The 55,840-nt window shown below is 72.4% G+C and carries 49 protein-coding genes (1 of these 49 cut by a window edge); 31 read left to right on the plus strand and 18 right to left on the minus strand.

The window, feature by feature from the left end; translation table 11 throughout:
* The first annotated feature begins 143 nt into the window (after nt 1–143).
* The 4 genes from FHS87_RS15225 (at nt 144) to FHS87_RS15240 (ending at nt 5,517) form a co-directional block, all read left to right on the plus strand.
* Nucleotides 144–1,499 carry an aldehyde dehydrogenase family protein gene (locus FHS87_RS15225; RefSeq protein ID WP_184520157.1) on the plus strand — a complete coding sequence of 452 codons (1,356 nt, stop codon included), beginning with the start codon at nt 144–146 and terminating at the stop codon, nt 1,497–1,499.
* Nucleotides 1,496–2,677: a BaiN/RdsA family NAD(P)/FAD-dependent oxidoreductase gene (locus FHS87_RS15230; RefSeq protein ID WP_184520160.1), complete on the plus strand. Its 1,182-nt coding sequence runs from the start codon at nt 1,496–1,498 to the stop codon at nt 2,675–2,677. Before FHS87_RS15225 ends, FHS87_RS15230 begins: the two co-directional genes overlap by 4 nt.
* Before the next feature lie 54 nt (nt 2,678–2,731).
* Nucleotides 2,732–4,363, plus strand: a complete 1,632-nt coding sequence (locus FHS87_RS15235; protein WP_184520163.1) for an NAD(P)/FAD-dependent oxidoreductase — start codon at nt 2,732–2,734, stop codon at nt 4,361–4,363.
* A 122-nt stretch (nt 4,364–4,485) separates the two neighbouring features.
* Nucleotides 4,486–5,517 (plus strand): LLM class flavin-dependent oxidoreductase, encoded by a 1,032-nt coding sequence (locus tag FHS87_RS15240; protein WP_184520165.1) that lies wholly within the window; start codon nt 4,486–4,488, stop codon nt 5,515–5,517.
* A 27-nt stretch (nt 5,518–5,544) separates the two neighbouring features.
* Here FHS87_RS15240 and FHS87_RS15245 read toward each other — a convergent pair whose 3' ends face one another.
* The 3 genes from FHS87_RS15245 to FHS87_RS15255 all read right to left on the minus strand — a co-directional run bounded on the left by FHS87_RS15245 (nt 5,545) and on the right by FHS87_RS15255 (nt 8,498).
* Nucleotides 5,545–6,333, minus strand: a complete 789-nt coding sequence (locus FHS87_RS15245) for an SDR family NAD(P)-dependent oxidoreductase (protein ID WP_184520167.1) — start codon at nt 6,331–6,333, stop codon at nt 5,545–5,547.
* A 26-nt stretch (nt 6,334–6,359) separates the two neighbouring features.
* On the minus strand, nt 6,360–7,529 hold the full coding sequence (locus tag FHS87_RS15250; RefSeq protein ID WP_184520171.1) for a zinc-dependent alcohol dehydrogenase: 1,170 nt from the start codon (nt 7,527–7,529) through the stop codon (nt 6,360–6,362).
* Nucleotides 7,530–7,637: 108 nt separating this feature from the next.
* Nucleotides 7,638–8,498 (minus strand): SDR family oxidoreductase, encoded by an 861-nt coding sequence (locus FHS87_RS15255; RefSeq protein WP_184520174.1) that lies wholly within the window; start codon nt 8,496–8,498, stop codon nt 7,638–7,640.
* A 116-nt stretch (nt 8,499–8,614) separates the two neighbouring features.
* On the opposite strand from FHS87_RS15255, the gene FHS87_RS15260 reads away from it, so the two are divergent.
* Complete coding sequence (locus FHS87_RS15260) at nt 8,615–9,337, plus strand: hypothetical protein (protein ID WP_184520177.1); 723 nt, start codon at nt 8,615–8,617, stop codon at nt 9,335–9,337.
* Here the strand turns inward: FHS87_RS15260 and FHS87_RS15265 are convergent.
* Nucleotides 9,321–9,794, minus strand: a complete 474-nt coding sequence (locus FHS87_RS15265; protein WP_184520181.1) for a GNAT family N-acetyltransferase — start codon at nt 9,792–9,794, stop codon at nt 9,321–9,323. The genes FHS87_RS15260 and FHS87_RS15265 overlap by 17 nt on opposite strands.
* A 96-nt stretch (nt 9,795–9,890) precedes the next feature.
* On the opposite strand from FHS87_RS15265, the gene FHS87_RS15270 reads away from it, so the two are divergent.
* Entirely contained in the window at nt 9,891–10,889 is a 999-nt protein-coding gene (locus FHS87_RS15270; protein ID WP_184520184.1) for a Bug family tripartite tricarboxylate transporter substrate binding protein, read from the plus strand.
* An 87-nt stretch (nt 10,890–10,976) separates the two neighbouring features.
* Here the strand turns inward: FHS87_RS15270 and ndk are convergent, their stop codons facing one another.
* Nucleotides 10,977–11,399 (minus strand): nucleoside-diphosphate kinase, encoded by a 423-nt coding sequence (ndk, locus tag FHS87_RS15275; RefSeq protein ID WP_184520186.1) that lies wholly within the window; start codon nt 11,397–11,399, stop codon nt 10,977–10,979.
* Between the two features lie 112 nt (nt 11,400–11,511).
* Nucleotides 11,512–12,699, minus strand: a complete 1,188-nt coding sequence (gene nhaA, locus FHS87_RS15280) for a Na+/H+ antiporter NhaA (RefSeq protein ID WP_184520189.1) — start codon at nt 12,697–12,699, stop codon at nt 11,512–11,514.
* A 137-nt stretch (nt 12,700–12,836) separates the two neighbouring features.
* Here nhaA and FHS87_RS15285 point away from each other — a divergent pair, with 137 nt between their 5' ends.
* The 3 genes from FHS87_RS15285 (at nt 12,837) to FHS87_RS15295 (ending at nt 17,002) form a co-directional block, all read left to right on the plus strand.
* Nucleotides 12,837–14,717 (plus strand): ABC-F family ATP-binding cassette domain-containing protein, encoded by a 1,881-nt coding sequence (locus tag FHS87_RS15285; RefSeq protein WP_184520191.1) that lies wholly within the window; start codon nt 12,837–12,839, stop codon nt 14,715–14,717.
* A gap of 77 nt (nt 14,718–14,794) precedes the next feature.
* Nucleotides 14,795–15,211, plus strand: a complete 417-nt coding sequence (locus tag FHS87_RS15290) for a nuclear transport factor 2 family protein (protein ID WP_184520195.1) — start codon at nt 14,795–14,797, stop codon at nt 15,209–15,211.
* Nucleotides 15,212–15,295: 84 nt separating this feature from the next.
* A complete protein-coding gene (locus FHS87_RS15295) occupies nt 15,296–17,002 on the plus strand; it encodes an IlvD/Edd family dehydratase (RefSeq protein ID WP_184520198.1) in 1,707 nt (568 codons plus the stop codon).
* A 3-nt stretch (nt 17,003–17,005) separates the two neighbouring features.
* Here FHS87_RS15295 and FHS87_RS15300 read toward each other — a convergent pair whose 3' ends face one another.
* From FHS87_RS15300 to FHS87_RS15315, 4 genes are read right to left on the minus strand one after another with little or no spacing between them, the layout of a single operon-like run.
* On the minus strand, nt 17,006–17,797 hold the full coding sequence (locus FHS87_RS15300) for a DUF3750 domain-containing protein (RefSeq protein WP_184520201.1): 792 nt from the start codon (nt 17,795–17,797) through the stop codon (nt 17,006–17,008).
* A 45-nt stretch (nt 17,798–17,842) separates the two neighbouring features.
* Entirely contained in the window at nt 17,843–19,168 is a 1,326-nt protein-coding gene (locus FHS87_RS15305; RefSeq protein WP_184520204.1) for a cytosine deaminase, read from the minus strand.
* A 1-nt stretch (nt 19,169) separates the two neighbouring features.
* A complete protein-coding gene (locus FHS87_RS15310) occupies nt 19,170–19,985 on the minus strand; it encodes an ABC transporter permease (RefSeq protein WP_184520207.1) in 816 nt (271 codons plus the stop codon).
* Nucleotides 19,982–20,767 (minus strand): ABC transporter ATP-binding protein, encoded by a 786-nt coding sequence (locus FHS87_RS15315; protein WP_184520209.1) that lies wholly within the window; start codon nt 20,765–20,767, stop codon nt 19,982–19,984. The genes FHS87_RS15310 and FHS87_RS15315 overlap by 4 nt, the downstream gene beginning before the upstream one ends.
* A gap of 116 nt (nt 20,768–20,883) precedes the next feature.
* On the opposite strand from FHS87_RS15315, the gene FHS87_RS15320 reads away from it, so the two are divergent.
* Genes FHS87_RS15320 through FHS87_RS15335 form a run of 4 tightly spaced genes read left to right on the plus strand, consistent with a single transcriptional unit; the run spans nt 20,884 to nt 23,468 of the window.
* Complete coding sequence (locus FHS87_RS15320; RefSeq protein WP_184520212.1) at nt 20,884–21,807, plus strand: fatty acid desaturase; 924 nt, start codon at nt 20,884–20,886, stop codon at nt 21,805–21,807.
* 10 nt (nt 21,808–21,817) lie between these two features.
* A complete protein-coding gene (locus FHS87_RS15325) occupies nt 21,818–22,432 on the plus strand; it encodes a DUF938 domain-containing protein (protein ID WP_184520215.1) in 615 nt (204 codons plus the stop codon).
* A gap of 34 nt (nt 22,433–22,466) precedes the next feature.
* Entirely contained in the window at nt 22,467–22,925 is a 459-nt protein-coding gene (locus FHS87_RS15330; protein ID WP_184520218.1) for an opioid growth factor receptor-related protein, read from the plus strand.
* 9 nt (nt 22,926–22,934) lie between these two features.
* On the plus strand, nt 22,935–23,468 hold the full coding sequence (locus FHS87_RS15335; RefSeq protein ID WP_184520221.1) for an MOSC domain-containing protein: 534 nt from the start codon (nt 22,935–22,937) through the stop codon (nt 23,466–23,468).
* A 6-nt stretch (nt 23,469–23,474) separates the two neighbouring features.
* On the opposite strand, the gene FHS87_RS15340 is transcribed toward FHS87_RS15335, so the two are convergent.
* From FHS87_RS15340 to FHS87_RS15355, 4 genes are read right to left on the minus strand one after another with little or no spacing between them, the layout of a single operon-like run.
* A complete protein-coding gene (locus FHS87_RS15340; protein WP_184520224.1) occupies nt 23,475–24,224 on the minus strand; it encodes a DeoR/GlpR family DNA-binding transcription regulator in 750 nt (249 codons plus the stop codon).
* A gap of 57 nt (nt 24,225–24,281) precedes the next feature.
* Nucleotides 24,282–25,313 (minus strand): 4-hydroxythreonine-4-phosphate dehydrogenase PdxA, encoded by a 1,032-nt coding sequence (gene pdxA / locus FHS87_RS15345; protein ID WP_184520227.1) that lies wholly within the window; start codon nt 25,311–25,313, stop codon nt 24,282–24,284.
* A complete protein-coding gene (locus FHS87_RS15350; protein WP_184520231.1) occupies nt 25,310–26,578 on the minus strand; it encodes a four-carbon acid sugar kinase family protein in 1,269 nt (422 codons plus the stop codon). The genes pdxA and FHS87_RS15350 overlap by 4 nt, the downstream gene beginning before the upstream one ends.
* A 13-nt stretch (nt 26,579–26,591) precedes the next feature.
* The gene (locus FHS87_RS15355; protein ID WP_184520233.1) at nt 26,592–27,563 is read right to left on the minus strand and encodes a 2-keto-3-deoxygluconate permease; all 972 of its coding nucleotides are present in this window, start codon (nt 27,561–27,563) and stop codon (nt 26,592–26,594) included.
* Between the two features lie 341 nt (nt 27,564–27,904).
* On the opposite strand from FHS87_RS15355, the gene FHS87_RS15360 reads away from it, so the two are divergent.
* From FHS87_RS15360 to FHS87_RS15425, 14 genes are all read left to right on the plus strand, one after another.
* The gene (locus FHS87_RS15360) at nt 27,905–29,362 is read left to right on the plus strand and encodes an FAD-binding oxidoreductase (RefSeq protein ID WP_246418441.1); all 1,458 of its coding nucleotides are present in this window, start codon (nt 27,905–27,907) and stop codon (nt 29,360–29,362) included.
* A 35-nt stretch (nt 29,363–29,397) separates the two neighbouring features.
* Nucleotides 29,398–30,387 carry a Bug family tripartite tricarboxylate transporter substrate binding protein gene (locus tag FHS87_RS15365; protein WP_184520235.1) on the plus strand — a complete coding sequence of 330 codons (990 nt, stop codon included), beginning with the start codon at nt 29,398–29,400 and terminating at the stop codon, nt 30,385–30,387.
* Nucleotides 30,388–30,466: 79 nt separating this feature from the next.
* A complete protein-coding gene (locus FHS87_RS15370; protein WP_221299965.1) occupies nt 30,467–30,844 on the plus strand; it encodes a winged helix-turn-helix domain-containing protein in 378 nt (125 codons plus the stop codon).
* A gap of 69 nt (nt 30,845–30,913) precedes the next feature.
* Nucleotides 30,914–32,425: a protein adenylyltransferase SelO gene (locus FHS87_RS15375; protein ID WP_184520237.1), complete on the plus strand. Its 1,512-nt coding sequence runs from the start codon at nt 30,914–30,916 to the stop codon at nt 32,423–32,425.
* A 70-nt stretch (nt 32,426–32,495) separates the two neighbouring features.
* Entirely contained in the window at nt 32,496–33,893 is a 1,398-nt protein-coding gene (locus FHS87_RS15380) for an ethanolamine ammonia-lyase subunit EutB (protein WP_184520239.1), read from the plus strand.
* Complete coding sequence (eutC, locus tag FHS87_RS15385) at nt 33,886–34,641, plus strand: ethanolamine ammonia-lyase subunit EutC (RefSeq protein ID WP_184520241.1); 756 nt, start codon at nt 33,886–33,888, stop codon at nt 34,639–34,641. Before FHS87_RS15380 ends, eutC begins: the two co-directional genes overlap by 8 nt.
* 159 nt (nt 34,642–34,800) lie before the next feature.
* Nucleotides 34,801–35,658: an IclR family transcriptional regulator gene (locus FHS87_RS24495; RefSeq protein ID WP_312862011.1), complete on the plus strand. Its 858-nt coding sequence runs from the start codon at nt 34,801–34,803 to the stop codon at nt 35,656–35,658.
* Nucleotides 35,659–35,670: 12 nt separating this feature from the next.
* Nucleotides 35,671–36,801 carry an iron-containing alcohol dehydrogenase gene (locus FHS87_RS15395; RefSeq protein WP_184520243.1) on the plus strand — a complete coding sequence of 377 codons (1,131 nt, stop codon included), beginning with the start codon at nt 35,671–35,673 and terminating at the stop codon, nt 36,799–36,801.
* A complete protein-coding gene (locus FHS87_RS15400) occupies nt 36,801–38,003 on the plus strand; it encodes a sialidase family protein (protein ID WP_184520245.1) in 1,203 nt (400 codons plus the stop codon). Before FHS87_RS15395 ends, FHS87_RS15400 begins: the two co-directional genes overlap by 1 nt.
* Nucleotides 38,000–38,890 carry a dihydrodipicolinate synthase family protein gene (locus FHS87_RS15405; protein ID WP_184520247.1) on the plus strand — a complete coding sequence of 297 codons (891 nt, stop codon included), beginning with the start codon at nt 38,000–38,002 and terminating at the stop codon, nt 38,888–38,890. Before FHS87_RS15400 ends, FHS87_RS15405 begins: the two co-directional genes overlap by 4 nt.
* Nucleotides 38,891–38,943: 53 nt before the next feature.
* Nucleotides 38,944–39,924, plus strand: coding sequence for a Bug family tripartite tricarboxylate transporter substrate binding protein (locus FHS87_RS15410; RefSeq protein ID WP_184520249.1), 981 nt, complete (start codon nt 38,944–38,946; stop codon nt 39,922–39,924).
* The gene (locus FHS87_RS15415; protein WP_184520251.1) at nt 39,921–40,607 is read left to right on the plus strand and encodes an SDR family NAD(P)-dependent oxidoreductase; all 687 of its coding nucleotides are present in this window, start codon (nt 39,921–39,923) and stop codon (nt 40,605–40,607) included. The genes FHS87_RS15410 and FHS87_RS15415 overlap by 4 nt, the downstream gene beginning before the upstream one ends.
* A gap of 158 nt (nt 40,608–40,765) precedes the next feature.
* Complete coding sequence (locus FHS87_RS15420; protein WP_221299969.1) at nt 40,766–41,293, plus strand: GAF domain-containing protein; 528 nt, start codon at nt 40,766–40,768, stop codon at nt 41,291–41,293.
* The gene (locus FHS87_RS15425) at nt 41,290–42,276 is read left to right on the plus strand and encodes a Bug family tripartite tricarboxylate transporter substrate binding protein (RefSeq protein WP_184520253.1); all 987 of its coding nucleotides are present in this window, start codon (nt 41,290–41,292) and stop codon (nt 42,274–42,276) included. The genes FHS87_RS15420 and FHS87_RS15425 overlap by 4 nt, the downstream gene beginning before the upstream one ends.
* Nucleotides 42,277–42,318: 42 nt before the next feature.
* Here the strand turns inward: FHS87_RS15425 and FHS87_RS15430 are convergent, their stop codons facing one another.
* Nucleotides 42,319–43,995, minus strand: a complete 1,677-nt coding sequence (locus FHS87_RS15430) for an electron transfer flavoprotein-ubiquinone oxidoreductase (protein WP_184520345.1) — start codon at nt 43,993–43,995, stop codon at nt 42,319–42,321.
* Nucleotides 43,996–44,123: 128 nt separating this feature from the next.
* Between FHS87_RS15430 and FHS87_RS15435 the strand changes: the two genes are divergently transcribed.
* From FHS87_RS15435 to FHS87_RS15450, 4 genes are all read left to right on the plus strand, one after another.
* The gene (locus FHS87_RS15435; RefSeq protein WP_184520255.1) at nt 44,124–44,951 is read left to right on the plus strand and encodes a uracil-DNA glycosylase; all 828 of its coding nucleotides are present in this window, start codon (nt 44,124–44,126) and stop codon (nt 44,949–44,951) included.
* Nucleotides 44,952–45,361: 410 nt separating this feature from the next.
* Nucleotides 45,362–47,218 carry a lytic transglycosylase domain-containing protein gene (locus FHS87_RS24500; RefSeq protein WP_312862013.1) on the plus strand — a complete coding sequence of 619 codons (1,857 nt, stop codon included), beginning with the start codon at nt 45,362–45,364 and terminating at the stop codon, nt 47,216–47,218.
* A 395-nt stretch (nt 47,219–47,613) separates the two neighbouring features.
* Nucleotides 47,614–50,376, plus strand: coding sequence for a response regulator (locus FHS87_RS15445; protein WP_184520257.1), 2,763 nt, complete (start codon nt 47,614–47,616; stop codon nt 50,374–50,376).
* Nucleotides 50,373–50,927, plus strand: coding sequence for a biliverdin-producing heme oxygenase (locus FHS87_RS15450; protein ID WP_184520259.1), 555 nt, complete (start codon nt 50,373–50,375; stop codon nt 50,925–50,927). The genes FHS87_RS15445 and FHS87_RS15450 overlap by 4 nt, the downstream gene beginning before the upstream one ends.
* Nucleotides 50,928–50,940: 13 nt before the next feature.
* Here FHS87_RS15450 and FHS87_RS15455 read toward each other — a convergent pair whose 3' ends face one another.
* The 3 genes from FHS87_RS15455 to FHS87_RS15465 form a co-directional block, all read right to left on the minus strand.
* Entirely contained in the window at nt 50,941–53,745 is a 2,805-nt protein-coding gene (locus FHS87_RS15455) for a Calx-beta domain-containing protein (protein ID WP_184520261.1), read from the minus strand.
* Between the two features lie 447 nt (nt 53,746–54,192).
* Nucleotides 54,193–54,993 (minus strand): ABC transporter ATP-binding protein, encoded by an 801-nt coding sequence (locus FHS87_RS15460; protein WP_184520263.1) that lies wholly within the window; start codon nt 54,991–54,993, stop codon nt 54,193–54,195.
* Nucleotides 54,990–55,840, minus strand: the 3' portion of a protein-coding gene (locus FHS87_RS15465; RefSeq protein ID WP_184520347.1) for a FecCD family ABC transporter permease. 193 nt of this gene lie beyond the right edge of the window; 851 of the gene's 1,044 nt are visible here — the last part of the coding sequence; the start codon falls outside the window, past its right edge — the gene reads right to left on this strand; its stop codon occupies nt 54,990–54,992. Before FHS87_RS15465 ends, FHS87_RS15460 begins: the two co-directional genes overlap by 4 nt.

Here is a 55,840-nt window from a genome sequence, read left to right on the forward strand (position 1 = left end):
CGCTCGGCCGCGCTCAGCACGATCGACACCGCAGGCTTGCCCATCGCCGTACCCCTACCGATCACCTAAATAATCGTAGGAATTTCGCGATCAGGACACTAGGGGCGGATCGCCTTTCCCGGCCCGCCGCGCTAGAGCGGGGCATGGCCGACGCCCCCGCCCTCCTGGCCGCCGCCCGCGCCCATTTCGCCACCGGCGCCACCCGCCCGCTGGAGGCCCGGCGCGCTGCGCTGCTCGCCCTGCGGGACGCGCTGGAGGCGATGGAGCCCGAGCTTCTCGCCGCGCTTGAGAGCGATCTCGGCAAGGGCGCCTTCGATTCCTGGACCTCCGAGATCCTGCTCGTGCGGCAGGAGATCGCGCTCACGCTGAAGAACCTCTCGCGCTGGTCCGGCGAGCGCCGGGTCGGCGGGCGCTGGTTCCACCTCCCCGGCCGCGCCGCGCTGCGGATGGAGCCGCGGGGTGCCGTGCTGATCCTCGGCCCCTGGAACTACCCCGTGCAGCTCTGCCTCGTGCCGCTGGTCAGCGCGGTCGCAGCGGGGAATGCGGTGGTGCTCAAGCCCTCCGAGGTCGCGCCCGCCACGGCGGCGGCGCTGGAGCGCCTGGCCATCAGCGCCTTCGCGCCGGGCCATGTGGCCGTGGCCGGGGGCGGGCCGGAGCTGGCGGCGGCGCTGACGGCCCAGCCCTTCGCCCACATCTTCTTCACCGGCAGTACCGAGACCGGCCGCAAGGTGGCCGAGGCCGCCGCGCGCAACCTCGCCACCACCACGCTGGAGCTGGGCGGGGCCAATCCCTGCGTCGTGGACCGGGATGCGGACCCCGTGGTGACGGCGCGGCGCATCGCCTGGGCGAAGTTCCTCAATGCCGGCCAGACCTGCCTCGCCCCCAACCACGTCCTCGTCCATGAGAGCCGGGCGGAGGCGCTGGTGGGCGCGCTGGGCGAGACGATCGCGCGCTTCTACGGGCCGGAGGGGCAGGGGATGCAGCGCGTGGTGAACGCGCGCCATCTCGACCGGCTGAAGGGGCTTCTCGCCCGCGGCCGCGTGGCCCATGGCGGAGGGGTGCGCGAGAACGCGCTGCACATGCAGCCGACGGTGCTGCTGGACCCCGACCCCGCCCTACTGCGGGAGGAGATCTTCGGCCCCATCCTGCCCGTTGTCATCTGGCGGGACCGGGCGGAGCTGCTGGCCGGCCTCTCCTCCCTGCCGGAGCCGCTGGCCCTCTATGTCCACACGCGGGACAGCGGCTTCGCCGAGGAGGTGGCGCGGGCCCTGCCCTCGGGCGGCTTCTGCGTGAACGAGCACATCGTCCACTGCACCGTGCCCGACCTTCCCTTCGGCGGCGTCGGGCCGAGCGGGCAGGGGCGCTATCACGGGCGCGCGGGGTTCGAGGCCTTCTCCAACGCGCGCGCGATCTTCCGCCAGCCCGCGGGGATCGACCCCTCCATGCGCTACCCGCCGCCCCGCGCGCCGCTCTCGATCATCAGGCGGCTGATGGGATGACGGATTTCGATGCCATCGTGCTCGGCGCCGGCGCGGCCGGGCTGATGTGCGCCTTCGTCGCGGGGCAGCGCGGCAGGCGCGTGCTGCTGCTCGACCATGCCGACGCGCCGGGGGCGAAGATCCTCATCTCCGGCGGCGGACGCTGCAACTTCACCAACACGGGCACGGAGCCCTCGCGCTTCTTCTCGGCAAACCCGCATCTCGCGCGCTCGGCCCTCTCGCGCTACACGCAGCACGACTTCATCGCGCTCGTCGAGAAGCACCGAATCCCCTATCACGAGAAGACGCTCGGCCAGCTCTTCTGCGACGGCTCGGCGCGGGCGATCCTCGACCTCCTGCTGCGCGAGTGCGAGGCGGGCGGGGTGGACATGCGCCTGCGCCACCGGATCGTGGACGTCTCCCGCGCCGACGCCTTCCGGGTGGAGACGGATCGCGGCACCTTCACCGCCCCCGCGCTGGTGCTCGCCACGGGCGGCCTCTCCATCCCGAAGATGGGGGCGACGGGCCTCTCGCTGGAGATCGCGCGCCGCTTCGGCCTGCCGGTGGTGGAGACGCGCCCGGCCCTCGTGCCGCTCACCTTCGGGGAGGCGGATCTCGCGCTGATGCGCCCGATCTCCGGCGTCTCGCTTCCCGTGGAGGCGCGGGTGGGGAAGGCGCGGTTCCGGGAGGCGATGCTCTTCACCCATCGCGGCCTCTCCGGCCCCGCCATCCTCCAGGTCTCGACGCCCTGGCGCCCGGGCGATGCGGTGACGCTCGACCTCATGCCCGATGCCGACGCGACCGCCTGGCTGCTGGCCCGGAAGGAGGAGCGCCCGCGCGCATCGCTGCACACCGTGCTGGCCGAGCGGATGCCCCAGCGCCTCGCCTCCGCCCTCGGCACGGTGCGGCTGGCCGCTCATGCCCGGCCTATGGGCGAGCTGGGCAACAAGGCGCTGAAGGAGGTGGCGGCGCTGCTGAAGGGAATGGCGCTGACCCCCACGGGAACCGAGGGCTATGCCAAGGCCGAGGTGATGGCCGGCGGCGTGGACACCGCCGCCCTGTCCTCCCAGACCCTCGCCGCGAAGGAGGTGCCGGGGCTGCACGTGATCGGCGAGGCGGTGGACGTGACGGGCTGGCTGGGCGGCTACAACTTCCAGTGGGCCTGGTCCTCGGGCTGGTGCGCGGGGATGTCCGTCTAGCCCTGCCACGGGCGCGTACCATTTTCCGCCCCGGCCCCCTATATCCGCCCGGCCATGCTGCGCCTCACCGAGATCAAGCTCCCCCTGGACCACCCCGACGACGCGCTGCGGGACGCCGTGGTGGCGCGGCTGCGCGTGCCGCCGGGGGAGGTGCTGGACATCAGCGTCTTCCGCCGGGGCTACGACGCCCGCCGCCGGGGCGCCATCGCGCTGATCTACACGCTGGACGTGGCGGTGCGGGACGAGGCCGCGGTGCTGGCGCGGCTGGGCGGCACGGACAAGCATGTCGGCCCGACGCCCGAGACCTCCTATCGCCTGCCGCCCACGCCCCCCGCGCCGCGCCTGCGGCCGGTGGTGGTGGGGGCCGGCCCCTGCGGGCTCTTCGCCATGCTGATCCTCGCGCAGATGGGCCTGCGCCCGATCCTGCTCGAGCGCGGCAAGGTCGTGCGGGAGCGCACGCAGGACACATGGGGCCTGTGGCGGCGATCCGTGCTGACGCCGGAATCCAACGTGCAGTTCGGGGAAGGCGGCGCCGGCACCTTCTCCGACGGCAAGCTGTGGAGCGGCATCGGCGACAACGCGAACCGCATCCGCAAGGTGCTGGAGGAGTTCGTGAGCGCGGGCGCGCCGGAGGAGATCCTCTACGTCTCCAAGCCGCATATCGGCACCTTCCGCCTGGTCACCATGGTCGAGCACATGCGCGCCCATATCGAATCCCTGGGCGGCGAGTACCGTTTCGGGACGCGGGTGGAGGATGTGGAACTCGGCCCCGACCGCGCGGTGCGCGGCCTGCACCTCTCCGACGGCTCCTTCCTGGAGGCGGACCGCGTGGTGCTCGCCGTCGGGCACTCGGCGCGCGACACCTTCGCCATGCTGCACGGGCGCGGCGTCTACATGGAGGCCAAGCCCTTCTCCATCGGCGTGCGGATCGAGCACCCGCAGGGGCTGATCGACCGCTGCCGCTTCGGGCCGCAGGCCGGGCACCCGGTTCTCGGCGCGGCCGACTACAAGCTCGTGCACCACTGCAAGACACCGGCGGCGGAGGGCCGCGCCGTCTATTCTTTCTGCATGTGCCCCGGCGGCACGGTGGTTGCCGCGGCGTCCGAGCCAGGCCGCCTCGTGACCAACGGGATGAGCCAGTACTCCCGCAACGAGCGCAACGCGAATGCCGGCATCGTCGTCAGCATCACGCCCGAGCGCGACTACCCCGGATCGCCCCTGGCCGGCATCGAGTTCCAGCGGCGCTGGGAGGAGCGGGCCTTCGCCGTGGGCGGGGGCGACTACCGCGCCCCGGCGCAGTGCGTGGGCGACTTCCTCGCCGGGCGCCCCTCCACCGCACTGGGGGAGGTGATCCCCTCCTACAGGCCGGGCGTGACGCCGACGGATCTCTCGCTCTGCCTGCCCGATTTCGCCACCGCCGCGATCCGCGAGGCGCTGCCCGCCTTCGACCGGCAGATCCGCGGCTTCGCCATGGAGGACGCGGTGATGACGGGGGTGGAGACGCGCACCTCCTCGCCGCTCCGCATTCGGCGCGACGAGACCGGGCAGAGCCTGAACACCCCCGGCCTCTTCCCGGCGGGAGAGGGCGCGGGCTATGCGGGCGGCATCCTCTCCGCCGGGGTGGACGGCATCCGCGCGGCAGAGGCCCTGGCGGCGAGCCTTTCCGCGGGCGTTCTGGCCGCCTGACGCGGGATCACGCGCATGAATGAGCGTGATTGAGGGGCGTCACGGGACCGCCCCTCGACCGGGGCCGCGCCGCTGCATAGGTGAGCCGGCGTGTGACGCCAGACCCGAACGAAGGACACCGCGTGGCCCCCTCTCTTGAATTCGCCCTCGATACCTTCGGGGATGTGACCGCCGGCCCGGACGGCAATCCTCTCTCCCACGCGCAGGTGCTGCGGAACCTCGTCGACGAGGCCGTGCTGGCCGACGAGCTGGGCATCGACTTCTTCGGCGTGGGCGAGCACCACCGCCAGGACTTCGCGGTTTCCTCACCGGAGGTGCTGCTCGGCGCCATCGCCGCGCGCACGACGCGCATCCGGCTCGGCACGGCGGTGACGGTGCTGAGCTCGGACGACCCGATCCGCGTCTTCCAGCGCTTCTCCACCCTCGACGCCGTCTCGAACGGGCGAGCCGAGGTGATCCTCGGGCGCGGCTCCTTCACCGAATCCTTCCCGCTCTTCGGCTTCGACATGGCCGACTACGAGCGGCTGTTCGAGGAGAAGCTGGACCTCTTCGCCGCGCTGCGCACGGGCGAGCCCGTGACATGGGAGGGAAGCACGCGCCCGCCGTTGCGGAACCAGCGCGTCTACCCGCCTGTCGAGAACGGGATGCTGAAGGCCTGGATCGGCGTGGGCGGCAGCCCGCAATCCGTGATCCGCGCCGCGCGCTACGGCATGCCGCTGATGCTCGCCATCATCGGCGGCGATCCCCGCCGCTTCCGCCCCTATGTGGACTTGTTCCATCAGGCGCTGGAGCAGCTCGGCCAGCCCGCGCAGCCCGTGGGCGTGCATTCCCACGGCTATGTCGCGGAGACGGACGAGGCGGCGCGGGAGGAGTTGTGGCCGCACTGGAAGCGCTCGCGCGACGAGATCGGCGCGGAGCGCGGCTGGCCGCCCGCGAGGCGCGCGGATTTCGAGCGCGAGATCGAGGGCGGCTCGCTCTATCTCGGCGCGCCCGAGACTGTGGCCCGCAAGATCGCGGCGACGGTGCAGGCCCTCGGGCTCTCGCGCTTCGAGATGAAGTACAGCGCGGGAACCCTGCCGCACGAGCGGATGATGCGGAGCATCGAGCTCTACGGGCGCGAGGTGATGCCCCGCGTCCGCGAGCTGCTGGGATAGCCGAGGGCCGGAGCCCCCGGCCCTTTCCTACTGCTTGCCGCTGCCCGGCTCGGCCATGCCGCGATGCATCTCGGCCGTGACCGCGGCCGGGAGGACGTTGGCCACCGCGGATTGCAGCTTGTTCTTCCAGCCCGCGACCACGTCGCCGTCGCCGCGCAGCATCGCCTCGAAGCCGGTCTTGGCGACCATGGCGGGATCGTCCTTCTTGGCCTGGCCGACCTCGGTGTCCATCAGGTGCCCGCGCTCGAAGAACTCCGTCTCCGTCGGGCCGGGCATGAGGCAGGTGACGGTGACGCCCGTGTCCTTCAGTTCGTTGTGGATGGCCCAGGAGAAGGAGTTCAGGAAGGACTTCGTGCCGTTGTACACGGCCTGGAAGCTGCCGGGCATGAAGCCGGCGATGGAGCCGGTGATGAGGATCTTCCCGGCGTTGCGCGCGCGCATCGCCTGGCCGACCTTGTGGATGAGGTAGATCGTGCCGGTGATGTTGGTGTCCACCACGCCGCGGACCTCGTTCCAGTCCTGGTCGAGGAAGCCCTTGCCGAGGCCGCGCCCGGCATTGGCCATCAGGGCTTCGACCGTGCGTCCCCCCGCGGCGGCGAGGAGCTTGTCCACGCCATCCGTGGTGGAGAGATCGGCCTGCACGGCCTCGACCTTCACGCCGAGGCCGCGCAGCTCCGTCGCGGCCTCCTCGATCTCGGGCTCGTCAGCCGCGATCAGCAGGTCGTAGCCGTGGCGCGCGGCCTCCTTGGCGAGCTCGCGGCCGATGCCGGTGGAGGCGCCGGTGACGATGGCGATGGGCTTGGTTGTGTCGGACATGGAAGCGCTCCGTTCTTTCCTGCGGGTCAGGGCTTCAGGACGACCTTGATGCAGCCGTCCTTCTTGTCCCGGAATGTCTTGTAGAGTTCGGGCCCGTCCTCGAGCTTCGCCGTGTGGGTGATGACGAAGGAGGGGTCGATCTCGCCCTTCTCGATGCGCTCCAGCAGGATCGGCATGTAGTGCTGCACCGGAGTCTGGGCCATGCGGAAGGTCAGGCCGCGGTTGATGGCCGAGCCGAAGGGGATCTTGTCGAGGAAGCCGCCATAGACGCCGATGATCGAGACCGTGCCGAAGTTGCGGCAGCAATGGATGGCCTGCCGCAGGACATGCGGCCGGTCCGTGCCCATGAAGGTCGCGACCTTGATGCGGTCGATCACGGAGTCGAAGCTCGCAGTCCCGTCGGCCTCGGTGCCCACCGCGTCGATGCAGGCATCGGCGCCGCGGCCCTTCGTCAGCTCCTGGATGGCGTCGTAGACATCGACCTCGTGGAAATCGAGCGTGTGGGCGCCGGCCGCGCGCGCCATGGCCAGGCGCTCGGGCACGGTGTCGATCGCGATCACGCGCTCGGCGCCGAGCAGGAAGGCGCTGCGGATCGCCATCTGGCCGACGGGGCCGCAGCCCCAGATCGCGACGGTCTCCCCGCCTTTGAGGTTGCAGAAATCGGCGCCCATGTAGCCCGTGGGGAAGATGTCCGACAGGAACAGCACCTGCTCGTCCGTCAGCCCCGCCGGCACCTTGATCGGGCCGACATCGGCATAGGGCACGCGCACGTATTCCGCCTGCCCGCCGGCATAGCCGCCGAGGAGGTGGGAGTAGCCGAAGAGGCCGGCGGGGGAGTGGCCCCACATCTTCTCGGCCATCTTCGCGTTGCGGTTGGACCGCTCGCAGCCGGAGAACCAGCCGTTCTTGCAGAAGAAGCACTCGCCGCAGGAGATGGTGAAGGGCACGACGACGCGGTCGCCGACCTTCAGCTTCTTGTTGTCTTTGCCGACCTCGACGACCTCGCCCATGCATTCATGGCCGACGATGTCGCCCCGCTCCATGGTGGGGATCATGCCGTCCATGAGGTGCAGGTCGGATCCGCAGATGGCGCAGGAGGACACCTTAATGATGGCGTCGCGGCCGTCCTCGATCTTCGGGTCGGGCACGGTGTCGCAGCGCATGTCGCCCTTGCCGTGCCAGGTGATCGCCTTCATCGGGGGGTTCTCCGGGGTATCGCCGGGCGCGGGGCGCGACCTGGCCGTTCCGGAGAGCCACAACGCGGGCGGGGGCGATCCGCTGCATCGCCCCCGCGCCGCGCCGCCTCAGCCGTTCACCACATCCCCGCCATTGGGATGCAGGACCTGGCCGTTGATGTAGGAGCTGTCCGCCTCCGAGGCGAGGAAGATGTAGCTCGGCGCGACCTCGTCCGGCTGGCCGGCGCGGCCCATCTTCGCCGAGGAGCCGTGCTGGGCGGTCTTCTCCGCGTCGAAGGAGGCGGGGATCAGCGGCGTCCAGATCGGGCCGGGGGCGACGGCGTTCACCCGGATCTTGCGCGCCTCGTAGAGCTGCTGGGAGATGCTGCGGGTGAAGGCGACGATCGCTCCCTTGGTGCTGGCATAGTCCACGAGCTGCGGGCTGCCCTTGTAGGCGGTGACGGAGGTCGTGTTGATGATCGCGCCGCCGTCCGGCATGTAGGTCAGCGCGTTCTTGGCCATCCAGAAGTAGCCGAAGATGTTGGTGCGGAAGGTGCGCTCCACCTGCGCCTCGTCGATGTCGCCGAGATACTTGCTCTCGTGCTGCTCGGCGGCGTTGTTCACCAGCACGTCGATGCGCCCGCCGAGGAAGGACGCCGCGCGCGCCACGGCATCCCTGACGAAGGCGGGGTCGCCCACGTCGCCGGCGATCACCTCGCAGCGCCGGCCGGCGGCCTCGATGAGGCGCTTCGTCTCCTGCGCGTCCACGTGCTCGTCCTTGTAGAGGATGGCGACATCCGCACCCTCCTTGGCGAAGCCGACGGCGACCGCGCGACCGATCCCGGAATCGCCGCCCGTCACCACCGCGGTCTTGCCCTCCAGCTTGCCCGAGGCCTTCCAGTTCTCCATGGATGACTGCGGGCGGGGCGTCATCTCGGCCTCGATGCCGGGCTGCTTGTCCTGGTGCTGCGGGGGTTGCTGTTCGGACATGGGGCGGTGTTCCTCGGGGGGAAGTGGATGCCGCCAGAACGGGGTGCCCGCGCGGGCGTTTCCCCCGCGCGCCCATATAAGTGACTGATTAACCTATGTGGGGCAGCCTCCGCGCCATGAACGTGCGAGCGGCAGGGACAGCGGCCGGGGAGCAGCCCCGCGCCGGCAAGGCGGTTGCGAAGACGGCGGACTTCAAGGGCGCGCTTGCCCGGGCCCAGGCGCCCTTCGCGCCCCCTCCTTCCCGGACGCAGCCGGCCGCCCTGGCGGCACGGCCGGTTGGCAGCGGAAGCCTCGCCGCCGTGCCGGGCCTGGCCAGCTTCCGCGGCCGCATCGCGGCGCAGGAGAGCGCGGGGGCCGGCTGGTCCGCGCGCAACCCCGCCTCGGGCGCGCTCGGCCGGTACCAGATGCTGCCCGTGGCCCTGAAGGATATCGGCTGGCAGGACGCGAGCGGCGCCTGGACGGGCCGAGCCGCCGCGCTCGGCATCCGGAGCGAGGCGGACTTCCTCTCCAGCCCCGCGGCGCAGGAGGCCGCGATGGGGCAGTTCCTCCAGCGCACGGAAAAGCAGCTCGCGGCGAATGGCGCCCTCGGCGCGGCGGGAACGGTCGTGACCGCGACGGACGGGCAGCCCCTGCCCATCACCGAGGCCGGGCTGGTCGCCGCCGCCCATCGCCGGGGCGCCGGGGCCGTCGCGCGCTGGCTGGAGCACCGCACCCGCACGCCCGACGCTCCCGTGCCGGAGGCCACGCGCGCCGCCTTCGCCAGCGTGGAGCGGCGCCTGCGCGACTTCGCCGGCCTGTCCGTCGCAGCCGGGCCGGCCGGGGCTAGCCCTTCCGCATGAACATCACGGGCATGGAGAGGCCGCCCGGAAGGGGCCGCTCGCCCGGCCGGTCCGCCCGGTAGCCCAGGCTCTCGTAGAAGGGCACGGCGTTGAGATAGGCCCGCAGGACGAAGCGCCGGTGGCCCGCCGCCCGTGCCCGCTCCTCCGCCGCGCGGACGAGCCGCGTCGCCAGCCCCTGCCGCGCCGCGGAGGGGTGCACGAAGACCTTGCGGATACGGGCTTCGCCATTCGCCTGCCCCGCCCATCCCGCGCTGCCCAGGAGCGCGCCGTCCCGCTCCGCCACCCAGGGATCGCTCGCCAGCACCTCCGGCGCGTAGTCCGGCGCCCGCAGCATGGCGAGGTAGGGCGGCACGAGGTCCGGCGGGTAGGCCGTGGCCAGCGCGGCGAAGGAGGCGGCGTGCAGCGCCGCCAGCGCCGGCATCTCTTCCGGGCGAAGGGGGCGTAGGCTGGGCGTCATCACGATCTCCTGGCCTCGACCGGCGGTGCGGGGCGGCGCAACATCGGGCCAGGATCCGGCCCCGCGCAGGGCCGGGCAAGAGACGGAGGAACATCCATGCCGCAGCCGCGCGCCCCTCTCCGCCGCCGTCACCTGGCCGCCCTGGCGGGCGCCGCCCTGCTGCCGGCCCCCGCGCTGCTGGCCCAGGGAACCGGGACCGGCTTTCCCAACCGGCCCGTCCGCGTGGTCATCGCCTTCGCCCCGGGCGGGAACTCGGACACGATGGCGCGGCTCATCCAGCCCCGGATGGCGGAGTTCCTGGGCCAGTCGGTGGTGGTGGAGAACCGCACGGGGGCGGGGGGCGCGCTGGCCGCGGGGCAGATCGCGGCCGCGCCGGCCGACGGGCATACCCTTCTCTTCGACGCCGCGTCCTTCATCATCGCGCAGTTCATCCAGCGCAACCTGCCCTTCGACTACGAGCGCGACTTCCTTCCCGTCGGGATGGTGGCGGAGGTGCCCTACATCCTCGCCGTCTCGAACGGCACGGGCATCACCGATCTCAAGGGCTACATCGCCCAGGCCCGGATCACGCAGGGCGGCATGCCCTTCGGCACGCCGGGGGTGGGCAATACCGGGCATCTCGCGGGGGCCCTGCTGGCGCATCGCTCCGGGGTGCGGATGGAGCACATCCCCTATCGCGGCGGGGCGGAGGTGGCGCGGGACCTCGCCGCGGGCACGCTGCCCTCCGGCTATCTCTCGGCCAACTCGCTGCATCCCGTGATCGAGGCCGGCAAGGCCCGCCCCATCGCCCTCACCTCCGGGGAGCGGCGCGGGGGGATCGAGGGCGTGCCGACCATCGCCGAATCCGGCTTCCCCGGCTTCGACCTGACGAGCTGGAACGCGATGTTCTGCCGCGCGGGCACCCCCGAGCCGGTCCGGCGGCGGCTGGAGGAGGCCGTGAACTTCGCGACCTCGGACGATGAGGTGCGCCGGCGCCTGGCCACGATGGGCGCCGTGGCCGTGCCCGCCGAGGCCGACAAGCTGGGCGCGCGGCTGGTGAGCGAGCGGGCCCTGGTGCAGGGGCTGATGCGGGACACCGGCATCAGCTTTGGCTGACGCCCGGGAGCAGAAAAGGGCGCCCCGGCCCGGCCGGAGCGCCCCTTCAACGGGGCGGAGGCCGGGCGGCGCCGGCCTCCGCCCGCCTCAGCCGACGATCTCGTGGCCGGCGAAGAAGTAGGCGATCTCGGTCGCCGCGTTCTCCGGGCTGTCGGAGCCGTGCACGGAGTTCGCCTCGATGCTCTCGGCGAAGAGCTTGCGGATGGTGCCCTCGGCGGCGTTGGCCGGGTTGGTGGCGCCCATGATCTCGCGGTTCGCGGCCACCGCGTTCTCGCCCTCGAGCACCTGCACGACGACGGGGCCGGAGGTCATGAAGGAGACGAGGTCCTTGAAGAAGGGGCGCTCCTTGTGGACGCCGTAGAAGGTCTCGGCCATCGCCTGGGTCATCTGGATGCGCTTCTGGGCGACGATCCGCAGGCCCTTCTCCTCGAAGACGGCGTTGATCTTGCCGGTGAGGTTCCGGCGGGTCGCGTCGGGCTTGAGGATGCTGAAGGTGCGCTCGATGGCCATGATGGCGGTTTCCCTGATTGAGTCCGGGGCCGGGTAGCGGCGCGGGCGGCATTCGGCAAGGGGGGCGGGAGGAAGCCGGCCCGCCTTGCCATCGATTCTTCTTCGTATCCCCTCAGCGGGAAGGGGTGCCGGGCCAGTCGCTCCGGGCCACGCGCAGCAGGGCATAGCCGAGGAGACCGGAGACGAAGGAGCCGGCGAGGATGCCGATCTTCGCCTCGGCCTGGAGCAGCGCCTCGCCGGGGAAGGCGAGGAGGGTGATGAACAGGCTCATGGTGAAGCCGATGCCGCAGAGCAGGGCGGTGCCGAAGAGCTGCGTGCGGCTGGCATAGGCCGGCATGTCGGCCAGCCCCAGCCGGATGGAGAGCATCGAGGCCCCGAACACCCCCACTGCCTTGCCGATCAGCAGCCCCAGGCCCACGCCGAGCGTGACCGGGGCCGCGAGGGCGGAGCCGGGCAGGCCTATCACCGTCACCCCCGCATTCGCCAGCCCGAAGACCGGCACGATGAGGAAGCCGACGGGGAGGTGCAGCGCGTGCTCCAGCCGGTGCAGGGGGCTGGGCGCGTCCGAATCCGGGGTGCCCCGCGTGGTGTGGAGCGGGATGGCCAGGGCCAGGAACACCCCCGCCAGCGTCGCGTGGACGCCCGAGCGCAGCACGAGGACCCAGAGCACGAGGCCCAGCAGCATGTAGGGCAGCAGCCGCGTCACCCCCGCCCGGTTCAGCCCGAACAGCACCGCCAGCACCAGCGCGGCGCCAGCGAGGTCCGGCAGGGAGAGGCCGGAGGTGTAGAAAAGCGCGATGATGATGACGGCGCCGAGGTCGTCGATGATGGCGAGCGCTGCGAGGAACACCCTGAGCGAGGCGGGCACCCGGTTGCCGAGGAGGGAGATGACGCCCAGGGCGAAGGCGATGTCGGTCGCCGCCGGGATGGCCCAGCCATGCGCGGTCTCGGGCCCGTTCAGCAGGAGGTAGACGAGGGCCGGCACCGCCATGCCCCCCGCCGCGGCGATCCCGGGCAGCGCGCGCCGGGGCCAGGTGGAGAGCTGTCCGTCCAGCACCTCCCGCTTGATCTCCAGGCCGACCAGCAGGAAGAACACGGCCATCAGGCCGTCATTGATCCAGTGGCTCACCGAGAGCGGGCCGAGATAGGCGTGCAGCACCGCCTCATAGGCGCCGGCCAGGGGCGAGTTGGCGATGACCAGCGCCAGGGCCGCCGCCCCCATCAGCACCAGCCCGGCGGAGGACTGCCCCTCCAGGAAGCGGCGCAGGGCGCTCGGGCGGGCATGCGGGGCCTTGGTCATCTCGATTCCTGATTCAAGGGATGGCGGCCCTAGCATGGGTTCCGAGCTGTAACAGGAGGAAATCGAGAGCTGCTCCCGTATTGGTGCGCTGCATCATTGGCGTTTCGCCGCGGCTCCGGGCGGGGTAGAAGCCGGGCATGACGGTCCTTGCCCTCCGCGACCTGACCATCCGAATGGCCGGGCGCACCCTGCTGGACGGCGCCAACCTGCAACTCGATCCCGGCCGCAAGCTCGGGCTCGTCGGGCGGAACGGCGCCGGCAAGTCCACGCTGTTCCGCGCCCTGACCGGCGCCCTGCAACCCGATGGCGGCGAGGTCCGCATCGCCGCCCGCGCCCGCATGGCCCATGTGGCGCAGGAGCAGCCGGGCACGGACGTGTCCCTGATCGACACCGTGCTGGCCGCCGATACGGAGCGCGCCGCCCTGCTCGCCGAGCGCGAGCACGGCGACCCCTCCCGCGCGGCGGAGGTGCAGGAGCGGCTGATCGCCATCGGCGCCGACGCCGCCCCCGCCCGGGCCGGGGCCGTGCTGGCGGGCCTTGGCTTCGACGGCGCGGCGCAGCTCCGCCCGGTGCGGGAGTTCTCCGGTGGCTGGCGGATGCGCGTGGCCCTGGCCTGCGCGCTCTCGCTGGAGCCGGACCTGCTGCTGCTGGACGAGCCGACCAACCACCTCGACCTCGAGGCGACCCTCTGGCTGGAGGGCTGGCTCAAGCGCTTTCCCGGCGCCGCCATCATCATCTCCCACGACCGGGAGGTGCTGGACGAGTGCGTGGACAGCATCGCCCATCTCGATCGCGGCAAGATCACGACCTATCCCGGCGGCTACTCCGAATTCGTGCGGATCCGCACGGAGCGCATGGCCCAGCAGGCCGCGCAGAACGCGAAGATCGTCGCCGAGCGCGCCCATATGCAGGCCTTCGTGGACCGCTTCCGGGCCAAGGCGAGCAAGGCCCGCCAGGCCCAGTCCCGCATCAAGGCGCTGGAGAAGCTGCCCGCCGTCTCGGCCATCGTGGAGGACGTGGCGACCCGCTTCGAGTTCCCCGACCCGCCGGAGGTGCCGCCCCCCGTGCTGACGATGTACGGGGCCTCGGTCGGCTATGGCGACCGAACCATCCTGCGCGGGCTGGAGCTGCGGCTAGACCAGGAGGACCGGGTGGCGCTGCTCGGCGCCAATGGCAACGGCAAGTCCACCCTGGCGAAGCTCATCGCCGGCAAGCTGGAGCCGAAGGCCGGCGAGGTGCGCCGGGCGCCGCGGCTGAAGATCGGCTATTTCGACCAGCACCAGGCCGAGGCGCTGGATCCGAACGGCACGCCGCTGACCCATATGCAGGCCGCCATGCCCAAGGCGACGATCACCCAGGCCCGCGCCCAGCTCGCCCGCTTTGGGCTGGACGAGGACCGGGCGACGACGCTCATCCGCGACTGCTCGGGCGGCGAGAAGGCGCGGCTGCTGCTGGCGCTGACGACGCGCGACGCGCCCCAGCTCCTGATCCTGGACGAGCCGACCAACCACCTCGACATCGACGCGCGCGAGGCGATGGTCCGGGCCCTGGCCGACTACAAGGGCGCCGTGGTCCTCATCACCCACGACCCGCACATGGTGGAGCTCGCCGCCGACAGCCTTTGGCTCGTGGCCGACGGGGCGGTGAAGCCCTTCGACGGCGATCTCGCGGACTACCGCGCCTGGCTTGCCGGCCGCGCCCGGGACGCGCGGAGCGAGGCCCGCGCCGCCAAGGCCGATGCCGACGCCCCCGCAAAGCCCACCGCCGCCAGCCGCGCCGCCGCTCGCGCCGCCCTTGCCCCCATCCGCGAGCGGGTGAAGGAGATTGAGGCGCGGATGGAGAAGCTGCGGCTGGAGGACCGGCTGCTGGAGAAGAAGCTCGGCAATACCGAGACCTATGCCCGCTTCAAGCCGGCCGACATCGCCTGGGCGAACACCCGCCGCGCCGCCATCGCGGACATCATGTCCAAGCTGGAAGAGGAGTGGCTGGAACTGAGCGAGAAGCTCGAGGCGGCCTGAGATCCGCGCCACTCCATTGCGTTGTTGAAACCCTCCCCGCAACCGGCCCAATCTCCGGGCCGGACGGGGAGGCAGCGATGAGCGAGAGCGATCTCACCGCGCGCAACGTGGCGCAGGTCGGGGACATCTACGGGCGCTATGCCAGGGGCGACCGGGGCGCGGTGCTCGGCGCCCTCGCGCCGGACGTGCGATGGAGCTCGATCGGCGGGGAAGCGCTCTCCTGGGCCGGGGAGCGCCGGGGCCGCGCCGGCGTCGAGGCCTATTTCGCCGCGCTCGACGCCGAGGTCAGCCAACTCGGCTACGAGGTGGAGAGGGTGATCGCCCAGGGGGAATGGATCGCCGTCCTCGCCACCGTCACCGTGCGCTACCGCGGCAACGGGCGCGAGTGCCGCTACGCCAAGGCCGACTTCATCCGGATGGTGGACGGGCGCCTGGCCGACTTCCGCGAGTTCTACGACACCGCCCAGGCCTGCCGGGACCAGGCCTGCCACTGACGCGGGCCCGTCCCGTCGCCCCGGCGGATTTCAACCGCGCCCGATCCGCTCTAGTTTCCCCCGGCAAACGGGAGGAGGCGGCAGATGTCCACTGGGCTGCGCAAGGGTCTGACGAGCTACGGCGATGCGGGGTTCTCGCTCTTCCTCCGCAAGGCCTTCATCAAGGCCGCCGGCTACTCCGATGACGCGCTGGACCGGCCGATCATCGGCATCACCGACACGGCCAGCGACTACAATCCCTGCCACGGCAACGCGCCGCAGCTGATCGAGGCCGTGCGGCGCGGCGTGATGCTCTCGGGCGGGCTGCCCATGGCCTTCCCGACGATCTCGATCCACGAGAGCTTCTCCCACCCGACCTCCATGTATCTCCGCAACCTCATGGCCATGGACACGGAGGAGATGGTCCGCGCCCAGCCGATGGACGCGGTGGTGCTCATCGGCGGCTGCGACAAGACGCTGCCGGCCCAGATCATGGGCGCCGCCTCCGCCGGCATTCCCGCCATCGTGCTGCCCGTCGGGCCCATGGTGGTCGGGCATCACCGCGGCGAGGTGCTGGGCGCCTGCACGGATTGCCGCCGCCTCTGGGGGCAGCACCGGGCCGGCAAGATCGACGAGGCGGAGATCGAGGTGATCAGCGGGCGGCTCGCGCCCTCCGTCGGCACCTGCATGGTGATGGGCACGGCCAGCACCATGGCCTGCATGATCGAGGGGCTCGGCCTCTCGCTCCCGCACAGCGCCGCCATCCCCGCGCCCCATGCCGAGCGCTTGCGCTGCGGCGAGGCGACGGGGCGGGTCGCGGTGGAGATGGCGCGGCGCGGCGGGCCGGCGCCGAAGGCCCTGCTGACGCCGGGCTCACTGCGGAACGCGATGGTGGTGCTGCAGGCCATCGGCGGCTCGACCAACGGGCTGGTCCACCTCGCCGCCATCGCCGGGCGCGTCGGCCTGCGCGTGGACCTGGAGGAGTTCGACAGGGTCGGCCGCGAGGTGCCGGTGCTGGTGGACCTCAAGCCCTCGGGCGACCACTACATGGAGCACCTGCACCATGCCGGCGCCGTGCCGCGGCTGCTGCAGGAGCTGGAGCCCTTCCTCGACTTGGAGGCACCGACGGTGATGGGCGGCACGCTGCGCGACTACATGAACCTCGCCGAGGAGGTGCCGGGCCAGACCGTCATCCGCCCGCGCAGCAACCCGCTGAAGTCCACGGGCGGCATGGCCGTGCTCCGCGGCAATCTCTGCCCCGGCGGCGCTGTCATCAAGCACGCGGCCGCGACGCCCGCCCTTCTCCAGCACGAGGGCCGCGCCGTCGTCTTCACCAGCGTCGAGGACATGACCAACCGCATCGACGACCCGTCGCTCGACGTGGCCGCCGATGACGTGCTGGTCCTGCAGAATGCCGGCCCCAAGGGCGCGCCCGGCATGCCGGAGGCGGGCTACCTGCCCATCCCGAGGAAGCTCGCCCAGGCCGGGGTGAAGGACATGGTCCGCATCTCCGACGCCCGCATGTCCGGCACCGCCTTCGGCACCATCGTGCTGCACATCACGCCCGAGGCCGCGGTGGGCGGCCCGCTCGGGCTGGTGCGGACGGGGGACCGCATCCGGCTCGACACGGCGAACCGCCGCATCGACCTGCTGGTGGACGAGGCCGAGTTGGAGCGCCGCGCCGCGGACTTCGCCCCGCCCCGCCCCGCCCCGAAGCGCGGCTACGCGAAGCTGTTCCACGACACCGTGCTGCAGGCCGATCGCGGCTGTGACTTCGACTTCCTGGCGGGGGAGGACGACCCGGCCGAGTGAGCCCTAATCCGTCCCGGCGGTGGTGGCGACGGGCGTGGGCACGCCCGAGCCGTCCGGCCCGCGCATCCCGATCCGCCCGAGGCCGGGCAGCTTGATCGCGGGGCGGCGGATGTCGATCCCCGCGACGGCGCCGAGGATGTTCACCTCCAGCCCCTCCACCCAGCCGAGGGAGAGGCCGGCAAGGCCGCCGAGGGAGAGGCGCAGCCCCGTGCCGGAGGCGGTGGGGCGGAGCCAGCGGCCGTCATAGGGATAATCCTTGCCAATCGCGTTGGGCGGCAGGGTGACGCCGATGCCGGGGATGGAATCCAGCACGGCGGCGACGAAGGTGTTGGAATTCGGCCCGGGCCAGGCGCGGTAGTCGCCCTGGTTGCGCCACGCATAGCCCGCGATGGCCGCGCGCATCCGCGGGATCAGCGCCTCCGCCTCGGCGCCATCGGCCGCGAAGACCACTTCCGGCGTGCTGCCGAACCAGCGGCCATCCGGCTCGAAGCCGTTCATGCGGATGGGATCGCCCCAGGCGGTGTAGTCGTAGCGCGTGTAGCGCGCCTCGCCCTCCGGCTTGAAGACGATCCAGCAATGGACGGCGAAGATGCCGCGCCATCGCACGGTGGGGGCGGCGAAGACGCGCACCACCGCGCCGGGGCTGCGGGCGGGCGGGAGCAGCCCGGCGCTGGACCGGTCGGCGCTCCACCAGTCCGTGCCGGAGAGGCGGGTCTGGTAGATGGCGGCGGAGATGCCGAGGGGGAGGAGGTAGAACAGGGCGAAGAGGAGGAGCCCGGTCTTCAGGATCGTCATGTCGCCCGGTATGTTTGTCGCCACCCGGCGATGCGCAACCGGCCCTCAGCCCCCGCGCGGGAAGAGGTCGTCCAGCTCCCGGTGATCTGGCAGTTCCGTCGGGGCCGGCTCTCCGCCGCGCAGCACGATCCGCTCCCCGCGGCGGCGCGCGAGCAGCTCGTCCATCCGCCGCGCTCGGAACAGCAGAAGGTCCGCCGGTGCGCCGGGGCGGATGCGGCCGTGATCCGCCATCCCCAACAGCGCCGCGGGACCGGCGGTGACGGCGGCGGGCCAGTCCCCGAAGGGCTTGTCGAGATGGCCGATCCGCACGGCATCGGTGAAGACCTCGATCATGTCGTGGTCGCCATAGGCGTGGAAGGGATCGCGGCAGTTGTCGCCGCCGAGCAGCACGGGGATGCCGCGCGCGCGCAGCTCGTGCAGAGGCGTGACGCCGCGCAGGCGGGGCGTGCGGCCGGGCGCGCGGTCCTGCAGGTAGCCGTTCACCACGGGGAGGGAGACGACGGTGATCCCCGCCTCGGCTACGAGGTCCATCACGCGGTCCACGGTCCCCGGCTCCTGCACGGAGAGGCTGCAGCAATGGCCGCAGGTGACGCGGCCGTGGAAACGGTGCCGGATGGCGGCCCGCGCCACCGGGCCGAGGGTCGCGGCGGAGGGGTCCACGCTCTCGTCCACATGGAGGTCGATATCGAGGCCGTGGCGGTCGGCGAGGCGGAACAGCGCGTCGAGCGCCGCTTCCAGCGCCTCGGGCGTGGCGCCGGGGAAGTTGCTGATGCCGCCGAGCAGCCCGCCCGCCTCGGCCACGCGCGCGGCCAGCGCCTCGCCCTCCGGCGTGGCGTAGCCGTCGATGCTGATCAGGGCGACGCCCTGGAGCGCGACGCGCCCGCGCCAAGCCTCGCGCAACTCCGCGAAGACGGGCCAGGTGACGGCGGCCTGGGCGCCGTCGCTGTCCAGATGGGTGCGGATGCCGGCGGTGCCGTATGCCTCGGCGCAGCGCAGGGCGAAGCTGAAGCGGCGGCGGATGTCCTCTGCGGTCCAGTTGGCCCTCCGGTCCTCCGCGACGGCGGCGATGGCGGAGCCGAAGCTCCCGTCGGGGTTCGGCGCGCGGGGCAGGATGTGGCCCTTGTCCAGATGCGCGTGGGGCTCGACCGGAAGGGGCCAGACCTGCCCGCCGTCCAGGTCCACCGCGCCGTCCGGCGGCATGGCGGCGGCGGGGCGGAGATGGGCGATGCGGCCCCCGGCGATGCCGATCTCCATCAGGGCCAGCCCGTCCGCATCCGCCGGGCCGTGGTCGCCCTCCAGCAGCGCGGCGGGGACGGAGGCGCGGTGGAGGAGTATCGTGCCCCCCGCGGGGATCGGCGGGAAACCGGCCATCTCAGTGCTCCTTCCCCACCGCGCTCTCGTGCCAGCGGCGCAGGGCGAGGTGGGAAACGAGCGAGAGGGCGAGAAAGATCACCACCCCCGCGAGGGAGATGAGGGCGAGCGCCGCGAACATGCGCGGGATCTGCAACTGGTATCCCGCCTCCAGGATGCGGTAGGCGAGGCCGGAGCCCGTGCCGCCCGCCCCCGCCACGAACTCCGCCACGACGGCCCCGATGAGCGACAGCCCGCCCGAGATCCTGAGCCCCGCGAGGAAGAAGGGCATGGCCCAGGGCAGGCGGAGCTGCCACAGCGTCTGCCAGCGGCTCGCGCCGTAGAGGCGGAACAGGTCCGCCAGGTTGCGGTCCGTGCCGTTCAGCCCCGCGGTGGTGTTGGACAGGATGGGGAAGAAGGCGACGATCCAGGCGCAGATCAGCAGCGCCGCCTGGACATTGTCCACCCAGATGATGATGAGCGGCGCGATGGCCACGATCGGCGTCACCTGCAGCATCACGGCCAGCGGCAGGAAGGTCATCTCCATCAGCCGCGACCCGCTGAACAGGAGGGAGAGCCCGACCCCCGTGGTCACCGCCGCGACCAGCGCTAGCGCCGTGACCCGCAGCGTGACGGCGAGGGCGGAGGCGAGGGTGGGCAGGTCCGCCGCCAGCGCACCGCCGATCGCGACCGGCCCCGGCAGGACATAGGGCGGCAGGCCAAGATGCCGCACGGCGATCTCCCACCCGCCGAGGAGGAGGGTGGCCATCAGCAGCGGCGCCAGGATGCGCGGCCAAGCGGCGAGCGGCAGGCCGAGGATGCGCGCCCCCTCCCTCATGCCGCCATCGCCCCCTCCAGCGCGGTCGAGACGGTGCGGCAGAGCGCGGCGTAGTCGGGCGAGGTGCGGAAGGCCTCGTCCCGCGCGCCCGGCGCCTCGACCGGAAGCTCCGCGTGCAGCCGGCCGGGATGGGCGGCCATCACCGCCACGCGCTGCGAGAGATAGACGGATTCGAAGACGGAATGCGTGACGAAGACGGCGGTGAAGCGCCGCTCCCCCCAGAGGCGCAGGAGGTCGTTGTTCAGGCGGAAGCGCGTGATCTCGTCCAGCGCGGCGAAGGGCTCGTCCAGCAGCAGCAGCTCCGGCTCCGTCACCAGGGCGCGGGCGATGGAGACGCGCATCCGCATGCCGCCCGACAGCTCGCGGGGGTAGCTGCCCGCGAAATCGGCCAGCCCCACCAGCTCCAGCATCCGCCGCGCGCGGGCGTGGCGCTCCGCCCTCGCCATGCGGGCCAGCTTCAACGGCAGGGCGACGTTGTCCAGCGCCCGCTGCCAGGGCATCAGCGTCGGCTCCTGGAAGACGAAGCCCAGGCGCGGCGTGCCGCGAGGCCAGTCGATCCGCCCGGCGGAGGGAGGGGTGAGGCCCGCGATCATGCGCAGCACCGTGCTCTTGCCGCAGCCGGAGGGGCCGAGAAGGCTGACGAAGCTCCCGGCGCCGATCTCCAGATCCAGCCCCTGCACGGCGAGCGTGCCGTTCGCGTAGCGCTTGGAGACGCCGCGCAGGCCCACCAGGGGCGGGGCGGCCGTCTCTGGCGTGCTGGCTGCGAGGGCGGTCGGGGGCATCGAGGGGATCTCCCGGCGGATCCTCTCCCTTCGCACAGGCTCCCGGGCTTGCCCATGCCGCCCGCGGCGCGGCGCTTGCTTGCCCCGTCCGGCGGCAATGCCAGAAGGAGAAGGGGATGAGCACGACGCTGGCGGCCCCGCGGCCGCGGGAGATGATGCATCTCGGCACCCGGTCCGATGCGCGCGGCGCGGCGCGGGCGGCGATCCACCTCGCCCTGCTTCTCGGCACGGGCTGGCTCACCGCTGTCGCGCCGGGGGTGCTGGTGCTCCCCGCGATGGTGCTGGCGGGGGCGGTGCAGGCGGCGCTCTTCGCCCCGCTGCACGAGACCTGCCACTACACCGCCTTCCGCTCGCGCCGGGCGAATGCCGTGATCGGCTGGCTCGTGGCGCTGACGGCGCTGCGGAACTGGCACTTCTACCAGGCCTTCCACCTTGCCCATCACCGCCACACCCAGGACCCCGAGCACGACCCCGAGCTCTCCCCGCCGCCGCCGGGCGACCTGCCCGCCCTTCTCGCCCGGGTGGCGGGGGTGACCTACTGGCGCGCGCAGCTCAACGTCTGGGCGCGGGGCTGGCGGGGCGACCTCTCCGCCTATTCCTTCATCCATCCCGCGGCGGCGCCGCGCGTGATCCGCAGCATCCGGGCGGGCTCCGCGCTGACGGTGCTGCTCGTCCTGGCGGCGGGGCTGGGCCTCGGCTGGGGGGCGGTGCTCCTCTTCTGGGCGGGGCCGCAGCTTCTCGGGCAGCCCTTGCTGCGCCTCTATCTCCTCACCGAGCACACGGGCTGCACGGAGGACGCGAACGGGCTGACGAACACCCGAACCATGCTCACCGTCGCGCCCGTGCGGCTGCTGATGTGGGAGATGCCCTTCCATGCGGAGCATCACCTCTACCCCTTCATCCCCTTCCATCGGCTGCGCGATGCCCATGCCCTGCTGCGGGACCGGCTGGGGCAGGTCGGGCCGGGCTATGTGCGCTGGCACCGGGACCACATCCGGGAACTGCGGAAGGCCTCGCCGGGAGGGGCCGGGCCGCGCTAATCCCGGGAGGATGAGCGAGGACCCCAGGCGCCAGGCGCCCGCCGCCGCCCGCAACCGCGAGCCCATCCTCGCGGCGTTGCGGGAGATCCTGCCGCGCCGGGGGCTGGTGCTGGAGATCGCCAGCGGCACGGGCGAGCACGCCGCCCATTTCGCCGCCGCCCTGCCGGAACTCGTCTTCCAGCCGAGCGACCCGGACCCGGATCTGCGCGCGAGCATCGACGCCTGGGCGGCGGGCATGCCGAACGTCCGGCCCGCCATCGCCCTCGATGCCTCGGCCGGGGGCTGGCCGGTCGGGGCGGCGGATGCCGTGCTCTGCATCAACATGATCCACATCGCCCCCTGGGAAGCGGCGCTGGGCCTGTTCCGCGGGACGGCCGCGCTGCTGCCGCCGGGCGGGCCGCTCGTCCTCTACGGTCCCTACCGGCGCGGGGGGCGGCACACCGCGCCGAGCAACGCCGCCTTCGACGACGACCTCCGCCGCCGCAACCCCGCCTGGGGCGTGCGGGCGCTGGAAGCCGTGGCGGAGGCCGCGGGAAGGGAGGGCTTCGGCCCGCCCGAAGTGACGGAGATGCCGGCCAACAACCTTCTCCTCGCCTTCCGGGCGGGGCATCGCGGGGCGGGCTGAGGCGTTTCCCGGAACCAGCCGGAGACCCCGCCCCATGGACCACCGCCTCCACGACTTCCTCCGCGGCGAGGGCCGGGACGGGCGCGGCCGCCGCCTCTCCGACGTGCTGGCCTTCGATGACGACGGGATCGAGGGCGTGCACGACTTCATCCAGTGGCTCTTCCCGTCGCGGGAGGGGAGCCGCGCCGTCCCCGGCTCCCCCGTGCTAGGCGAGGAGGAGGCCGCCGCCATCCGCGCCGACCCGCGGGCGCTGGAGGGCCTGCGCGCCGCGGCGGCCCGCATGGCGCGCTTCTATGTGGAGACGGATGGCTGGCTCGTTCCCTTCGACCACAACCACCTCCGCATCACCCGGATCATCGCCGCCCTGCGGGACCTGCTGGGGAGGGAGGAGGCGGAGGCGTTCCACGCGGCGGTGGCCGCGCGCAACCGGGAGGCGGGCGGGCCGGTGAACGCGGACAGCCTCCGCTACTGGGCGCGGGCCCTGGGGGGATGAGGGCGCGCCATGCCCGTGGATGAGCGCCGGCCCCGCGCCCCGGCACCGGGCTCCATGCTGGCGAGGCTCATCGACGGTCCGATCGCGCCCGGCCACGTGGCCTGGATCGGGCTGCGCCCCGCCCGCCGCGCGCCGATGCGGGCGGTGGAGGAGGCGCTGGCCGAGCCCGGCCAGGGCTTGCAGGGGGACCGGTTCTCCAGCACGCGCAACGGGGCGCGGCAGGTCACGCTGATCTCGCGCGAGGCGCTCCATGCCATCGCGGGCTACCTCTCGCGGGAGGAGATCCTGCCGGAGCGGCTGCGGCGGAACATTGTCACCACCGGGATCAACCTCGCCGCCTTGCACGGACGGCGCTTCCGCCTGGGTGGGGCGCTGCTCGAATGGTCGGGCGAGTGCGCGCCCTGCTCCCGCATGGACGAGGAACTCGGGCCCGGCGGCTACAACGCCGTGCGCGGCCATGGCGGGATCACGGCGCGGGTGCTGTCGGGCGGGGTGATCCGCCTCGGAAACCCGGTGGAGCGGCTGCTCGGAGGGGAGGGGTAGGTGCGCTCAGCCCGCCCGGATCACCCGCGCGCCCTCGGCCGCGAAGGGGGCGCAGGCGGCCTCGGGCGCGTCGGTCACGAGGGTCCAGCCGGGGGGCAGGTCGGCCCAGAAAGGCTGCTCCTCCCGCCCGAGCTTCGAGGCATCGGCCAGCACCACCACCTCCCGCGCCTGGCGCATCATCAGCGACTTCAGCGCCACCTGCTCCATCGTCGCCTCGCAGACGCCGCGGCCGGGCACCACGCCGTCCGCCCCCATGAAGACGCGCGCGGCGGTCACCCCGCGCAGCGCCGCCTCCGCCATGGGCCCGACCGTGCTCACGCTGATCGGCCGCACCGTCCCGCCGAGCACCACCAGCTCCATCCCCGGCGCGCCGGCGAGGACGGGGATGAGGGGAAGGTTCGTCGTCACCACGCGCAGCGACCGCCCGGCGAGGAGCCGCCCGAAGGCCTCCACTGTCGAGCCGCCGTCGAGGATCACCGTCTCTCCCTCGCCGACCAGGCCGAGGGCGGCATGGGCGATCGCGGCCTTGGCGGCGCGGTGCTGGGCCGTGCGCGCGTGCAGGCTCGTCTCATGCGCCGGGGCGAGGATGGCGCCGCCATAGGTGCGCGCGATGGCCCGCCGGGCGGAGAGCGCGTTGAGGTCGCGGCGGATGGTGGAGGCGGAGACGCCGAAGCGCGCGGCCAGCGCGTCCACATCCGCCTCGCCGCCCGCGATCGCGGCGAGCATCTCGTCGTGGCGGCTGCGGCGTCGTTTCATCGGGGAGCCCGGAAGGGGGAGGGGCGGCACGTCCGGTGGATGCGCCGCCCGGTTCCGTCAGGCCGCGGCCAGGCTGCGCTTGGGCGCGAGGTCCACCGCCTGCTTCAGTGCCTCGACGAGCGAGCCCTCGTCGGCGATGCCCTTGCCCGCGATGTCGAAGGCGGTGCCGTGGTCGACCGAGGTGCGGACCACGGGCAGGCCGATGGTGATGTTCACCCCGGCCTCGAGGCCCATCACCTTCACCGGGCCGTGGCCCTGGTCGTGATACATGGCCACCACGAGGTCGAAATCGCCGCGGCCGGCGCGGAAGAAGAGGGTGTCGGCGGGCAGCGGGCCCTGCACGGCCCAGCCATTGGCCTGACACTTCTCGATGGCGGGGATGATCTTCTCCTCCTCCTCGCCCTGGCCGAAGAGGCCGTTCTCGCCAGCATGCGGGTTGATGGCGCAGACGCCGATGCGGGGCTCGGCGATGCCGGCCTTCACCAGCGTCGCGCGGCCGCGCTCGATCACGCGGAAGACGAGGCCCGGCTCGATCTTCCGGATGGCGTCCATCAGGCCGATATGGGTGGTGACGTGGATGACGCGCAGCTTCGGCGCCACCAGCATCATGGACACCTCCGGCGTGCCGGTGAGGTAGGCCAGCATCTCGGTGTGGCCGGGATACTTGTGGCCGGCGGCGTGCAGCGCCTCCTTGCTCAGCGGGGCGGTGCAGATGGCATCCGCCTCGCCGGCCTCCACCAGCCGCGTCGCGCGCTCGATGTAGCGGAAGGCGCCCTCGCCCGAGAGCGGGGAGAGCTGGCCGAAGGGATGGCCGGCGGGGATGATGCCGAGGTCGATGCAGTCCACCGTGCCGCGCTCGTAGCGGGCCTCGGCGGGGGCCTGGATGGCGTTGACCCGGAGGCCGGTCTTCACGATGGCGTCGGCCTCGCGCAGGCGGGTGGCGTCGCCGACCACGAAGGGGCGGCACATCGCGTAGACGTCCTCGCGCGCCAGGGCCTTCATGATGATTTCCGGCCCGATGCCGGAGGCGTCGCCCATGGTGATGGCGACGATGGGGCGCCCGTGGGACGCAGTAGCGTTCTGGCTCATCTCGCGCTTTCCCCTGTGAGGTCCTGTGTCAGGTGGTGCAGCCGCTCGAGGCTGCGGAGGATGGTCTCTTCGTTGCCGAAGGCGCCGGCCTTGGTCATCACCGGCACCTCGATCGCCCCCTGGGTGATGCCGAGCGGCACGCCGGGCTCGACCTCCTCCAGCAGGCGGATCCCGTGCACGCCGAGATGGCTGAGCAGGGCGCAGGCCGTCTCGCCGCCCGTGGCAAAGAGGCCGCCCATGCGGGCGCCTGCGGGGGCGAGCAGTTCCGCCAGCGCCACGGCCAGGGCGGCGCCCCCGGAGAGGTCGGCCACCGAGGCGTCGGTCACCGGCACCAGCGTGTCGCGGCCCGAGGCGAGGCTCCCCGCGATGCGGTTCGCGAGCGGGGCCCAGCGCGGGTCCGCCGGGCCGGCGCGGAGCAGGTCCACCGGCACCTCGATGAGTTCGGCGGCATCCTCGGCCGCCAGATGAGCGGCGGCGGCGCGGGAAGCCTCGGCGATGCTGCCGACCACGATCAGCACGCCGCCGCGGAGGGCGGTGGGCGCGGGCGCGGCGACCGCGCCGCTCTCCGGCAGGGCGGCGGCGAGGGCGGCGGCGATCCCGCCGGAGCCGACCCAGAGGACGCTCTCGGAGAGGGGCAGGCTGGCGCGGGCGAGGGCTTCGAGATCGCCCGGGGCGGCGGCGTCGCAGACCACGGCGTCCAGCCCCTCATCCAGCGCCGAGCGCAGGGCGTGGGCGAGCGGGATTTCGCCCCCGCGCACCAGCTCGAGCGGGATGAGGCGGGCGGAGAGGCCGACCGAGGCCAGCACCTCGGTCAGCAGCGCGCTCTCATAGGTGTGGTCGCGCGCCCAGAGGGGGGTGGTCTCGAGCGGGGCGCCGTTCATGTGCACCCGGCCGCCCTCGGTGGTGCGGCCGGTGGCGGGAAAGGCCGGGGCGAGGATGGCCAGCGCCGGGCGGCCGGATTCGCGGAGCGCGCCGAGGGTGGCGGCCAGCTCGGCGGCGGGCTGGCCGCGCAGGGTGGAGTCGATCTTCTTGATCAACCCCATCCCCGGCGCGTGCCGGGCACGCAGCAGGGCGGCATGGCGGGCACCGGCCCCCTCCGGGGAGAGGCGGCGGCTGTCGGCGTCGATGGCCAGCACCTCGGTGGCGGAGGCCGCCTCCGCCCCGTGCCAGCCGACCGAGGCCTCCAGCCCGCGGCGGGCGAAGGCGATGCCGCAATCGGCGGCACCGGTCAGGTCGTCGGCGAGGATGAGCCAGTTGCGCGTCATGCCGTCCCCGCCCTCAGGCCGTGGTGTTCAGGCGCGCGGGGCCGACGCGGCGCGCGACCCAGGCCGTCACGGGCGGGACGAGAATGGCGGTGACGATGACGCAGGCCGAGACGAGGATGGTGGCGGCCGGGGCGGCCTCCGCATAGGCGGGGTTGTTGGCCGCGACGATGGCGGGCACCGCCGCCGCATTGCCGGCGGTGGAAGCCGCCGCGACGCCCGCGACACCCGAGCCGCCGATCGCGCGGTCCGCCAGGAAGAGGGCGAGGCCGGTGATCACGACCACCGCGACGCCGAGGCCGAGCCCGAGCAGCCCCGCCTGCCACACCTTCGTCAGGTCCAGCCCCGCGCCGAGGGCGAAGGCGAAGAAGGGGATCATCACCGGGATGGCGCGGCTGAGGAAGTCGCGCATCTCGCGGTCCAGGTTGCCGATGATCATGCCGACGAGGAGCGGCAGGATGGCGCCGACCAGGACCGGCCAGTCGAAGGCGGAGAGCCCGGCCACGCCGAGGGTGACCATGGTGAGGAAGGGGCCGGACTCGAGCGTCATCACCGTGTAGGCGCCGACGTCGCGCGGCTCGCCGTACTGGCCCATCAGCGCCATGTAGAGGCCGCCGTTGGTGTCGTTCATGGCGGCGACGATGGCGAGGGTGGAGAGGCCGGCGAAGATGCCGGCGGCCACCGGGGCCTCTCCCAGGAACTGGCCGACGACGATGCCGAGCAGGGCGGCGATGCCGACCTTCGTGGCGAGCAGCGTGCCGCCCTTCTTCAGGATGTAGGGGGTCGCCTTGAAGTCGATACTCGCGCCCATGCAGACGTAGAACACGGCGAGGATGGGAAGGGCGCCGGTGAAGAGCGCGCCGGTGAAGGAGCCGAAGAACTTCGGCGTGGTCGGGAAGAGGGTGGCGATGATGGCGCCAAGGGCGAGGGGGACGACCATCATGCCGCCGGGCACTCTCTCGATGGCGCGCTTGATCGGGATCTGCATCAGGGTCTCCTCCCCAGGGGGACCGGGCTGATCGCCCGGCGGGGCTGTGGAATGCCCGCGCTGCTTCTGCGCCGGCGGGCATGAAGTCAACGAAATTTTGCGCGAAACGCGCATTATTCGGTGGCTTCGGGCAGCTTGGCGAGGAGGGGAAGTATTTTAACCCCCGTCGCGACCTCGTGTGGGCGGCGTTGAGCCTTGCCCCTCGACATTTCTGCGCGCTTCGCGCAATAGCCCGGAGCAATCTGGTCATGTATATGACTGCCCGGGCGGCTCGCGCGCTGCCGAACAGGGGAGGAAGGCCTGGAAACCGCAGCCCGGCCCTTCCTGCCCGCAGGACGGGGATGAACCACGTCATGAGCCTCTCCCTCGCCGAGGACGCCTCCCTGGTGGACGAGCTGGCCGCCATTACCGGCCGCCAGCACGTGATCCCCGCCGATGACGACCACGAGCCCTATGTGGTGGACTGGCGCGGCCGCTACCGCGGCAGGGCCGCGGCCGTGGTGAAGCCGGCCAGCACCGCCGAGGTCGCCGAGGTCGTGCGGCTCTGCGCCCGCCATGGCGTGGCGATCGTGCCGCAGGGCGGCAACACCGGCATGTGCGGCGCGGCGACCCCCGGCGCCGACGGGCGCAGCGTCGTGCTGCGGCTGGATCGGCTGAACCGCATCCGCTCCGTCTCGGCGCTGGCCAACTCCATCACGGTGGAGGCCGGCTGCATCCTCCAGACGATCCAGGAGGCCGCGGCCGGGGTGGACCGGCTCTTCCCCCTCTCCCTCGGCGCGGAGGGGAGCTGCCAGATCGGCGGCAACATCGCCACCAATGCCGGCGGCACCGCCGTGCTGCGCTACGGCAACACGCGCGAGCTGGTGCTCGGGCTGGAGGTGGTGCTGCCCGACGGCACGGTGCTGGACCGCCTCCACGCGCTGCGCAAGAACTCATCGGGCTACGACCTGAAGCAGCTCTTCATCGGGGCCGAGGGCACGCTCGGCATCGTCACCGCCGCCTCCCTCAAGCTCTTCCCCCGGCCCCGCGCCTCGGCCCTGGCCATGGTGGCGCTGCCCGAGATCGAGGCGGCGCTGGAGCTGATGGGGCGCCTGCGCGGCACGGTGGGCGACCGCCTCGCGAGCCTGGAGGCGATGTCGCGCGGGCAGATCGAGGTGATCGCCGAGCACGTGCCGGACGTCTCCATCCCCTTCGCGCTGGACGCGCCCTGGTACCTGCTGATCGAGCTGACCGACACGCTCGCCGGCACCGATCTCCGCGCGCCGCTGGAGGAGGTGCTGGGCGCCGCCTTCGAGGAAGGACTAGTGGTGGACGCGGTGATCGCCGAGAGCGGGGCCCAGGCCGAGGCGCTGTGGAAGATCCGCCACTCCGTCTCCGAGGGCAGCAAGCGCGCGGGCTACGTGGTCAGCCACGACAGCGTCGTGCCGCTGGAGAACCAGGCGCTCTTCGCCCGCAACGTCGAGCGCCGCATCCTGGAGGAGGTGCCCGACGCGCGCGTGGTGATGCACGGGCATATCGGCGACGGCAACATCCACGTCCTCGCCATCCTCGACGCCGCATGCTTCCCCGACGCGGCCATGGCGGCCCCCGTCGCGCTGCGCATCAACTCGGTGGTGGACGACGAGACCGCCGCGCTGGGCGGGGTGATCAGCGCCGAGCACGGCATCGGCCTCAGCAACCGCGCGCGGCTCGGCCGCGTGACGAACCCCGCCGAGATCGCGCTGATGCGGCGCATCAAGGCGCTGCTCGATCCCGCCGGGCTGATGAATCCCGGCAAGGTCCTTCCCCCCGAGGCCTGAACGGCCCGCCCTTTCTTCTGAGAGAGAACCGCCTGATGAACCGCCGCACGCTTCTCGGGACCGCGCTCGGCTCGGCGCTCGCCCTGCCCACCATCGCCCCCTCCTCGGCACGGGCGCAGGGCGCCTGGCCGACGCGCCCCGTGCGCCTGATCGTGCCCTATCCGCCGGGCGGCGCGACGGACGTGATCGCGCGCGTCTATGCCGACCACATGAGCCAGACCCTGGGCCAGCCGGTGGTGATCGAGAACCGCCCGGGCGCGAGCGGCAACATCGGCATCGACGCCGTGGCGAAGGCGGCGGGGGACGGCTACGTCATCGGCGCCGGCACGGTCAGCAACTTCTCGATCAACCAGTACCTCTACAAGTCCGTTCCCTACGACATCGAGAAGGACCTCCGCCCGATCGCGCTGGCCTGGGAGTTCCCCAACATCGCCGTCGTCGCGCCGGGCAAGGTGCAGGCGAAGACGCTGCCTGAGTTCATCGCCTGGGCAAAGGGCAAGCGCGGCGGCATCACCTACGGCTCCACCGGCGTGGGCACGACGACGCATCTCTCCTCCGCCATGCTGTTCAGCCGCCTGGGCATCGAGGCGGTGCACGTGCCCTATCGCGGCGCGGCGCAGATCCAGCCGGCGCTGCTGAGCGGCGACATCGACTTCGCGATCGACGGTGTCGCCTCCTACCAGGCGCTGGTCGAGGCCGGGCAGATCCGCGCGCTGGCCGTGACGAGCGCCGAGCGCTGGCCGACCCTGCCGGGGGTGCCGACCATGGCCGAGGGCGGGATCAACGACTTCGTCGTCACCGTCTGGGGCGGCTTCGTGGCCCCGGCCAGCACGCCCGACTCCGTGGTGGAGAAGCTGAACGCCGCGCTGAAGGCGACGGTGGATGACGCCTCCCAGCGCGAGCGCTTCGCCCGCGTCGGCGCCAAGCCGATCTGGACCACGGCGGCCGACGCCGCCGCCCGCGCCGCGAGGGAGCGGCCGATGTGGCGCGAGACGATCGAGAGGTCCGGCGCCTCGGCGGACTAGGCTTCCTCCGCGACGGGGAGCTGAGCCCCGCGGCCGGTCCCGGTTGCCGCCGGGGCCGGCCCATGTTCCCCTTCCCGCCATGGCCCCCGCGAAGCGCGCCTCCCGCATGCCCGGCGAGGGCGGCCCCCGGCTGAGCATCCGCCTCGATCTCGGGGAAGGCCTGCGGATCGGCCCGGGCAAGGTGCGGCTGCTGGAGGAGATCGGCCGCGCCGGCTCGATCTCCGCCGCCGGGCGGGCGCTGGGCATGTCCTACCGCCGCGCCTGGGAGCTGGTGGAGGCCCTGAACACCGGCCTCGGCGCCCCCGTGGCCGAGACGGCCGCCGGCGGCGCGGGCGGCGGCGGGGCGCGGTTGACGGCGCTCGGCGAGGCGGTGGTGCGGACCTATCGCGGGATCGAGGCCGAGGCGAATGCCGGGGCGGCGGAGCGCCTGGCGGCGCTGGCCCGGCGCGGCGGCTGAGCCCTCGCGCCGATGCGATCCGGGACGGGCCTTGTTTCGGCCCCCCCGGGGCGCGATCTGCCGGGGATCATGAGCATTTCGCACGACGACACGGTCGAGGCAGCCCGCGAGGGAGGAGCGATCCGCTTCCCCTTCGACAACAGCTATGCCCGCCTGCCAGACCGGTTCCGCGCCCGGCTGGACCCGACGCCCGTGGCGGCGCCGCGCCTGCTGAAGCTGAACACGGCCCTGGCGGAGCGGCTGGGCCTCGACCCCGCCGCGCTCGCCTCGCCGGAGGGGGTGGAGATCCTCGCCGGCAACCGCGTGGCCGAGGGGTCGGAGCCCGTCGCCACCGTCTATGCCGGCCACCAGTTCGGCAATTTCGTGCCCCGCCTCGGCGACGGCCGCGCCATCCTGCTGGGCGAGGTCGTGGCCCCGGATGGCAAGCGCTTCGACGTGCAGCTCAAGGGTTCCGGCCGCACCCCCTTCTCCCGCGGGGGCGACGGGCGCGCGGCGCTGGGGCCGGTGCTGCGCGAGTACCTGGTCAGCGAGGCCATGGCGGCCCTCGGCGTGCCGACCACCCGCGCGCTCGCCGCGGTTGCCACGGGCGAGACGGTGCTGCGCGAGACGCCCCTGGCCGGCGCGGTGCTCACCCGCGTGGCCTCCAGCCATATCCGCGTCGGCACCTTTGCCTATTTCGCCGCACGGGAGGACGGGGAGGGGCTGCGGATCCTCGCCGACCATACCATCGCCCGGCACTATCCCGAGGCGGCCGGGGCGCCGAACCCCTATCGTGCGCTGCTGGACGGGGTGGTGGCGCGACAGGCCGCGCTCGTCGCGCGCTGGATGGGCATCGGCTTCATCCACGGCGTGATGAACACCGACAACACCTCGATCTCCGGCGAGACGATCGATTACGGCCCCTGCGCCTTCATGGACGCCTACGACCCCGCGACGGTGTTCAGCTCCATCGACCAGTTCGGCCGCTACGCCTATGGCAACCAGCCCCGGATCATGCAGTGGAACCTCGCCCGGCTGGCCGAGGCCGTGCTGCCCCTGCTCGCGGAGACGGAGGAGGCGGCCCTCGCCTCCGCCAACGAGGCGCTAGCCGGCTTCGCCCCCGCCTTCGAGGCCGCCTATCTCGGCGGGCTGCGCGCGAAGATCGGCCTGCCGGGCGAGCGCGCGGGCGACGCGGCCCTCGCCGGGGAGCTGCTGAAGGTCATGGCGGAGAACGGGGCCGATTTCACCCTCACCTTCCGCCGCCTCTGCCGCGCCGCCGAGGACCCGGAGGGCGATGCCGCCGTGCGGGCCCTCTTCGCCGATCCCGCGGGTTATGACGCCTGGGCCACGGGCTGGCGCGCGCGGCTGGCCGAGGAGGGCGGTGACCCCGCCGCCCGCGCCGCGGCCATGCGCGCCGTGAACCCCGCCGTGATCCCGCGCAACCACCTCGTCGAGGCGGCGCTGGCCGCCGCGCGGGGGGACGATCTCGGCCCCTTCGAGGCGCTGCTCGACAGCCTCTCGCGCCCCTATGAGAACCAGCCCGGCGCGGACGAGCCGCCCGCACCGCCGGAGAGCCCCTACATGACCTTCTGCGGCACCTGAACGGGCGGCTTGCCCTGCCGCGCCGGGGCTGGAAGGCTGGCACCCCCTTCCACCACGAGGCGGAGCCCCGATGGGAAGCTGGAGCGCTGACGCCGGCGGGCAGCGCCATGTTTTCGATGGCCTGCCCCATCTCCTCGCCGCCGCCTCGCCGCGCCGGTCCGGCGACGAACTGGCCGGGATCGCGGCGGGGAGTGATGCGGAGCGCGTGGCGGCCCGCTTTGCCCTCGCGGACCTGCCGCTCCGCGCCTTCCTGTCGGAAACCGTCATCCCCTACGAGGCGGACGAGGTCACGCGCCTCATCCTCGACACGCATGACGCTGCCGCCTTCGCGCCCGTCGCGCATCTGACGGTCGGTGGGCTGCGCGACTGGCTGCTCTCCCACGAGGCCGATGCCGCGGCCCTGGCCGCGCTCTCCCCCGGCCTCACGCCGGAGATGGTGGCCGCCGTCTCCAAGCTCATGCGGAACCAGGACCTCATCGCGGTCGCGCGCAAGCGCCGCGTCGTCACCTCCTTCCGCTCCACGCTCGGGCTGGAGGGGCGGCTGGCCACGCGGCTGCAGCCGAACCATCCGACCGACGATCCTCGAGGCATCGCGGCCTCCACGCTGGACGGGCTGCTGAACGGCTCGGGCGACGCGGTGATCGGCGTGAACCCGGCGAGCGACAGCGTGCCCAACGCAATGGCCCTGCTGGAGATGCTGGACGGGCTGCGCGAGCGCTACGCCATCCCCACCCAGACCTGCGTGCTGACGCATGTGACGAACGCGATCGAGATCATGCGGCGCGGCGCGCCCGTCGATCTCGTCTTCCAGTCCGTCGCCGGCACGGAGGGCGCCAATCGCGGCTTCGGCGTGGACCTCTCCATCCTGCGCGAGGCGCATGACGCGGCGCTCTCCCTCGGGCGCGGCGGACCCTCGGGCGAGGTGATGTATTTCGAGACGGGACAGGGCAGCGCCCTCTCGGCCGAGGCGCATCACGGCGTGGACCAGCAGACGCTGGAGGCGCGCGCCTACGCCGTCTGCCGCGCCTTCCGCCCGCTGCTGGTGAACACGGTGGTCGGCTTCATCGGCCCCGAATACCTGTACGACGGCAAGCAGATCATCCGCGCGGGGCTGGAGGACCATTTCTGCGGCAAGCTGCTCGGCCTGCCGATGGGGGTGGATGTCTGCTACACCAACCATGCCGAGGCCGATGGCGACGACATGGACGGGCTGATGACCCTTCTCGCCGTCGCGGGCGTGCACTTCCTCATCTGCGTGCCCGGCGCGGACGACATCATGCTGAACTACCAGAGCCTTTCCTTCCACGACGTGCTCGCCCTGCGCACGGTGCTCGGCCTGCGCCCCGCGCCGGAATTCGAGGCGTGGCTGGAGCGCATGGGCATTGCACGGCCCGACGGGGCCATCCGCCCGCCGGAGCTGGCCGCCTCCCGCCTGCTCTCCCTTGCCCGGGAGGCCGGCGGTGGCTGAGGCGCCCACGCTGGACCCCTGGGCGCGGCTGCGCGCCGCGACCCGCGCCCGGATCGGCCTTGGCGGCGCGGGCGATGCGCTGCCGCTGCGGGAGGTGTTGGGCTTCCAGATGGCCCATGCCCTGGCCCGCGACGCCGTGCACGCGCCGCTCGACGTGGCGGCGCTGGAAGCGGCGCTGCACCCGCATCCCGTGCTGCGCGCACGCAGCATGGCGCCCGATCGCGGAACCTATCTCCGCCGCCCCGATCTCGGCCGCCGGCTGCAGGAGATGGAGGAGCCGCCGGCCGGCCCCTTCGACGTCGCCTTCGTGCTGGCGGACGGCCTCTCCGCCACGGCCGTTCAGCGACACGCGGCGCCAGTCCTCCATGCCTGCCTCGCGCGCCTGCCGGGATGGCGCGTCGCCCCGGCCGTGATTGCGACCGAGGGGCGGGTGGCGTTGGGCGACGAGATCGGGGCGCGGCTCGGCGCCCGGCTCGTGGCCGTGCTGATCGGGGAGCGGCCGGGGCTGAGCGTGCCGGACAGCCTCGGCATCTATCTCACCTTCGACCCGCGCCCGGGGCGGCGGGATTCCGAGCGCAACTGCATCTCCAACATCCACGCGGTCGGCGGGCTGAGCCCCGAGCCGGCCGCGGCCAAGCTCGCCTGGCTCATGCGGGAGGCGCTCACGCGCAAGCTGACCGGCACGGGGCTGAAGGACGATACCGATCCCGCGGCCCTCGCCGCGCCGGCCCCGCCGCCCGGGCCCTAGTTCCGCACCAGCCCGCCGCTCATCAGGAAGTCCCCTCCCGGCGCCGCGCGGCCTCAGGAAGGGGCTGCCCGGCATGTTGTGCCTTGACCGGGGAGGGGGGACTGCTGATACCTTGTCCCTGTCACAACATATGTTCGCATACCGATCAACGGATGCGGGGTGGAGGAAGCGGTGCGCGGGGACGGGGAGGGTGCGGAGGCTTCGGCGTCTCACTCGGCCAATCCGAAGAACCTCGTCCATTCCGCGGCGAAGGTCTTCGCCGTGCTTCGCGCCTTCGGCCCGGAATTGCCGGAACTGACCGTCTCCGAGGTCGCCGCCCGCGCCGGGCTGGACCGCGGCACCGCCTTCCGGCTGATCCATACCCTCGTCTCCCTCGGCTATCTCCGCGCCGTGCCCGGCACGCGCCGCTTCCGCCTGACCCTGCGCTGCCTGGAGATCGGCTTCGCGGCGCTCTCGGCCAATGACCTGCCGGGCCATGCCGGGCCGCTGCTGCGGGAACTCGTGCCCGGCGTGGCCGATGCCGGCTCCCTCGGCGTGGTGGAAGGCGGGGAGGTTATTTATCTCCAGCGCGTGCAACACGGGCTGGACCGCAGCGGCGTGGTGCGCCGGCCCGGCACGCGGGTGGGCGCCTACGCCACCGCCCTGGGCCACGCCATCCTCGCCTTCCTCCCGCGCGAGCGGCAGGTGGAGCATCTGGAGAGCGTGGAGCGCATCATGCTCTCCGAGCGCACCGTGACGGATCTCGACGCCCTGCTCGGCCGGCTGGATGCGGTGCGCGCCCGGGGCTACGCCGTCTCGGACGGCGAGAACGCCTACGGCCTCCGCACCGTGGCCGCGCCCGTGATGGGCGCCGACGGGCTGCCCCTGGCCGGTGTCAGTCTCACCATCTCGGCGGGGCGGCAGCCGATCGACGCCTTCGTGGAAACCGCCCTCCCCCATCTTCGCCGCCTCACCGATGAGCTGACGGAGGGCGTGCGCCTCTCCCTCGGCGCCATCGGCGTGCGGCGGGCCGGATAAGGAACCGACGCAGTGCCCGACATCCACAGCCCCATCGAGCTTCTTCGCCCGCCGCGCATCGAGTTCGGCTCCGGCACCCTCTCCGCCATCCGCCCCTGGGTGGAGGAGCGCGGCCTCAGGCGCATCCTCGTCGTGGCCGATGCCTTCAACGCGGCGCGCGTGGACCTGCTCGGCCTGCCCGGCGAGGTCACGGTCTTCGGCGAGGTGAAGCCCGAGCCCGACCTGCCGAACCTGGAGAAGGTGCTGGCCGTCGCCGAGGCGATGAGGCCGGACCTCGTCATCGGCTATGGCGGTGGCAGCGCCATGGACCTCGCCAAGCTCGTCGCCGTGCTGCCGGGCAGCGGGCAGACGCTGCATGACGTCGTCGGGCCGGAGAAGGTGCGCGGCCGCGGCGCCGCGCTGATCCAGGTTCCCACCACGGCCGGCACGGGCAGCGAGGGCGGGACGCGCTCCCTCGTCACCGATCCCGCCACCCAGAACAAGCTCGCCGTGCAGAGCCGCCACATGCTCGCGGACCTCGCCGTGGTCGATCCCGACCTGACCATGACCGTGCCGCCGGCCGTGACCGCCGCGACGGGCGTGGACGCCATGGCGCATTGCGCGGAAGCCTTCACCAGCAGGAAGTCGCACCCGATCATCGACCTCTACGCCCTGGAGGGCATCCGCCTCGTCGGCCGCTTCTTGCCGCGCGCCGTGAAGGACGGCTCGGACAAGGAGGCGCGGGCGGGGCTCGCGCTCGCCTCCATGTATGGCGGCTTCTGCCTGGGGCCGGTGAACACCACGGCGGGCCATGCGGTGGCCTATCCGCTCGGCACGCGGCACCACATCCCGCACGGCCTGGCCTGCGCGCTCATCTTCCCGCACACCCTCGCCCACAACGCGCCCGCGGTGCCGGAGAAGACGGCGCTGGTGCTGGAAGCGCTGGGCCTGCCCGCCTCCCAGGATCCGAAGACCGTGCTGGAAGGCGCCCATGCCTTCTGCGAGCGGCTAGGCGTGGAAATGCGCCTCTCTCGTCTCAACGTGCCGCGCGACAACCTCGGCACCATGGCGACGGAGGCGCATGCCATCCGCCGCCTGCTGGACAACAACCCCCGCGACCTCAGCCGGGACGAGATCCTGGCCATGTATGAGGCGGCCTTCTGATGTCCACCGCCGTCAGCCCCCCGCCCGATTTCAGCGGCAACGGCGTGCTCGTCGCGCATCCCGGCGATGCCGCGCGGATCGAGACCTTCATCCCGCACGGCACCGTGCAGAGCCACGCGGCGAACCTCACCTATCTGCCGAACGGCGACATCGCCTGCGTCTGGTTCGGGGGAACGCAGGAGGGCGTGCCGGACATCTCCGTGCAGTTCTCCCGGCTCGCCAGGGGAAGCGACCGGTGGACGGCGCCGGAGCAGCTCTCCGACGATCCGACGCGCTCCGAGCAGAACCCGCTGCTCTTCCCCGCGCCGGACGGCACGCTCTGGCTCATCTGGACCGCGCAGATCAGCGGCAACCAGGACACGGCCATCGTCCGCTGCCGCAAGTCCGCCGACCACGGCCGCGCATGGGGCGCGATCGAGACGCTGTTCGGCCCGCGCGAGGATGGCGGCACCTTCATGCGTCAGCCGATGGTGGTGCTGGAGAACGGCGACTGGCTGCTGCCCATCTGGGTCTGCCTCACCACCCCTGGGAAGAAGTGGGTGGGGGACAAGGACTACAGCGCGGTGAAGATCTCCTCCGATCAGGGCAAGACCTGGACGGAGCACGCGGTGCCCGACAGCGAGGGCTGCGTGCACATGTCCGTGCTGGACATGAAGGACGGGAGCCTCGTCGCCTTCTATCGCAGCCGCTGGGCGGACAACATCTACGTCTCCCGTTCCACCGATCTCGGCCGCACATGGACGGCGCCCGAGAGGACGGAGTTGCCGAACAACAACTCCTCCATCCAAGCCGTGCGGCTGGCCAACGGCCATATCGGCATGGTCTTCAACGAGAGTAGCGCGGCGGACGCCACCGAGCGCCGTCTCTCCCTCTATGACGACATCGAGGGCGACGAGGGCGACGACCGCGCGGAGCCGGTGCCGGTGGCCGGCGAGCGCAGCACCTTCTGGGGCGTGCCCCGCGCGCCGATGACGCTGGCCATCTCCACCGATGGCGGCCGGACCTGGCCCTGGCGCCGCAACCTGGAGACGGGCGACGGCTACTGCATGACGAACAACTCGCGGGACAAGGTGAACCGCGAGTTCTCCTATCCCACCATCATGCAGTCCCCCGACGGGGCGCTGCACATCGCCTACACCTATTACCGCCAGGCCATCAAATACGTCCGCGTGGCCGAGAGCTGGACCGGAGCCCCCGCATGAGCAGCCTTCATCCCACCGGCGTCTACTCCGCCGCCCTCACCCCGCTGGACGAGAAGCTGAACCCCGACCTGCCCGTCTTCGTCGAGCACGCGAAGCGCCTGATCGCCCAGGGCTGCGACGGCGTCGCGCTGCTCGGCACCACGGGCGAAGCGAATTCCTTCTCGGCGGATGAGCGCAAGGCGATCCTCGAAGCGGCCGTGGAGAGCGGGATCGAGGCGCGCCGCCTGCTCCCCGGCACGGGCGTGGTGGCCATCCCCGAGACGGTCGCGCTCACGAAGCACGCCCTGTCGATCGGTGTGAACACCATCGTGATGCTGCCGCCCTTCTACTACAAGGCGCCGAGCGAGGAGGGCGTGATCGCCGCCTATTCCGAGATCGTCGAGCGGATCGGGAGCAGCGACCTGCGCGTGGTGCTCTACCACATCCCGCAGATGTCGGCCGTGCCGATCACGGCGCCGATCATCGAGGCGCTGCTGAAGCGCTATCCCGGCACCTTCACCGGCATCAAGGACAGCGCGGGCGACTTCGCCAACATGGAGATGCTGGTGAAGACCTTCCCCGGCTTCGCCGTGCTCGCCGGCGCCGACCCGCTGCTGCTGCCGCTGATGCGGGCGGGCGGTGCGGGCTGCATCACCGCCACTTCGAACCTCGTGGCCGCAGACCTCGCCTTCATCTACCGCCACGCCAATGATCCGGCGATGGCGGCCGAGGTGGATGCGGCGCAGGCCCGCGTGGTGGCCAAGCGAGGCCTCGCCTCGAAGTTCGCGCAGATGGCCTCGCTCAAGGCCCTGCTCGCGAAGGAGACGGGGCACCAGGGCTGGACGCGGCTCCGCCCGCCCCTGCTGCCGCTGACGGCGGAGGAGTCCGCGCAGCTGCTCGCGGCCTGAACGATAACGGCCGGCCCGGAAAGGGCCGGCCTTCCCCTTGGGAGAGGACGACAATGAACAGGCGCAACCTTCTTCTCGCCGCCTCGGCGGCCGGTGCCGGCGTGCTGGCGTCACCCGCCATCCACGCGCAGGGGGCCTGGCCGCATGGCAAGCCGATCCGCGTCATCATCCCCTGGCCGCCGGGCGCCGCGAACGACACGCTGGGCCGCCTGCTGGCCCAGCGCCTATCGGAGAAGCTGGGCGCGACGGCCGTGGCCGAGAACCGCACGGGCGGCGCGGGCCTCGTCGGCACCAATGCCGTGCTGCAGGCCGCGCCGGACGGCTACACGCTGCTCGCCTCCGCCTTCAACACGGCGGTGATGCCGCTGGTGCTGAAGGGTGCCAACTTCGACCCGCAGAAGGACCTGGAGGTCTGCGCCCGCACGGCGCGCGCGCCGCTCGTTCTCGCCTCCTCCGGCACGAAGCGGGAGAAGACCTTCGCCGAGGTGATGGCGGCGGCCAAGGCGAAGCCGCGCGAGTGGAATTTCGCCATCTCCTCCCTCGGCTCCGCCGGCCATCTCGCCACCATCGAGTTCCTGCGCCGCACGGGGCTGGACCTGGATATGGTGACCTATCGCGGCACGCAGCCCGCGCTGACGGATATGATGGGCGGCAACGTGCAGCTGCTGATCGATCCCTGCTTCGCCATCCTGCCCGCGCGCGGCGACGGGAAGATCAACGTCCTCGGCATCGCGGCGCCCGAGCGCTCGAACCTCGCCAGCGACGTGCCGACCATGGCGGAGTCCGGCCTGCCCGGCTACGAGTTCGGGTCCTGGTACGGCGTCTGGGCGCCCCGGGGCACCTCCGCCGAGATCTGCGGCCGCATCAATGCGCTGATGCAGGAGACGATGCGCGAGCCCGCCATGGTGCAGCGCATGTCGAGCCAGGTGCTGGAGCCGGTGACGGAGAGCATCGAGGATTCGAAGCGCTTCATCGCCAGCGAGATCACCCGCGCCGGCGAGTTGCTGAAGCTCGTGAACTACCAGCCGGAATGACGGAGATTCCCGTCCGCCACGCCGTCGTCACCGGCGTCAGCTCCGGCATCGGCGCCGCCATTGCCGACAGGCTCCTGCGGGATGGCTGGCGCGTCACCGGCATCAGCCGCTCCGCCCCCGACAGGGCGGAGCCGGGCTTCGCGCACCGGGCCGCGGACCTTTCCGATCCCGCGAGCCTGGATGCGGCCGTGCAGGACCTGCGCCCGGACGCGCTCGTGCATGCGGCCGGCCTGCTCCGCACCGGCCGCCTGGGCGAGTTGAATCCCGCCGACGGGGAGGCGATGTGGCGCCTGCACGTCTCCGCGGCGGAGCGGCTGGCGAACCTCCTCCTGCCCGCCATGCCGGACGGTGCCCGCATCGTGCTGATCGGCAGCCGCACGGCCACCGGCGCGGCGGGGCGTGGGCAGTATGCCGCGACCAAGGCCGCGATGCTCGCTCTCGCGCGTTCCTGGGCGGCGGAACTGGCGCCGCGCGGCATCACCGTGAACGTGGTGGCCCCGGCGGCCACGGAGACGCCGATGCTGCGCGATCCCGCGCGCGCCGGCGTGCCGCCGCGCGTGCCGCCGATCGGCCGCTTCATCCGGCCGGAGGAGGTCGCGGCGCTCACGGCTTTCCTGCTGTCGGAGGAGGCGGGCGCCATCACGGGGCAGGGGATCACGATCTGCGGAGGCAGCTCGCTCTAGCGGTGTCCGAGCCGGGTCTTCCCGCCGCGTTCCGCGCCATGCGAGGGCCACTGTGGATCGGGCCCGATTCCCTGGTCTAGCTTCCCGTGTCGCCGGTTCATCCGGCTCCCTCATGCGGGTCCGTGACAATCCGCCAAGCCGGGAACGCGCTCAGCCCGATGCCACACCTCGCCATGACCGATCCGGCCCCGCACCTGGCCCATGTCGCGGCCGCCATGGCGGCGCCGGGGCAGCCCGAGGCCGGGTTGCGGGCGCTGGACAACGCCCTGGCCGCGACGGTCGGGCACAGGCTCTTCACCGTGCTCGTGCTGAACCACGCGGCCGGGCAGAAGCAGCGCTACTACACCAACATGCCGCAGGCTTACCCGGCCGGCGGCCACAAGCCGATCGAGCCGGTGGGCGAGTACCACGAGACCGTCGTGCTCGCCGGCCGCCCACGCTTCCTGCGCGACCGTGCGGATATCATCCGCGCCTTCCCCGACCACGAGCTGATCCTCTCCCTCGGCTGCGAGGGCGCGGTGAACGTGCCCGTGCGTTGGAACGGCGAGACGCTGGGCGGGCTGAACCTGCTGGACGCGGCGGGCCGCTACCACGAGGCGCAGACGCCGCTCCTCCTCACCTTCGCCGCGCTCGCCCTGCCGGCCTTCCTGCACATCACCCGGAACCCGACGGAAACCGCCCCATGAGCCCAGGGATCACCCGCCGCGGCGCCGGCACGCTGCTCGCCGGCGCGCTCGCCACGCCCGCCATCGCGCAGACGCCGCCCTGGCCGCAGGCGGGGCCGATCCGCTTCATCGTGCCCTTCGGCTCGGGCGGCACGACGGACATCATCGCGCGCATCGTGGCGGCCGAGATGTCGCGCCGCCTCGGGCAGAGCATGGTGGTGGAGAACCGGCCGGGCGCGGGCGCCACCCTCGGCACGGGGCAGGTCGCGCGCGCGGCGCCGGACGGCTACACCCTCGTCCTTTCCGTCATCAGCGCCATGGTGGTGGGCAAGGTGCTCTACGGCCCGCGCGTCACCTGGGACCCCGACGCGGACTTCGCGCATATCGCGATGCTGATGAGCACGCCCTATCTCTGGCTCGTCCGGCCCGACCTGCCGATCCGCAGCGTGGCGGATCTGGTCACAGAGGCGAAGCGGCGGCCGGACGGGCTGACCTACGGCACCTCCGGTATCGGCTCCATGCCGCATCTCACCGCCGTGCGCTTCTGCCGCGCCGCCGGCATCTCGATGCAGCACGCGCCCTATCGCGGCGCGGCGCAGGTGGCGACGGACGTGATGTCGGGCACGCTGCCGCTGATGGTGGACAGCCTCACCGCCGCCAGCAGCAACATCCGCTCCGGTGCGCTGCGCCCCCTCGCGCATTCCTGGCCCGAGCGCATCCCGGACTTCCCCGATATCCCGACCTTCCGGGAGTTGGGCTATCCCGACCTCGTCGTGGATGGCTGGTCCGGCCTCGCGGCGCCCGCGCGCACGCCGCGCCCGATCGTGGAGAAGCTGGCCGAGGCGGCGCGGGACTCGCTCGCCTCGCCCGACCTGCTCCGCCGCTACAAGGACACGGCCACCGCGCCGGGGCGCCTCTTCCTCGACGACGCGCAGCGCTACGTGCGCGAGGAGCTGGCCGCCTGGACGCCGATCATCCAGGCCTCCGGCGCATCGGTGGACTGATGCGGAAGGGGCCGGCGGGGAGGATCCCGCCGGCCCCGCTGCTCACATTCCGCCGATGTAGTTCGGCCCGCCACCGCCCTCGGGCGTGCGCCAGTCGATGTTCTGGGTAGGGTCCTTGATGTCGCAGGTCTTGCAGTGCACGCAGTTCTGCGCGTTGATCACGAGCTTCACCGCCGCATCGCCCGCTTCCACCGATGCGCCCTCACCGGTGGCCTCGGGGTCCGGCGTGCCGCGTAGCTCGCGCTCCGCTTCCGGCCCGACGGCCTCGTAGACGGCGGCGGGGCAGTAGCGGCTCTCGGGGCTGCGGAACTGGTCCCAGTTCACGCCCTTCCAGCGGCCGGGATCCCTCAGCACGAGATGCGCGGGCTGGTTCTCCTCGTGATTCGTGTTCGAGAGGAACACGGAGGAGAGCCGGTCGAAGGTGAGCACGCCGTCGGGCTTGGGGTAGCTGATGCGCTTGCTCCCCGCGGCCGGCTTCAGCGTCTCGTGGTCGGCATGGTGCACCCAGGTCCAGGGCGCCTTGCCGCGGAAGACATAGGTGTCGAGCGCTGCCGCCGCCATGCCGCCCCAGAAGCCGTACTTCGAGAAGCCCGGGCGGATGTTGCGCACGCTGTGAAGCTCGTCCCAGACCCAGGACTTGCGGATGGCCTCGGGGTAGGTCTCCAGCACCTCTGGCCGCGTGTCCTGCGCCAGCGCGGCGCCGATAGCCTCGGCCGCCACCATGCCGCTCTTCATCGCGGTATGGGTGCCCTTGATCTTCGGCACGTTGAGGAAGCCCGCCGTGTCGCCCACCAGCATGCCGCCGGGGAAGACCAGGCGCGGCACCGACTGCGCGCCGCCCTCGTTCAGCGCGCGCGCGCCGTAGGCGATGCGCTTGCCGCCCTCCAGGATCTTGCGGACCTCCGGATGCGTCTTGAAGCGCTGGAACTCGTCGAAGGGCGAGAGCCAGGGATTCCTGTAGTCCAGCCCGACCACGAAGCCGATGGAGACGAGGTTCTCGCCGAGCATGTAGAGCCAGGAGCCGCCATACACGTCGGAGGGCAGCGGCCAGCCCGTGGAGTGCCACACGAAGCCGGGCGTGTGCTTCTCCTTCGGGATCTCCCACAGCTCCTTCATGCCGAGGCCGAAGGTCTGCGGCTGGCAGTCGCGGCGGAGGTCGTACATCTCGAAGAGGCGCTTGGTCAGCGATCCCCGGCAGCCCTCGGCGAAGACCGTGTAGGTCGCGCGGAGCTCCATGCCGGGCTGGAAGTCCGGCCCCTCCTCGCCCTCCCGGGTGATGCCCATCACCCCGGCGACGACGCCCTTCACCACCCCGTCCTCGATCACGAGGTCGGAGGCGGCGAAGCCGGGATAGATCTCGATGCCCATCGCCTCGGCGCGGGCGCCGAGCCAGCGGCAGACATTCCCGAGCGAGACGACGTAGTTACCGTGGTTGTCCATGCTCGGCGGCGTCGGCAGCTTGATCGCTCGCTTCTCCGTGAGGATCACGAAGCGGTCGTCGCCGCAGGGCGTCATCAGCGCCGGCGGGTCATCGCGCCAGTCCGGGAACAGCTCGTCGAGCGCGCGCGGCTCGAGCACCGCGCCGGAGAGGGTATGGGCGCCGATCTCCGAACCCTTCTCGACGAGGCAGACGGTGGCATCGGGTGAAACCTGTTTCAGCCGGATCGCGGCCGCCAGGCCGGCGGGGCCGCCGCCCACCACCAGCACGTCGAACTCCATGCTCTCGCGTTCGGACACGGGCTCTCCTCCTGATCTGGTCACGCATGTAGCCCCGCCTTACCCCTTGCGTAACCCTCGATCCGCGCGGGCCATTGCGCGATCCCCTCTCTGGGCGCGATACCCCGGGGATGGAGCCCGACGAGGCCGAGACGGCGGCCCTTCTCGCCGCGCTGGAACTGCAGATCGCCTGGGGCGCCGACGAGGCGCTGGACGAGGCGCCGCTCGACCGTACCCGCCCGTCCCCCGAGGCATTGCCGGCCGCCCGGCCTGTCGCTCCGGCCGCGCGCCAGCCGGCCCCGCGCCCCTCCGCCCCGGCGCTCACCCCCGCCGCCGCCTTCGCCCCGGTGACTGCCCGGGCGGGGGAGCTGGCCGCGGGCGCCGACAGCATCGAGGCCCTGAGCGCGGCCCTGGCCGCGCTCGACCATCCCCTGCGGGAGACGGCGGGCAATCTCGTCCTGTCCGACGGCGTTCCCGAATCCGGCCTCGTCCTGATCGGGGAGGCGCCGGGGGCCGACGAGGACCGGCAGGGCAAGCCCTTCGTCGGCGTCTCCGGCCGGCTGCTGGACCGGATGCTCGCCAGCATCGGGGTCGAGCGCGCCCGCAACGCCTATCTCACCAATATCCTGCCCTGGCGGCCGCCGGGGAACCGCACGCCGACGGATGCGGAGATGTCGCTCTTCACCCCCTTCGTGCTGCGCCACCTCGCCCTCCTGCGCCCGCGCCACGTCGTGCTGCTCGGCGGCACGGCGGCCAAGGCGCTGCTGCGCCGGAACGAGGGCATCACGCGGCTTCGCGGGCGCTGGCACTCCCTGGAGGTGCCCGGCCTCGGGACCGTCCCGGCCCTGGCCACGCTCCACCCGGCCTATCTGCTGCGCCAGCCCGCGGGAAAGCGCGACGCCTGGACCGATCTGCGGCTGCTCCGGCGCGCGCTGGACGGCCCGGCCGAGGCCCCCTGACCGGAACGTGAAGGCCCTGTGAAGGCTAAGTTATTGTTTTTCTCTCCCGGCGCGCCTGCCTCGCGCGAGGGTTGCTTGCTCTCCCCCGGCAGCTTCCCTAACCGTCCCCGCCCATGCGAGCTTCCCCCCCCGGGCTCGATCGCCGTCCCCCCCGGCGAGCGCGCACGGTTCGGATAGCCCTGGCGCTGGCCCTCGCCCTCTGCGGGGCAACCGCGCAGGCTGCTCCGCACCGAGCGTCGGAGAGCACATTCCGCCGCGACCATGGCCCGCAGCGCGACGCAGGCCGCTCGTCCCGTGCCGTCGTCACCCGTGCGGAGACGCCGCGCGCCTCCTCGCGCGCGCCCGCGCGCGAGCCCAAGCGCGCGATCCTGCGGGAGGCACCCCGCCGTGCTTCGGGCCGGGCCGCGCCGGTGCGGGTCGCGCGCCAGGCGCGCAAGACCCCTCCGGCGCGGATCGAGCCCCACGCGCCCGAGCCGGTCTCGCTGCTGCGCCGGCCGTCGAACCGCCTGGAGGAGATGCAGACGCCGCAGGAGATCGCCCTCTCCTTCGCGCGCACGCCCCTGGCCGGCATCGCCGCGCCCGCCGCGCAGGGCCTGCCCCAGCCCCTCGCCCCGTCCGAGGCCGCCCGTCTCCGCCGCATCTTCGAGCTGCAGGCGCGGGGCGAGATGTCCCAGGCCATGCGGGAGGCCGAGCGGCTGGACGACCGCCGGCTGATCGGCCACGTCCTCGCCGACCGCTGGCGCACGGGCGGGGTGGAGCCGAGCACTGCCGAGCTCCAGGCCTGGCTGTCGGACCACGCCGACCATCCCGACGCACCCCGGCTGCACGCGATGCTGGCCCGGCGGCTGCCGCGGGGCGTCACTCCGCCCCCGCTGCCCACCGATCCCGCGGCGGAGGAGGTTCCCCAGCCCGGCCAGGAGATCCCGCCCGAGGAGCGCGAGCCCGCCGCCGCGGCCCGCCCCCTGGTCCGCAATCCCGCGCTCGACCGCACGGTGCGCGACATGGCCGCCCGCGGCGACGTGAACGACGCGCTGCGCTACATCGCCTCCACGCGCGGCATGACGCCGCCCTACGCCGCCGCCCTGCAGACCGAGGTCGCGCTCGCCCTCTTCACCTCCGGCCGCGACGAGGACGCCTTCCGCGTGGCCTCCCGGGCGGCGCGCAGCCCCGCCGCCCCGGCCCAGGCGGCCTTCCTCGCCGGGCTGTCGGCCTGGGGCCTCGGCCAGTACGAGACGGCGCTGCCCTTCTTCGAGTCGGCGGCGCGCAGCGAGGCGGCCCCGGCCGTGACCCGCGCGGCGGCGGCGTTCTGGACTGCTCGCGCGGCCGTCCGCGCCCGCCGTCCGCAGGGCTATGTTCCCTGGATGCTCCAGGCGGCGCAGGAGCCGCGCACCTTCTACGGCCTCGTCGCCCGGCGTGCCCTGGGCCTGCCGCCCGGCTTCGCCTGGGAGGGCGAGGTGGCGGGCGAGGCCGAGCGCGCCGCCCTGTCCGAGACGGCCGGGGGTTGGCGCGCCCTCGCCCTCATCCAGATCGGCCAGAAGGCGCGGGCCGAGGCGGAGCTGCGTCGCCTCTGGTCGGTGGCCGGCGGCAATCCGAGCCTTGCCCGCGCCATGCTCGCCGCCGCCACCTCGGCCGGGATGACGGAGCTGGCGACCATGCTGGCCTCCCAGGCCCAGGCCGCCGATGGCCGCCCGCGCGACTACGCCCGCTTCCCCGTGCCCCGGCTGGAGCCGCAGGGCGGCTGGCGCGCGGACCCGGCCCTCGTCTACGGGCTGGCCCGCCAGGAATCGAACTTCGACCCCGATGCGCTCTCCCCCGCCGGGGCGCGAGGGCTGATGCAGGTCATGCCCTCCACCGCGGCCTTCATCACCGGCGACGCGAACCTGCGCGAGGGCGGCCAGCGCCGGCTGCACGACCCCGGCTTCAGCCTGGAGCTGGGCCAGCGCTACCTGCTTCACCTCTCCGGCCAGGAGAACGTGAAGGGCGACCTCATCCGCCTGCTGGCGGCCTACAATGCCGGCCCGGGCAACCTGTCCCGCTGGATGCCAGCGAACGGGCACCGGGAGGACCCCTTCCTCTTCATCGAGAGCATCCCCTTCAACGAGACCCGCGCCTATGTGCAGCGCGTGCTCGCCTATTCCTGGATCTATGCCAGCCGCCTCGGCCTGCCATCGCCGAGCCTCGACGCGCTGGCCGCCGGCAACGCGCCGCGCTTTCTCGGGGTGGATGAGCTGGCCCGGCTCGTGGCCCGGAACCGCGGGGCGCGATAGGCGCGGGCAGGCTTCGCCGGGGCCGGCCAGCCACGCGCATGTGTGCGGAAAGGCCGGCACGCACGGGTTGGAAGAGCGTCGCCGACCTGCAATTTATCGCATGTGATTCCAGGGTTCGACGTGTGGCGGCAGGCATGGGGGCAACGGCACGGCCGGGGCGGCCCCATCCATTCGGGCGAGGAGGAGGCACTCCGCCCGGCAGCGTCCGTCGTTGCGGGGCGAAGCGCGGAAACCCGCGCTCCCCGTAGCCCTTCTCTCTGCGTGATCCACCATGCCCGCCCGCAAGCCCGTTGTCCCCGTAGGTCCATCCCGGGGCGGACGGTGCAGTCGTTGCTATTCCTGGCCGTGGTGGCCGAGGATTCGTCCGTTGGGGGCAGCGGGGTGCGCCGTCCCGAATGAGCGTCTCCCTCCGTCCCGCCCGCCTGCGCGGCCTGGCGGCCCAGCCCATGGTGCCGCCGGAGCCCGACCGGGCCGATACGCTCTGCGCGCAGGAGCCGATCCACATCCCCGGCGCCATCCAGCCGCACGGGGTGCTGCTGGTGGCGGACCCCTCGCGCAACCTCGTGATCCGCGCGGCCAGCGAGAATGCGGGCCTGCTCGCCGAGGGGCTTCCCTCCAACACCCTGCTCGGCCTTCCCGTGGCGGACGTGCTCGGCGAGGAGTTCGCGAAGGCCTTGGGCGAGCTCGCCGCGGCGGGGGAGCTGCGGGGAGAGACGCCCTGGGAAACCGGGCTGGACCTGCCCGGCGGCCCCTTCGAGGTGACCTCCCACACCCAGGACGGCATGGTGCTCATCGAGCTGGAGCCCGTCGCCCCGAGGGACGAGGAGGAGGCGCTGGGCGCGGCGCGCGCCCTGCAACGGGCGATCGCGCGGCTGCGCGCTGCCGGAGGGCGGCTGGAAGAACTCGCCCGCGTGACGGTGGAGGGCATCCGCCATCTCACGGGCTATGAGCGCGTGCTGATCTACCGCTTCGACCAGGACTGGCACGGCCAGACCCTGGCCGAGGACAAGGTGGCCGATTGGGAGCAGTCGCTCGACGGGCTCCATTTCCCCGCCTCCGACATCCCCGCCCAGGCGCGCGAGCTCTACAGGCGCAGCCTCATCCGCTGGGTCCCGTCGCGGGACGCCGCCCCCGTGCCGCTGCACAAGGACCCTTCCTGGGAGGTGCCGGAGATGCCGGAGAGGCCCATCGACCTCTCCTTCACCCGCCTCCGCAGCCTCTCGCCCGTCCACCTCCAGTACCACCGCAACATGGGCGTGGACGGGTCCATGTCCCTCTCGATCCTGCACGAGGGGCAGCTCTGGGGACTGATGGTCTGCCACCACCGCCGCCCGCACCGCCCCTCCCCGGGGCAGCGCGCCGCGGCGACCGCGCTGACGGACGCCTTCGCCCTGCGCGTGGGCGGCGCGGAGCAGCACGGGGTGGAGGAGGCCCGGCGGGCGGACATGAACCGCCTGGCGGAGCTGACGGCCCATATGGCGGAGGCGGATGACGTCACCTCCGCCCTCACGGCCGGGGCGGTCACGATCGCCTCCTTCTTCGGATGCCGCGGCGCCGCGCTGCTGCGGGGCGCGACGGTCGAGCGCCTGGGCGAGGCGCCGCCGGCACCGGACCTGCTGCGCCTGGCCAACTGGCTGCGCGACCGGGGCGGGGAGGACATCTTCCACTCCGACCGAATGAGCGCCGACTTTCCGGACTGGGCGCAGCACGCCACCCTCGCCAGCGGCGTGCTGGCCGTGTTCCTGACCGTCGACCGCACGGACATGATCCTCTGGTTCCGGCCGGAGGAGCCGTATCTCGTGAGCTGGGGCGGCAACCCGCACAAGGCGATGGACCCGCAGGGCGGCTCCGTCCTGCCGCGCCAGTCCTTCGAGCGCTGGGTGGAGGAGCGGCACGGCCATTCCCGCCCCTGGGCGGGGTGGGAGCTGGAGATCGCGGCGACGCTCCGCCACGCCATCACCGAGGTAATCATCCGCAGCCTCGGCCGCATCGCGGAGCTGAACGAGCGGCTGCGGCAGAGCCAGAAGATGGAGGCGGTCGGCCAGCTCACCGGCGGCATCGCGCACGACTTCAACAACCTGCTCGCCGGGATCGTCGGCAGCCTGGAGATGATGCGCAACCGCGTGGCGCAGGGCCGGGTGGGGGAGCTGGACCGCTATCTCGGCGCCGCCATGACCTCGGCGAACCGTGCGGCGGCGCTCACGCACCGGCTGCTCGCCTTCTCGCGCCGGCAGACGCTGGACCCGAAGCCGACCGACGTGAACCGCCTCGTCACCTCCATGGAGGAGCTGATCCGCCGCACGGTGGGGCCGGCCATTCATGTGGAAACCGTGATGTCGGGCGGGCTCTGGACGACGCTCTGCGACGCGAACCAGCTCGAGAACGCGCTGCTCAACCTCGCCATCAACGCGCGCGACGCGATGCCAGACGGCGGGCGGCTGACGATCGAGGCGGTGAACGCCCGGCTGGACGACGCCTATGCCAGGCGCCACCACGAGGTGACGGCGGGGCAGTACGTCGCCGTCTCCGTCACGGATACGGGCACGGGCATGCCGCCCGAGGTGGTGGCCCGCGCCTTCGACCCCTTCTTCACCACCAAGCCGCTCGGCCAGGGCACCGGGCTCGGCCTCTCGATGGTCTACGGCTTCGCCAAGCAGTCGAACGGCTATGTCCGCATCTATTCCGAGGCGGGGCAGGGGACGACGGTGCGGCTCTACCTCCCGCGCTCGGTGGAGGCGGAGGGGGCCGATGCGGACGCTGCCCGCCCCACCCTCGACCAGGCCGCGCCCGAGGGCGGGACGGTGCTGGTGGTGGACGATGAGCCCGTGGTGCGGATGCTGGTCACGGAAGTCCTGCGCGATCTCGGCTACGGCGTGGTGGAGGCGAGCGACGGGCCGCAGGCACTCAAGGCCCTGGAGGCCATGCCGAAGATCGACCTGATGGTGACGGATGTGGGCCTGCCCGGCGGCATGAACGGCCGCCAGCTCGCCGATGCCGTGCGCGAGCGGCGCCCCGCGCTGAAGGTGCTGTTCATCACGGGCTATGCCGAGAACGCCGCCATCGGCAACGGCCTGCTGGCGCCGGGGATGCAGGTGATCACCAAGCCCTTCGCCATGGACGTGCTGGCGACTAAGGTCCGGTCCATGACCGAGGGATGATGACCGCCGAAGCCTCCCTTCGCGACACCCTCCGCGCCGGCACGCGGGCAGAGCACGACTGGCTGGAGAACGGGCTGCGCCTCGCCGGTCCCGGCCTCACCGCCGGCCGCTACCGCGAAGTGCTGGCGCGCTTCCACGGCTTCTGGGCGGGGTGGGAGCCGAGAGTGGCGGCGGAGTTGGGCGACGACGCCTTCCTGGCGCCCCGCCGCCGGCTGCACCTGCTGCGCGACGATCTCCGCGCGCTCGGCATCGCGCCCGAGGGCCTGCCTGTCTGCCCTCCGCCCCCGCTGCACGGCCGGGGCGAGGCGATGGGCTCGCTCTACGTCATGGAGGGATCCACCCTGGGCGGGCGGGTGATCCTGAAGGGGCTGGACCGCAGGGCGGTGCCGGAGGACGCCCGTTCCTACTTCGCCGGCCATGGCGAGGCGACGGGCGCCATGTGGCGGGGCTTCCTGGAGCGGCTGGAGGCGGAGCCCGACGCGGCCTCCGTCCTGCGCGGCGCGAAGGCGACCTTCGCGACGCTGGGCGACTGGATGCTCGCGCCGGGCTGACCGCCGCCCGGGGCTAGGCGCCGCCGGTCACCGGGATGAGGTCGGCCATGATCGGGCGGAGGGCGTCGAGCTTGGTCAGGTTCGGCGTCCGCCAGTCGGCGGCGAGGATGCCGCCCGTATCGCCCGAATTCGGGTTCCAGGACCACCAGGTCCAGCTCATGCCCTCGTCTCCCGCGGCGATGTCCGTCCTGCCGTCCGCGTCGAAGTCGCCGCCGAGATAGGGGACGAGCCTGCTGAGCCAGGCGGTGTCCTTAGGATCGGTCAGGTTGCTGCCGAACTCGCCGAGCAGCACGGGGGCGAGGTTCTGCTGGTAGATGTAGCCCCAGTGGTCGGTAAAGACCTTCTCCAGGTTGTTCGGGAAGTCCGCCGCGTTGAACCAGGGCTGGCCGTAGACGGAATTCGGGTAATCGTGCGGCGAGTAGACCACGTGGTTCGCGATGCCGAGCGTGACCGGGTTGGACGCCACCCCTGACAGGTCCCCGCCCCACCAGTAGTTCCCCCCCGTTCCCTCGACGATGATGAGCCAGTCGGGATTGACCGACTGGATGGCGTTGCCCGCGCGGGTGGCCGCCGCCGCCCAGTCATTGGCGCCGCCGCCGCCCCAGGTCGCCGCGCCATGGGGCTCGTTGGCGAGGTCGGCGCCGATGACGGTCGGGTTCCCGGCATAGTGCTGGCCGAGCATCTTCCAGTTCTCGATCCACCGGGCCTCGCCATAGGTCCCGTCGTACCAGAGGCCGCTTCCGTTGGGGCCGTCGCCGGCGGAGCTGCGGTGGTGGTCGAGGATGATCCTCATGCCGATGGTGCCGGCATAGTCGACGATCTTGTCCAGCAGGGCGAGGCCGCTCAGGCCGCGCAGTTCCGGGTTCAGGTTGTAGTCGATGCCGCCCGGCGAGTTGCGGCCGGTGTCGAGCAGCTGGTCCGAGAAGGGCAGGCGGATGGTGTTGAAGCCGAGCTCCTTCATCTGGTCCATCATGGAGGTGTAGCTTCGGGTGTGGAGCCCGTGCGGCGCGAAAGTCCCGGTCTCCAGGCCGAACCAGTTCACGCCCGCGATCTTCACGGCCTGGCCGGCGTCGTCGACGATTTGGTTGCCGTCGGTGTGGAAGAAGCCGGGATGGCTCGTCACGGGGCCCGTCGGCGCCGCGGGATCGTTGTCCAGGATGGTGCCGCTCGCCGTGCCCCGTCCGATGGTCGCCCCGGAGGCGAGGGAGAGGCTCACCGAGAGGGTCTCGGCGGCTTCGTGGAACGCGTCCCCGAGAACGGCGATGGTGACCGCCTTGCTCGTCTCCCCGGCGGCGAAGGTGAGAGTGCCCGAGGTTGCCGTGAAGTCCATTCCCGCGGCCGCGGTCCCGCCCTGCGTGGCGTAGTGCACGGTGACCGCGGAGGAGGAGGGCTGCGACAACGTGACGATGAAGACCTCGTCGACGCTGCCGGTATTCCCCTCGGTCACGGTCGCGTCCGCGATGGAGAGAGAGGGGAGGGCTGGCTGCTGGGGCCCTGCGGGAACATCGTTCACCGACAGCCGCTCGACATCGTGGCCGCCCGGTGTCGCCGCCTGGAACCCGAAGCTCACCGAAGCGGAGGAGGAAAGGCTGCCATTGTAGGAGAGGTTGCGGAGCACGTAGTGCGTGCCGGCATGCGAGACGATCTCGGCGTTCCAGATATTGCTGATGTCGAAGCCCGCGTCGAACGCCACGGTCCAGCCGTTCAGGCCCGTCGTGCTCGCGGTCACCCTGACATCGGCGATGAAGCCGCTGCCCCAGTCATTGGCCACCGCGTAGCTCACCGATGGCGCCGCTCCCGTGACCGGGGGAGGGGCGGCGTCGTCATTCGTGATGGTGGCCGTGGCGGTTCCTCGCGACACGATGACGCCGGCCGGGTTCGAGAGGAGCAGGGAAAAGGTCTCATTGGCCTCCACGGCGGTGTCGCCGAGCACCGCGACCGTGACGGTCCTGCTGGTTTCGCCCGCCGCGAAGGCGAGCGTGCCGGACGCCGCCGCGTAATCCGTCCCGGCCTTCGCTGTGCCGTCCCCGGTCGCGTAGCTCAGCGACACTGGGCCAGTCGCAGGTTTGGACAGGGTCACGGTGAAGGTGGCGAGCTTCTGGCCGCTGTCTCCCTCCGCGAGGGAGATGTCACTCACCGCCGCCGAAGGGGAGGTGACGGGCGCGGTGTCGTCGTTGACGATGGTCGCCACGCCGGTCGCCCGGGCCAGCACCGCCCCGTTCACGGCGGAGAGCAGGAGGCCGAAGCTCTCATCCGCCTCCACCACCGTGTCGCCGAGGACGGGAACGATGATGGTCCTGGAGGTCTCGCCGGGCGCGAAGGTGACCGTTCCGGAAACCGCCGCGTAGTCGGCGCCGGCAAGAGCCGTCCCGTCCCTGGTCGCGTAGGCCAGGGTGACCGGGGTTGCCGAGGGTTTGGAGAGCGTGAGCCTGAACAGCAGGTCCGTGGTGCCCGACTGGCCTTCGGAAACCGACATGTCGGCCACGCTCAGTATGGGCAACTCAACGACCGGGGCGGGAGCCGTGCCGACCGGCTGGCCGTTGAGGCTGTAGCCCGTCGGTGACGAACCGGGAGAGGCGATGAAGCCGAAGGAAACCTCCGCCCTGGCGGCGACCGAGCCGTTCCAGTCCAGGTTCCGGACGATGTAGTGGTTGCCGACATGCGAGACGATCTGGGCGTTCCAGATCTGCGTGATGTCGTAGTCCGCGTCGAACTCGAGTGTCCAACCGTTCAGGGACTGGTCCGGACGCAGCACGAGGCTGGCCTGGAGACCGCTGTTCCAGCTGTTCGCGACGGAGTAGTCGATCCGGAGTGCCATGCCGTCCTGCTTAGCCCTCTGCGTCACGGGAAGCTGAGTCAGCAATCCTCCCGAAGTGGAGCCGCTCCCTACAGTTGTGGTAACAAAACGAATTTTTGTGGGTGAAATGACCGCGCCTATGCACGATCCTGGCAGAGGGCGGAGCAGGAATTCTGCGAGCCTGGCGCAATGGAAGGGCGCGCGGCTGCCACGTCAGGGAAGGTAAGGATCGGCGCGTTCCGGATCACCGTTCGCTGCGCGTGCGGGATGGAGATGACGGGAGCGCGCATTCCCTCACGGCGGCGGCTCCCTGGCAGGGACGGGCGGTTCTCACCTGCGGCTCGAAAGCGCGGAGTCCACGCTCGTTGCCCGGCCGGGCGAACGGGAAAGCGCGCCCCGGGATGGCGCACGGTTTCGGCCACCGGAGGCATCCACCCCGGACGAGGGATGCCCGGCCTCGTGTTCCTCCTAAGCCGCGCCCCTGATCGGCGCGTCCGCCAGCACGAGAAGATGGCCCTGGGAGCAGCGCTCCACCCGCGCTTCCACCTCGTAGACCCGGGCGAGGAGGTCGGGCGTCAGCGTCTCCGCCGGTGTGCCGTCCGCCTGGATGGCTCCCTCGCTCAGCGCCACGAGGCGGTCCGCGAAGCGCGCGGCGAGGCCGAGGTCGTGCAGCACCACCACGCCCACCAGCCCGCGGCTCACCACGGTCTCCCGCACCAGCGCCATGACGGACATCTGATGTCGCAGGTCGAGGGCGCTGGTCGGCTCGTCCAGCATGAGCACCGCGGGCTCGCGCGCGAGCGCCTGGGCGAGGCCGACGAGCTGGCGCTGGCCGCCGGAAAGGCGGTCGAGCGTGCGCATGGCCAGGTGCTCGATGCCGAGGCGCCGCAGCACCGCCACCGCATGGGCCGCCGCCGCGGCGCCATTGGGCGCGAGGGCCGTCGGCGTGGCACGCAGCGCCCCCACCAGCGTCTCCATCACCGTGAGCGCCACGCCGCCCGGCAGCCCCTGGGGCATGTAGGCGAGGTGCCGCGCGCGCTCGGGGATGGACATGGCGAGGAGGTCGCGCTCCCCGAGCCGCACCGCGCCGCGCGTGCCGGGCACGAGCCCCGCGATGCCGCGCAGCAGCGTGGACTTGCCCGCCGCATTCGGCCCGACGAGCGCGGTGAGCGTGCCCGGCCGCAGCGGCGCGAGGTCCAGCCCCTCCACCACCGCGCGCCGGCCATAGGCGACCCGCAGCCCCGTGACGGAGAGAGAGGCGCCGCTCATGCCACGCGCCCCCGCCCGAGCACGAGCGCCAGGAAGACGGGCACCCCGATCAGCGCGGTGACGATGCCGATCGGCACGAGCAGCCCGGGCACGACGAGCTTGCCGGCCACGGAGGAGAGCGAGAGCAGCAGCGCGCCGCAGAGCGCCGAAGCCGGCAGGAAGAAGCGGTGGTCCTCCCCCACCAGCAGCCGCGCGGCATGCGGCCCGACGAGGCCGACGAAGCCGATCGTGCCCACGAAAGCGACCGAGACGCCCGCCAGCAGGCTGACGCGCAGCAGCGCCCCGCGACGGGTGGCGTTCGTGTCCACCCCGAAGGAGCGGGCCCGGTCCTCGCCCAGGCGCAGCGCCGTCAGCCGCCAGGCCGCGCGCGCGGAGAAGGGGACCGCCAGCGCCAGCGCGGCCGCCAGGATGCCGATCTTGTCCCAGGTCGCGCGGGCGAGGCTGCCCATGGACCAGAAGACGAGTTGCTGGAGAGCCTGCTCCGTCGCCAGGAACTGGATCAGCGCCACCAGCGCGTTGAAGGCGAAGACAAGGGCGATGCCGAAGAGAACGAGCGCCTGCACCCCCGCCCCGCGCAGGCGCGAGAGGAACTGCAGCAGCAGCATCGCCGCGAGGGCGAAGGCGAAGGCATTGGCCGGCACCAGCCAGTCCGCCGGCACGAAGGGAATGCCGCGCCCGAGCACGATGGCCAGCGCCGCCCCGAGGGAGGCGGCGGAGGAGACGCCGAGGGTGAAGGGGCTGGCCAGGGGGTTGTCCAGCACCGTCTGCATCTCGGCGCCCGCGAGGGCCAGCGCGGCGCCGACGAGCACGGCCATGGTGGCGTAGGGCAGGCGCACGTCCCAGACGA

Source organism: Muricoccus pecuniae (genome assembly GCF_014199205.1).
In the GTDB taxonomy this organism is placed as follows: domain Bacteria; phylum Pseudomonadota; class Alphaproteobacteria; order Acetobacterales; family Acetobacteraceae; genus Roseomonas; species Roseomonas pecuniae.

Bases quoted from the DNA above. Each gene is read 5' to 3' on its own strand.
- FHS87_RS15375 (WP_184520237.1), top strand. From the start codon at position 30,914: ATGAGCATTTCGCACGACGACACGGTCGAGGCAGCCCGCGAGGGAGGA.
- FHS87_RS15355 (WP_184520233.1), bottom strand. From the start codon at position 27,563: ATGCAGATCCCGATCAAGCGCGCCATCGAGAGAGTGCCCGGCGGCATG.
- FHS87_RS15425 (WP_184520253.1), top strand. From the start codon at position 41,290: ATGAGCCCAGGGATCACCCGCCGCGGCGCCGGCACGCTGCTCGCCGGC.
- FHS87_RS15325 (WP_184520215.1), top strand. From the start codon at position 21,818: ATGAGCGAGGACCCCAGGCGCCAGGCGCCCGCCGCCGCCCGCAACCGC.
- FHS87_RS15290 (WP_184520195.1), top strand. From the start codon at position 14,795: ATGAGCGAGAGCGATCTCACCGCGCGCAACGTGGCGCAGGTCGGGGAC.
- FHS87_RS15350 (WP_184520231.1), bottom strand. From the start codon at position 26,578: ATGACGCGCAACTGGCTCATCCTCGCCGACGACCTGACCGGTGCCGCC.
- FHS87_RS15305 (WP_184520204.1), bottom strand. From the start codon at position 19,168: ATGGCCGGTTTCCCGCCGATCCCCGCGGGGGGCACGATACTCCTCCAC.
- FHS87_RS15400 (WP_184520245.1), top strand. From the start codon at position 36,801: ATGTCCACCGCCGTCAGCCCCCCGCCCGATTTCAGCGGCAACGGCGTG.
- FHS87_RS15235 (WP_184520163.1), top strand. From the start codon at position 2,732: ATGCTGCGCCTCACCGAGATCAAGCTCCCCCTGGACCACCCCGACGAC.
- FHS87_RS15365 (WP_184520235.1), top strand. From the start codon at position 29,398: ATGAACCGCCGCACGCTTCTCGGGACCGCGCTCGGCTCGGCGCTCGCC.
- FHS87_RS15225 (WP_184520157.1), top strand. From the start codon at position 144: ATGGCCGACGCCCCCGCCCTCCTGGCCGCCGCCCGCGCCCATTTCGCC.
- FHS87_RS15230 (WP_184520160.1), top strand. From the start codon at position 1,496: ATGACGGATTTCGATGCCATCGTGCTCGGCGCCGGCGCGGCCGGGCTG.
- FHS87_RS15460 (WP_184520263.1), bottom strand. From the start codon at position 54,993: ATGAGCGGCGCCTCTCTCTCCGTCACGGGGCTGCGGGTCGCCTATGGC.
- FHS87_RS15295 (WP_184520198.1), top strand. From the start codon at position 15,296: ATGTCCACTGGGCTGCGCAAGGGTCTGACGAGCTACGGCGATGCGGGG.
- FHS87_RS15260 (WP_184520177.1), top strand. From the start codon at position 8,615: ATGAACGTGCGAGCGGCAGGGACAGCGGCCGGGGAGCAGCCCCGCGCC.
- ndk (WP_184520186.1), bottom strand. From the start codon at position 11,399: ATGGCCATCGAGCGCACCTTCAGCATCCTCAAGCCCGACGCGACCCGC.
- FHS87_RS15370 (WP_221299965.1), top strand. From the start codon at position 30,467: ATGGCCCCCGCGAAGCGCGCCTCCCGCATGCCCGGCGAGGGCGGCCCC.
- FHS87_RS15380 (WP_184520239.1), top strand. From the start codon at position 32,496: ATGGGAAGCTGGAGCGCTGACGCCGGCGGGCAGCGCCATGTTTTCGAT.
- FHS87_RS15330 (WP_184520218.1), top strand. From the start codon at position 22,467: ATGGACCACCGCCTCCACGACTTCCTCCGCGGCGAGGGCCGGGACGGG.
- FHS87_RS15415 (WP_184520251.1), top strand. From the start codon at position 39,921: ATGACGGAGATTCCCGTCCGCCACGCCGTCGTCACCGGCGTCAGCTCC.
- FHS87_RS15265 (WP_184520181.1), bottom strand. From the start codon at position 9,794: ATGACGCCCAGCCTACGCCCCCTTCGCCCGGAAGAGATGCCGGCGCTG.
- FHS87_RS15405 (WP_184520247.1), top strand. From the start codon at position 38,000: ATGAGCAGCCTTCATCCCACCGGCGTCTACTCCGCCGCCCTCACCCCG.
- FHS87_RS15250 (WP_184520171.1), bottom strand. From the start codon at position 7,529: ATGAAGGCGATCACCTGGCACGGCAAGGGCGACATGCGCTGCGACACC.
- FHS87_RS15270 (WP_184520184.1), top strand. From the start codon at position 9,891: ATGCCGCAGCCGCGCGCCCCTCTCCGCCGCCGTCACCTGGCCGCCCTG.
- FHS87_RS15420 (WP_221299969.1), top strand. From the start codon at position 40,766: ATGCCACACCTCGCCATGACCGATCCGGCCCCGCACCTGGCCCATGTC.
- FHS87_RS15285 (WP_184520191.1), top strand. From the start codon at position 12,837: ATGACGGTCCTTGCCCTCCGCGACCTGACCATCCGAATGGCCGGGCGC.
- FHS87_RS15430 (WP_184520345.1), bottom strand. From the start codon at position 43,995: ATGGAGTTCGACGTGCTGGTGGTGGGCGGCGGCCCCGCCGGCCTGGCG.
- FHS87_RS15340 (WP_184520224.1), bottom strand. From the start codon at position 24,224: ATGAAACGACGCCGCAGCCGCCACGACGAGATGCTCGCCGCGATCGCG.
- FHS87_RS15335 (WP_184520221.1), top strand. From the start codon at position 22,935: ATGCCCGTGGATGAGCGCCGGCCCCGCGCCCCGGCACCGGGCTCCATG.
- FHS87_RS15450 (WP_184520259.1), top strand. From the start codon at position 50,373: ATGATGACCGCCGAAGCCTCCCTTCGCGACACCCTCCGCGCCGGCACG.
- FHS87_RS15455 (WP_184520261.1), bottom strand. From the start codon at position 53,745: ATGGCACTCCGGATCGACTACTCCGTCGCGAACAGCTGGAACAGCGGT.
- FHS87_RS15445 (WP_184520257.1), top strand. From the start codon at position 47,614: ATGAGCGTCTCCCTCCGTCCCGCCCGCCTGCGCGGCCTGGCGGCCCAG.
- FHS87_RS15435 (WP_184520255.1), top strand. From the start codon at position 44,124: ATGGAGCCCGACGAGGCCGAGACGGCGGCCCTTCTCGCCGCGCTGGAA.
- nhaA (WP_184520189.1), bottom strand. From the start codon at position 12,699: ATGACCAAGGCCCCGCATGCCCGCCCGAGCGCCCTGCGCCGCTTCCTG.
- FHS87_RS15320 (WP_184520212.1), top strand. From the start codon at position 20,884: ATGAGCACGACGCTGGCGGCCCCGCGGCCGCGGGAGATGATGCATCTC.
- FHS87_RS15245 (WP_184520167.1), bottom strand. From the start codon at position 6,333: ATGTCCGACACAACCAAGCCCATCGCCATCGTCACCGGCGCCTCCACC.
- FHS87_RS15360 (WP_246418441.1), top strand. From the start codon at position 27,905: ATGAACCACGTCATGAGCCTCTCCCTCGCCGAGGACGCCTCCCTGGTG.
- FHS87_RS15310 (WP_184520207.1), bottom strand. From the start codon at position 19,985: ATGAGGGAGGGGGCGCGCATCCTCGGCCTGCCGCTCGCCGCTTGGCCG.
- FHS87_RS15315 (WP_184520209.1), bottom strand. From the start codon at position 20,767: ATGCCCCCGACCGCCCTCGCAGCCAGCACGCCAGAGACGGCCGCCCCG.
- FHS87_RS15410 (WP_184520249.1), top strand. From the start codon at position 38,944: ATGAACAGGCGCAACCTTCTTCTCGCCGCCTCGGCGGCCGGTGCCGGC.
- pdxA (WP_184520227.1), bottom strand. From the start codon at position 25,313: ATGAGCCAGAACGCTACTGCGTCCCACGGGCGCCCCATCGTCGCCATC.
- FHS87_RS15255 (WP_184520174.1), bottom strand. From the start codon at position 8,498: ATGTCCGAACAGCAACCCCCGCAGCACCAGGACAAGCAGCCCGGCATC.
- FHS87_RS15300 (WP_184520201.1), bottom strand. From the start codon at position 17,797: ATGACGATCCTGAAGACCGGGCTCCTCCTCTTCGCCCTGTTCTACCTC.